Origin of the sequence: Microcoleus sp. B4-C2, assembly GCF_036705265.1 — a bacterium.
Taxonomy (GTDB): domain Bacteria; phylum Cyanobacteriota; class Cyanobacteriia; order Cyanobacteriales; family Microcoleaceae; genus Microcoleus.
The window spans coordinates 1-47,508 of sequence record NZ_JAUBUB010000049.1; the positions used below are offsets into that span (position 1 = coordinate 1).

The 47,508-nt window shown below is 45.3% G+C and carries 44 protein-coding genes; 24 read left to right on the top strand and 20 right to left on the bottom strand.

Annotated elements, in window-relative coordinates; genetic code table 11:
• Window positions 1-330: 330 nt before the first annotated feature.
• The 4 genes from lgt (at window position 331) to QUB20_RS15660 (ending at window position 3,734) form a co-directional block, all read left to right on the top strand.
• On the top strand, window positions 331-1,224 hold the full coding sequence (lgt, locus tag QUB20_RS15645) for a prolipoprotein diacylglyceryl transferase (RefSeq protein ID WP_333247109.1): 894 nt from the start codon (window positions 331-333) through the stop codon (window positions 1,222-1,224).
• Window positions 1,225-1,343: 119 nt separating this feature from the next.
• Window positions 1,344-2,123, top strand: a complete 780-nt coding sequence (cobM, locus tag QUB20_RS15650; protein WP_333247110.1) for a precorrin-4 C(11)-methyltransferase — start codon at window positions 1,344-1,346, stop codon at window positions 2,121-2,123.
• Window positions 2,124-2,262: 139 nt separating this feature from the next.
• Complete coding sequence (locus QUB20_RS15655) at window positions 2,263-3,099, top strand: dienelactone hydrolase family protein (protein WP_333247111.1); 837 nt, start codon at window positions 2,263-2,265, stop codon at window positions 3,097-3,099.
• A gap of 152 nt (window positions 3,100-3,251) precedes the next feature.
• Window positions 3,252-3,734: a flavin reductase family protein gene (locus QUB20_RS15660; protein ID WP_333056840.1), complete on the top strand. Its 483-nt coding sequence runs from the start codon at window positions 3,252-3,254 to the stop codon at window positions 3,732-3,734.
• Between the two features lie 115 nt (window positions 3,735-3,849).
• Here the strand turns inward: QUB20_RS15660 and QUB20_RS15665 are convergent, their stop codons facing one another.
• Window positions 3,850-4,428, bottom strand: coding sequence for a pyroglutamyl-peptidase I family protein (locus tag QUB20_RS15665; RefSeq protein WP_445299406.1), 579 nt, complete (start codon window positions 4,426-4,428; stop codon window positions 3,850-3,852).
• On the opposite strand from QUB20_RS15665, the gene hisH reads away from it, so the two are divergent.
• From hisH to QUB20_RS15700, 7 genes are all read left to right on the top strand, one after another.
• Window positions 4,418-5,053, top strand: coding sequence for an imidazole glycerol phosphate synthase subunit HisH (hisH, locus tag QUB20_RS15670; RefSeq protein WP_333247112.1), 636 nt, complete (start codon window positions 4,418-4,420; stop codon window positions 5,051-5,053). The two genes, QUB20_RS15665 and hisH, sit on opposite strands and share 11 nt — an antisense overlap.
• 156 nt (window positions 5,054-5,209) lie before the next feature.
• Window positions 5,210-5,752: a 16S rRNA (guanine(966)-N(2))-methyltransferase RsmD gene (gene rsmD, locus QUB20_RS15675; protein WP_333247113.1), complete on the top strand. Its 543-nt coding sequence runs from the start codon at window positions 5,210-5,212 to the stop codon at window positions 5,750-5,752.
• A 526-nt stretch (window positions 5,753-6,278) separates the two neighbouring features.
• Window positions 6,279-7,739: a phosphoglucosamine mutase gene (gene glmM / locus QUB20_RS15680; protein WP_333247146.1), complete on the top strand. Its 1,461-nt coding sequence runs from the start codon at window positions 6,279-6,281 to the stop codon at window positions 7,737-7,739.
• A gap of 186 nt (window positions 7,740-7,925) precedes the next feature.
• A complete protein-coding gene (hpsN, locus tag QUB20_RS15685; RefSeq protein WP_333247114.1) occupies window positions 7,926-8,912 on the top strand; it encodes a hormogonium polysaccharide biosynthesis glycosyltransferase HpsN in 987 nt (328 codons plus the stop codon).
• Window positions 8,913-9,087: 175 nt separating this feature from the next.
• Window positions 9,088-10,257, top strand: coding sequence for a hormogonium polysaccharide biosynthesis glycosyltransferase HpsO (gene hpsO / locus QUB20_RS15690; RefSeq protein ID WP_333247115.1), 1,170 nt, complete (start codon window positions 9,088-9,090; stop codon window positions 10,255-10,257).
• A 41-nt stretch (window positions 10,258-10,298) separates the two neighbouring features.
• Window positions 10,299-10,646, top strand: coding sequence for a hypothetical protein (locus QUB20_RS15695; RefSeq protein WP_333247116.1), 348 nt, complete (start codon window positions 10,299-10,301; stop codon window positions 10,644-10,646).
• Entirely contained in the window at window positions 10,643-10,822 is a 180-nt protein-coding gene (locus tag QUB20_RS15700; protein ID WP_333056850.1) for a hypothetical protein, read from the top strand. Before QUB20_RS15695 ends, QUB20_RS15700 begins: the two co-directional genes overlap by 4 nt.
• A 155-nt stretch (window positions 10,823-10,977) precedes the next feature.
• Here QUB20_RS15700 and QUB20_RS15705 read toward each other — a convergent pair whose 3' ends face one another.
• Complete coding sequence (locus QUB20_RS15705) at window positions 10,978-11,610, bottom strand: RloB family protein (RefSeq protein ID WP_333247117.1); 633 nt, start codon at window positions 11,608-11,610, stop codon at window positions 10,978-10,980.
• A complete protein-coding gene (locus tag QUB20_RS15710; protein ID WP_333247118.1) occupies window positions 11,603-12,994 on the bottom strand; it encodes an ATP-binding protein in 1,392 nt (463 codons plus the stop codon). The genes QUB20_RS15705 and QUB20_RS15710 overlap by 8 nt, the downstream gene beginning before the upstream one ends.
• 12 nt (window positions 12,995-13,006) lie before the next feature.
• Between QUB20_RS15710 and QUB20_RS15715 the strand changes: the two genes are divergently transcribed.
• Window positions 13,007-14,293: a glycosyltransferase gene (locus QUB20_RS15715; protein ID WP_333291465.1), complete on the top strand. Its 1,287-nt coding sequence runs from the start codon at window positions 13,007-13,009 to the stop codon at window positions 14,291-14,293.
• A gap of 12 nt (window positions 14,294-14,305) precedes the next feature.
• On the opposite strand, the gene QUB20_RS15720 is transcribed toward QUB20_RS15715, so the two are convergent.
• From QUB20_RS15720 to QUB20_RS15735, 4 genes are all read right to left on the bottom strand, one after another.
• Window positions 14,306-16,282 carry a TerD family protein gene (locus QUB20_RS15720; protein WP_333247120.1) on the bottom strand — a complete coding sequence of 659 codons (1,977 nt, stop codon included), beginning with the start codon at window positions 16,280-16,282 and terminating at the stop codon, window positions 14,306-14,308.
• Window positions 16,283-16,690: 408 nt separating this feature from the next.
• Window positions 16,691-17,257, bottom strand: coding sequence for a TerD family protein (locus QUB20_RS15725; RefSeq protein ID WP_333291467.1), 567 nt, complete (start codon window positions 17,255-17,257; stop codon window positions 16,691-16,693).
• 226 nt (window positions 17,258-17,483) lie between these two features.
• Window positions 17,484-17,909 (bottom strand): DUF4359 domain-containing protein, encoded by a 426-nt coding sequence (locus QUB20_RS15730; protein WP_333247121.1) that lies wholly within the window; start codon window positions 17,907-17,909, stop codon window positions 17,484-17,486.
• A gap of 322 nt (window positions 17,910-18,231) precedes the next feature.
• Complete coding sequence (locus tag QUB20_RS15735) at window positions 18,232-19,197, bottom strand: M48 family metallopeptidase (RefSeq protein ID WP_333202267.1); 966 nt, start codon at window positions 19,195-19,197, stop codon at window positions 18,232-18,234.
• 226 nt (window positions 19,198-19,423) lie between these two features.
• On the opposite strand from QUB20_RS15735, the gene QUB20_RS15740 reads away from it, so the two are divergent.
• Window positions 19,424-19,975 (top strand): acireductone dioxygenase, encoded by a 552-nt coding sequence (locus tag QUB20_RS15740; protein WP_333247148.1) that lies wholly within the window; start codon window positions 19,424-19,426, stop codon window positions 19,973-19,975.
• 211 nt (window positions 19,976-20,186) lie between these two features.
• On the opposite strand, the gene QUB20_RS15745 is transcribed toward QUB20_RS15740, so the two are convergent.
• Window positions 20,187-21,806, bottom strand: coding sequence for an NAD(P)/FAD-dependent oxidoreductase (locus tag QUB20_RS15745; RefSeq protein WP_333247122.1), 1,620 nt, complete (start codon window positions 21,804-21,806; stop codon window positions 20,187-20,189).
• Between the two features lie 169 nt (window positions 21,807-21,975).
• Between QUB20_RS15745 and QUB20_RS15750 the strand changes: the two genes are divergently transcribed.
• Genes QUB20_RS15750 through QUB20_RS15760 form a run of 3 tightly spaced genes read left to right on the top strand, consistent with a single transcriptional unit; the run spans window position 21,976 to window position 22,973 of the window.
• Window positions 21,976-22,176, top strand: a complete 201-nt coding sequence (locus QUB20_RS15750; protein ID WP_333291469.1) for a hypothetical protein — start codon at window positions 21,976-21,978, stop codon at window positions 22,174-22,176.
• A gap of 55 nt (window positions 22,177-22,231) precedes the next feature.
• Window positions 22,232-22,837: a chorismate lyase gene (locus QUB20_RS15755; protein WP_333242593.1), complete on the top strand. Its 606-nt coding sequence runs from the start codon at window positions 22,232-22,234 to the stop codon at window positions 22,835-22,837.
• Window positions 22,827-22,973 carry a hypothetical protein gene (locus tag QUB20_RS15760; protein ID WP_333291471.1) on the top strand — a complete coding sequence of 49 codons (147 nt, stop codon included), beginning with the start codon at window positions 22,827-22,829 and terminating at the stop codon, window positions 22,971-22,973. The genes QUB20_RS15755 and QUB20_RS15760 overlap by 11 nt, the downstream gene beginning before the upstream one ends.
• Before the next feature lie 175 nt (window positions 22,974-23,148).
• Here the strand turns inward: QUB20_RS15760 and QUB20_RS15765 are convergent, their stop codons facing one another.
• The 5 genes from QUB20_RS15765 to QUB20_RS28725 form a co-directional block, all read right to left on the bottom strand.
• A complete protein-coding gene (locus tag QUB20_RS15765; protein WP_333247123.1) occupies window positions 23,149-24,447 on the bottom strand; it encodes a cytochrome P450 in 1,299 nt (432 codons plus the stop codon).
• A 201-nt stretch (window positions 24,448-24,648) separates the two neighbouring features.
• Window positions 24,649-28,599, bottom strand: coding sequence for a GAF domain-containing protein (locus tag QUB20_RS15770; RefSeq protein WP_333247124.1), 3,951 nt, complete (start codon window positions 28,597-28,599; stop codon window positions 24,649-24,651).
• A gap of 635 nt (window positions 28,600-29,234) precedes the next feature.
• On the bottom strand, window positions 29,235-31,241 hold the full coding sequence (locus QUB20_RS15775) for an ABC transporter ATP-binding protein (protein ID WP_333247125.1): 2,007 nt from the start codon (window positions 31,239-31,241) through the stop codon (window positions 29,235-29,237).
• Between the two features lie 29 nt (window positions 31,242-31,270).
• A complete protein-coding gene (locus QUB20_RS28720) occupies window positions 31,271-31,573 on the bottom strand; it encodes a zinc ribbon domain-containing protein (protein ID WP_445299407.1) in 303 nt (100 codons plus the stop codon).
• A complete protein-coding gene (locus tag QUB20_RS28725) occupies window positions 31,557-31,892 on the bottom strand; it encodes an IS200/IS605 family accessory protein TnpB-related protein (protein WP_445299408.1) in 336 nt (111 codons plus the stop codon). Before QUB20_RS28725 ends, QUB20_RS28720 begins: the two co-directional genes overlap by 17 nt.
• Window positions 31,893-32,717: 825 nt before the next feature.
• Between QUB20_RS28725 and QUB20_RS15780 the strand changes: the two genes are divergently transcribed.
• A complete protein-coding gene (locus QUB20_RS15780; RefSeq protein ID WP_333247127.1) occupies window positions 32,718-33,536 on the top strand; it encodes a tetratricopeptide repeat protein in 819 nt (272 codons plus the stop codon).
• Window positions 33,537-33,737: 201 nt separating this feature from the next.
• Here the strand turns inward: QUB20_RS15780 and QUB20_RS15785 are convergent, their stop codons facing one another.
• Both QUB20_RS15785 and QUB20_RS15790 read right to left on the bottom strand, forming a co-directional pair.
• Window positions 33,738-33,974, bottom strand: a complete 237-nt coding sequence (locus QUB20_RS15785; protein ID WP_333242578.1) for a hypothetical protein — start codon at window positions 33,972-33,974, stop codon at window positions 33,738-33,740.
• Window positions 33,975-34,408: 434 nt separating this feature from the next.
• Window positions 34,409-35,209, bottom strand: a complete 801-nt coding sequence (locus QUB20_RS15790; RefSeq protein ID WP_333247130.1) for a TIGR01548 family HAD-type hydrolase — start codon at window positions 35,207-35,209, stop codon at window positions 34,409-34,411.
• A 177-nt stretch (window positions 35,210-35,386) separates the two neighbouring features.
• Here QUB20_RS15790 and QUB20_RS15795 point away from each other — a divergent pair, with 177 nt between their 5' ends.
• From QUB20_RS15795 to obgE, 5 genes are all read left to right on the top strand, one after another.
• Window positions 35,387-35,698 (top strand): 30S ribosomal protein PSRP-3, encoded by a 312-nt coding sequence (locus QUB20_RS15795; protein WP_333056906.1) that lies wholly within the window; start codon window positions 35,387-35,389, stop codon window positions 35,696-35,698.
• Window positions 35,699-35,930: 232 nt separating this feature from the next.
• Window positions 35,931-37,067, top strand: a complete 1,137-nt coding sequence (locus tag QUB20_RS15800) for a transposase (protein ID WP_333247132.1) — start codon at window positions 35,931-35,933, stop codon at window positions 37,065-37,067.
• Between the two features lie 386 nt (window positions 37,068-37,453).
• Window positions 37,454-38,527 carry a class I SAM-dependent methyltransferase gene (locus tag QUB20_RS15805; protein ID WP_333056867.1) on the top strand — a complete coding sequence of 358 codons (1,074 nt, stop codon included), beginning with the start codon at window positions 37,454-37,456 and terminating at the stop codon, window positions 38,525-38,527.
• A gap of 421 nt (window positions 38,528-38,948) precedes the next feature.
• Entirely contained in the window at window positions 38,949-39,845 is an 897-nt protein-coding gene (locus QUB20_RS15810) for a Mo-dependent nitrogenase C-terminal domain-containing protein (RefSeq protein ID WP_333247134.1), read from the top strand.
• A 676-nt stretch (window positions 39,846-40,521) separates the two neighbouring features.
• Entirely contained in the window at window positions 40,522-41,562 is a 1,041-nt protein-coding gene (obgE, locus tag QUB20_RS15815; protein WP_333211907.1) for a GTPase ObgE, read from the top strand.
• A gap of 694 nt (window positions 41,563-42,256) precedes the next feature.
• Here obgE and QUB20_RS15820 read toward each other — a convergent pair.
• The 5 genes from QUB20_RS15820 to QUB20_RS15840 all read right to left on the bottom strand — a co-directional run bounded on the left by QUB20_RS15820 (window position 42,257) and on the right by QUB20_RS15840 (window position 46,039).
• Window positions 42,257-42,721: a hypothetical protein gene (locus QUB20_RS15820; protein WP_333291473.1), complete on the bottom strand. Its 465-nt coding sequence runs from the start codon at window positions 42,719-42,721 to the stop codon at window positions 42,257-42,259.
• A 6-nt stretch (window positions 42,722-42,727) separates the two neighbouring features.
• Entirely contained in the window at window positions 42,728-43,129 is a 402-nt protein-coding gene (locus tag QUB20_RS15825; protein ID WP_333247138.1) for a hypothetical protein, read from the bottom strand.
• 65 nt (window positions 43,130-43,194) lie between these two features.
• The gene (locus tag QUB20_RS15830; RefSeq protein WP_333291475.1) at window positions 43,195-44,784 is read right to left on the bottom strand and encodes a serine hydrolase; all 1,590 of its coding nucleotides are present in this window, start codon (window positions 44,782-44,784) and stop codon (window positions 43,195-43,197) included.
• Window positions 44,735-44,881 (bottom strand): hypothetical protein, encoded by a 147-nt coding sequence (locus QUB20_RS15835; protein WP_333291477.1) that lies wholly within the window; start codon window positions 44,879-44,881, stop codon window positions 44,735-44,737. Before QUB20_RS15835 ends, QUB20_RS15830 begins: the two co-directional genes overlap by 50 nt.
• Before the next feature lie 201 nt (window positions 44,882-45,082).
• The gene (locus QUB20_RS15840; protein ID WP_333247142.1) at window positions 45,083-46,039 is read right to left on the bottom strand and encodes an RNA methyltransferase; all 957 of its coding nucleotides are present in this window, start codon (window positions 46,037-46,039) and stop codon (window positions 45,083-45,085) included.
• Between the two features lie 104 nt (window positions 46,040-46,143).
• On the opposite strand from QUB20_RS15840, the gene QUB20_RS15845 reads away from it, so the two are divergent.
• Together QUB20_RS15845 and QUB20_RS15850 are read left to right on the top strand one after the other, a co-directional pair.
• Window positions 46,144-46,371, top strand: a complete 228-nt coding sequence (locus QUB20_RS15845) for a hypothetical protein (RefSeq protein ID WP_445299409.1) — start codon at window positions 46,144-46,146, stop codon at window positions 46,369-46,371.
• A gap of 59 nt (window positions 46,372-46,430) precedes the next feature.
• Entirely contained in the window at window positions 46,431-47,366 is a 936-nt protein-coding gene (locus tag QUB20_RS15850; RefSeq protein WP_333056878.1) for an isoaspartyl peptidase/L-asparaginase, read from the top strand.
• Window positions 47,367-47,508: the final 142 nt, after the last annotated feature.

Here is a 47,508-nt window from a genome sequence, read left to right on the forward strand (position 1 = left end):
ATTAAATCTGGCGCGTGCTCGTCAGCAAATAGCCTAGCCCCACTGGTTTACTCTTTTGACAATTAATCCACCCTGCTAAATCCCCCTTAAGAAGGGGGACTTTAAGAATAATCCGGTTCCCCCCCTTAAAAAAAGGGGGTTAGGGGGCTCTTATTGTGGATTCACAAAAAAACTCTAGACAGCAATCTTCCAAATCAAGAATTCAGTTAATATTTGGTAAAATTCTCCAAATATTGCGTGTAAATGACCGCCGCCACCTAAAATAAACTCTGGAGTTTGTTAAAGGGTATGCAAATTTGACAGCTTTCCATCACAATTAATGCAAATTTTATGGTGTTAAATATTCTTGCGCTGCCTTTAGCGTTTCAATTTACATCGCCGGGCCCAATTATCTTTCAACTTGGCCCCGTAGCCATTCGCTGGTACGGGCTGTTGATAGCTTCTGCCGTCTTGATTGGGGTCAGTCTCTCCCAATACTTGGCCGAAAAGCGCCGCGTCAACCCGGAATTGCTGGGTGATTTGGCAATCTGGCTGGTTCTGGGCGCTATTCCCTGTGCTCGAATTTATTACGTAGCTTTTGAGTGGCCGCAATACGCCCAGAGGCCTGAAGATATTATTGCGATTTGGAAAGGCGGAATTGCCATTCACGGGGCGATTTTGGGTGGCACGATCGCAGCTTTAATTTTTGCAAAAATCCAGCGAGTTTCTTTTTGGCAATTGGCAGATTTAATCGCGCCTTCGGCAATTCTAGGTCAGGCGATCGGACGCTGGGGAAATTTCTTTAACTCCGAAGCTTTTGGCAGTCCTACGGATTTGCCTTGGAAACTCTATATTCCGCCAAACAGCCGCCCGCCCGCCTACGCTAATTTTGAATACTTCCACCCCACATTTCTCTACGAATCCCTGTGGAATTTGACAGTATTTGGGTTGCTTCTAACTTTATTTTTCCGCGATTTGCAGGGCAAAATTCGTTTGAAAACTGGTGCTTTATTTTTGATATATATCGCAGCTTACAGTTCCGGTAGAGTCTGGATTGAAGGGTTGCGGACTGATAGTTTGATGTTCGGGCCGCTGCGGACGGCACAGATGGTAAGCTTGACTGGGATTGTTTTAGGGTTGGGCGGGTTAGCTTGGCTTTATTTGCTCGATCGACCTTTACCTGATGTTGTCTCCCCGAATAGCGATCGGGCAAATATCACTCACAAATCCCCAGAGGATAAATAAAAAACCCCAGAGAGGTTAGTCTCTAGGGTTCAAACCAGGGTGCATCTACCATCCCTTACTTCCAACCAAAATAGGTGTACCCGGAAGACTGAATAAATTTAGGAAATTTTTTAGCAGCCATGAGTTTGACAGAGATTGAAGCCCTAATTCCAGGGGTATACATTGTAGGTGCAGGCCCGGGAGACCCGGATTTGTTGACTGTTAAGGCTCAAAAATTACTGGCTGCAGCCGATGTCATATTATTTGCTGATTCGTTAGTTCCAGAGCAAATTTTGCAGGGAGTACGCGCGGATGCTGAAGTGATCCAAACTGCGGATAAGACCCTCGAAGAGATTGTACCTTTGATGGTGCAACGAGTGCAGGCCGGAAAAAGCGTCGTCCGCCTCCATTCCGGCGATCCATGTCTCTACGGGGCTGTCGGCGAACAAATGCAAGCTTTGGCCTCCGAGGGAATTGCTTTTGAGGTAATCCCAGGAATTAGCGCTTTCCAACTTGCCGCAGCTAAACTTAAAATTGAGTTGACAGTTCCGGGAGTTGTGCAGACAATTATTTTGACCAGAATTAGCGGTCGAACAGAAGTACCGGAACGCGAAGAATTGGCGAGTTTAGCGGCTCATCAAGCGAGTTTGTGCCTGTATTTGAGCGCCCGCCATGTGGAAAAAGCTCAAGCTAAATTGATGGAACATTACCCATCGGATTTGCCTGTAGCGATTTGTTATCGCTTGGGCTGGCCCGATGAAAAAATTGTGCTAGTTCCCCTTGACAAAATGGCAGTTGCTACGCGCGAAAATAATTTGATCAGAACGACAATGTATGTTATTAGTCCGGCGTTGGGAAAATCGGCAGAAGGGCGATCGCGCTTGTACCATCCAGAGCACGATCGGCTTTTCCGTCAGTAGTCAGTTGGCAGTTGGCAATTGGCAGTAGGTTGGGTTGAGGGACGAAACCCAACATCCAATTCATGAGTGTTGGGTTTCGTTCCTCAACCCAACCTACAGAAGAAAAACTAATAATCAATAACCAATAACCAAATCACAAATGAAAGACTTAACTCGCAGACAATTTATCGCTGTCACCGCATTAAGCGCCGGATTTACTTTAGCAGTTCATCCTCTGGCGGCTGCCGTTATCAATACGGATGCTGCTGGTTTAGTTGCAGGTGAGGTAAAAATTCCCGTAAAAGACGGCTCAATTCCAGCCTACAGAGCAATGCCAGCCAGCGGCAGCAATTTTCCAGTAATTTTAGTAATTCAAGAAATCTTCGGAGTTCACGCGCACCTTCAAGATATTTGCCGCCGTTTGGCAAAATTAGGTTATTTAGCGATCGCCCCAGAAATGTTTGCCCGTCAAGGTGATGTTTCTAAAATGACCGACATTCAAGAAATTAGGAGTAAAGTTGTCTCGAAAGTTCCTGACGAGCAAGTTATGTCCGATTTAGATGCTACCGTAGAGTGGGCACAAAAATCAGAAAAAGGCAATATTAATAAGTTGGGAATTACAGGATTTTGCTGGGGTGGCAGAATTGTTTGGCTGTACTCTTCCCACAACCCGAAAGTCAAAGCAGGAGTGGCTTGGTACGGGCGTGTAGTTGGCGATTCTACGGCTTTAACTCCCAAACAGCCGATCGACATTGCAGCAACTTTGAAAGTGCCTGTATTGGGGCTTTACGGTGGCAAAGACGAGGGAATTCCCAACGATACAGTTGAGAAAATGCAGGAAGTTCTCAAAACTGGCAGCAGCGGTTCCGAAATTGTGCTTTATCCAGATGCGCCGCACGCTTTTAACGCCGACTATCGCCCCAGTTACCGGAAAAAAGAAGCTGAGGATGGTTGGAAACGGATGCAAGATTGGTTTAAAAAGTATGGAGTTTCATAATAGTTGTGAGTTGTTAATTTTGACTTAAAACTGGTGTCAAGTTTGGGATCGAAAAAGGCAATATTAGCGAATAGCCCTTAAGACAGGTGGGTTTGTGGGCCCGACATTGGTAAACTGAGCGGTGTAGAATTATCGATCGAACAGGTAAGCCCGTGCTAGACGAACAAGCTAAAAAGACCATCTTGCGGAAAATCCCTCACGGATTGTACATCTGCGGTGTCAAAGACGGGGAGGAAGTCAACGGTTTCACCGCTAGCTGGGTGATGCAATCTTCTTTTACCCCTCCCTTAGTTGTCAACTGCGTCAAGCAAGACTCCAAATCCCACGCCATGATCAAAGCCAGCGGTGTCTTTGCTTTGAGTTTCCTAGAAGCAGGACAGAAAGAGTTAGCCCAGAAATTCTTCAAGCAGCAGCGCCGCGTTGGCAATAAATTTGAGGATGTAGAATTTTATCCCGGCGCGGAAACTGGTTGTCCGATTATCTCGGATTCTCTGGGTTACATCGAGTGCAAAGTTGTCGGCGCTGTGGAACACGGGGATCACACGGTTTATGTGGGAGAAGTTTTGGCAGCCGGCGTCCACCGAGAGGGGAATCCGTTGCTGCTAGAAAGCACCGGTTGGAATTACGGCGGCTAAAGACTTGGCATTTGGCAGTTGTTAGTAAAAAAAAAACTAACGCTGAGAAACCCGGTTTCTTTAAAATTCCGGGTTTCTGAATACTAAACAAATTTTTAATTTGAATTAGAGCGACCTATTTATTAATTGCGAGAGTTAGGCGACGCATAACTAATAAAAAATCGGCGACAATTCTGTCAGCGTTGTCGGGAGTTAAAATTGGTACGTGGACGAAAATACATTTAGCGGCTATTTGAGAATCGCAAATATGCTTTAAAACTGCATAATACAGGGCTTCGCAAACAAATTTTCCTGCTTCGTGACTGATTTCGGTTGCAGCTAAATCAGCGACTAGCAGTTCGAGATTAACTGGGGTTTTCAGAATGTCGCGATCGCAGCAAGCGCAAGATTCTATAGTTAATTTTTGCCGACTTTCGGCCATGCCGCAGCAGATAATAGTGTCGGGTTGGAGTTGGTTGATTTTGGCGATCGCTAAATTAGGTGCTAGCTGAAAATCTACTGGCAGTTTCCTCAAAAAAGTCAGGGAATCAGGCAAGGATTTGATATGGGAAATCTTGGCTAATAAGTCGTCCGAAGAGTTGGATTGCTGATGGGGAAGCCAAGTATCAAATGAGGTTAGCAGGATTTTCGCCGTCATATTTGTGCAATAATACTGATATTGATAATATAAGGCAAGTAAGTCAATGTCTGTCATTGCAGTAGTAGACTATGACATGGGCAATCTGCACTCGGTCTGTAAAGGCTTGGAAAATGTGGGTGCAGTGCCAAAAATAACAGATTCTCCTGCTATAATCGAGCAGGCTGATGCGGTGGTTTTGCCGGGGGTGGGTTCGTTTGACCCGGCAATGCAGAATTTACGATCGCGCAATTTGATAGAACCGATAAAAAAGGCGATCGCCTCTGGAAAACCTTTTTTAGGCATTTGTTTGGGTTTGCAAATTCTGTTTGAAAGTTCCGAAGAAGGCGTAGAACCGGGATTGGGCGTTATTGCGGGAAAAGTGCGCCGATTTCGGTCGGAACCGGGTTTGACAATTCCCCACATGGGATGGAATCAATTGCAATTTACTCAGCAGAATTTGCCGCTGTGGGGAAATTTACCGTCTGATCCTTGGGTTTATTTCGTGCATTCTTATTATGTCGATCCAGTTGATTTGGAAGTGCGATCGGCAATTGTGACTCACGGCAGTCAAAACGTGACGGCGGCTATAGCTAAAGACAATTTGATGGCCGTGCAATTTCACCCGGAAAAGTCTTCGAGTACGGGATTGCAAATGCTGTCCAATTTTGTCAGTCAGGTGAGGGCAAAAGTAGCCGCTTAGGGGATTTGTGCAAAACCCGGTTTGTGGTATAAACCGGGTGTTTATAGTTTTAAATGATACCAGTTTTAATAAAAAATGCAACTGTAAGTCTGCACCAAATTCATATTTAGTCAGTCATCCCCAATCTAAAATCTAAAATCTAAAATCTAAAATTGTATGAGCCTGAGAATCAGTGGCAATCGCCAAATCAAAACCCTGCCGGGACTCGCCACTCGCCCTACACCTTCGCGAGTTAGAGAAGCTTTATTTAATATTTGGCAAGGGACGATCGCAGATTGCAGATGGCTTGACATTTGTACCGGCAGTGGTTCCATGGGTGCAGAAGCTTTGTGTCGGCAAGCCGCGAGTGTCACTGGCATCGAACAGTCGGCGAAAGCTTGTGCGATTATCCGCGAAAACTGGGAGAAAATAGCAGACTCGTCCCAAACATTCCAAATACTGCGGGGAAACGCGACGGCGAAATTGGCAACACTAGCGGGGCAGCAGTTCGATCGCATTTACTTCGATCCGCCCTACGCCAGCGACTTGTACGAACCTGTGTTAAATACGATCGCCAGTCAAGAAATGCTAGCACTCCTCGGCGAAATCGCGATCGAACACAGCCCGGAGCGATCGACACAACCGATTTCCGGCCTAGAAATTTGCCGCCACAAAGTATACGGCAATACAGCATTAACCTTCTACACCCGCAGTGGCTGACAGGCTCAAACAGCAGCAGCGTCAATCGATTTTAGATTTTAGATTTTAGATTTTAGATTGACTTGCGCGAGACAAATGCTCTTTGTTGAGGATTTTCGAGTTGAGATTTTGGATTGATTCCACGGATAAATCACGTGGCGGGTATCATCAACTCACATCTTGCACCATTCTCAAGAACAGGCTTTCCGGCCTGTTGCACAAAGAGTCGATTTTCTTGTGGAACAGGCCGGAAAGCCTGTTCATAAAAGCTTATTGAGAATGGTGCAAGATATAAGATCGAGAAATTCGCGGTCACGCCTGGAGGCAGAAAGAAACCGGGTTTCCGGGCGTGGGCGCCCCCGGTACTAAAAGTTTTTCCCTTGAATACCATACAAATTTTTCCGATGAAGTTAAGCTTTGTGCGTAGGTTGTCAGAGCAAGTTGCCTCAGCAATTGACGAAATAAATGAAGTTTAGGCTGAAAATAAAGACTTTCAGTTGTAACATGAACCCAAAGTGTGAGTGTGAATATTCCTAAAGGAGTGAATATGGTTCAGACACCTTCGCGCCCTCGTGGCAGCGAGTTTCCGGCTGCTAACTCGGTACAGCCAGTCAAACGCGATACGATTCTGCTGGGAGATAGCCTCCCCCTGCCCAATACCAAACTCTTCGGCACAGACGGCATTCGCGGGAAAGTTGGAGAATTGCTGAATGCACCCCTAGCCCTGCAAGTGGGCTTCTGGGCTGGACAAGTTCTACGCCAAAATTCCCCCAACCAGGGCCCTGTGATTTTGGGGCAAGACAGCAGGAATTCCAGCGATATGCTGGCAATGGCACTGTCAGCGGGTTTGACGGCCGCCGGTTTGGAAGTGTGGAATTTGGGATTGTGTCCCACTCCCTGCGTTGCTTATCTGGCAAGCGTTTCGGAGTCGGTCGGCGGAGTGATGATTTCGGCTTCTCACAATCCCCCAGAAGACAACGGCATTAAATTTTTCGGCTCAAACGGCTCCAAGCTGTCGCAGCAGTTGCAGGAACAAATCGAAGCGGGAATCCGGGGGGCAAAGGTTCCAATTGCTAGCTTAGGTTGGGGACACCACTACCATCGCTCTGAGTTGGTTAAAGATTATGCCACTTCGCTCTGTGATTCGCTGCAACAGATGAATTTGGAGGGAATGCGGATAGTTTTGGATTTGGCTTGGGGGGCCGCTGCAGGTTTGGCGCCGGCGGTGTTCGCGCAAATGGGGGCGGATGTGATCTGTTTGCACGACTCTCCTGATGGATCTCGTATTAATGTTAACTGCGGTTCTACTCATCTCGACAGTTTGCAAGCGGCGGTTTTGGAACACAATGCCGATTTGGGATTTGCTTTTGACGGCGATGCCGATCGAGTTTTGGGTGTTGACAACCAAGGGCGAACGATTGACGGCGATTACATTCTTTATCTGTGGGGCCGGCAGTTGCGCGACTCCCAACAGTTACCATCCAATTTAATTATTTCTACTGTAATGGCTAACCTCGGCTTCGAGCGAGCTTGGGAAGAATTGGGCGGCAAACTAACTAGAACCAACGTCGGAGATCAGTACGTTCACGCTGAAATGCAGCGCACTGGTGCGATGTTGGGCGGCGAACAGTCGGGACACATTCTTTGTCCGCATTACGGTATCAGTGGCGACGGTTTGCTGACGGCTTTGCATTTGGCTTCGCTGGTGCGCCAGTCCGGGGAATCTTTGGCACAATTGGTAAGTGGCAGTTTCCAAACTTATCCGCAGTTGTTGCGAAATATTCGGGTGGACGATCGCGAAAAACGCCTGAAATGGCACGAGTGCGAGGCAATGCAAAGTGCGATCGATCGCGCTACAACAGCAATGGGCGAACAGGGACGGGTTTTGGTTCGCGCTTCTGGCACTGAACCGCTAATCCGAGTTATGGTGGAAGCTGCCAGCGCCGAATTGGCTAATTTCTGGACTGAAAATTTAGTTTTAGCCGTTCAGCAACACATCGCTATCTGATGGAAAGGGGGACTTGCTAAAAGTTGTGAATTTTGAGTGTTGAGTTTTGAGTTGAAATCTTTGAATTCAAAATTCAGAAATCAAAATTTCTAACTATTAATTTCGATTTTTAATCAACTTCTCCAAAAATAACGAGTGGGGTAGGCAGGATGCCTGCCCTTAACTTTATTTTCACTCAATTGTGTGATGATGATTTCTGTTGTGATACCTACCTACAACCGCGAGCAACCTCTGCGAGAGACATTGGCTGATGCGATTAGGCAAAATTACCCGAATTTTGAAGTGCTGGTAATTGATCAAACTCGCACCCACGAATCTGAAACTCAAGTTTATTTAGAGGAATTGGCAAAGGCTGGCAAAATTCGCTGGTTTCGAGTAGATTGGGCGAGTTTGCCGGCGGCTCGAAATTATGCAGTGCGGCGCGCAGTTGGAGAGATTATTTTATTTATTGATGATGATGTACAATTGCCAGATGGTTTTTTGGCGGCTCACGCTGGCAATTATTTAGAAAAACCCGATGTGGGATGTGTGGCGGGCAGGGTTTTTGACAGAATGAAACTGGATAATTCTGGAGGCGATTTGGCGATCGAATATTTGCCCTCAGAAGCGATGGATGCGGGCATTGCCTGGTATTTTATCGATTTGGTGCATACAGTCAAACCGCAGCAGGTGCTCTCGGCTAGAGGCTGTAATATGTCTTTTCGCCGGCAGGTTTTTGCCGAATGCGGGCTGAGGTTTGACGAGCGGTTTGCAGGGAGTGCGGTGCGGGAGGAGTCGGATTTTTGTTTGAGATTGCGATCGACTGGCATGAAAATTTGGTACGATCCCAATGCGTGTTTAGTTCACTTAGGGGAAGAGAGCGGCGGGTGTCACGATGTCAGTACGCGATCGATCGAATATCAAGTCACATTTTATCACAACCATTTCCTCATGGGATTGAAAAATTTAACAGCCTTTCAATGCCTGCGATTTTTTGCAAAACTCTTTGACTGCCACGTTTTGGGAAATCCACCTTGTTATAAAAGCACCTCGCCCCTTAAAATTATAACTAGATTTGCTTTTTATATCCTGGGTTTTCTCAGTGCTATAAATACACTAATTCAATCTCTGTGGAATGATGGACAAACTTATAGTCATCAAGACCAGATTAACGAGAATACCAATTTAATGTGAAGTTGCATCTATTTCGAGCCCCCTAAATCCCCCTTAATAAGGGGAGTAGGGGTTGACTTTGACCAAGCTCTTGTCCCCCCCTTATTAAGGGGGGTTAGGGGGGATCAGATTCTATGCAGCCTCATATAAAATTGGTAGAAATAATTACCTATTCTCCATTCGCCCTTCCCAATAAATGAGAATTCTCGTGGCTAGCCACACCTATATTGTGGACATTAATCGGGAAAAATTCAAGATATTAGCCAACCTAGAACCCGATATTGAAGTAACAGTTGTAGTGCCGCAGCGTTGGAAACCCGGAGGCGTACAACATAAAATTATAGAAACGCAATTTTATCAAAAAGGCTCATTTAAAGTAGTCCCCGTCTCCAACTTTAGTCAAAACAATCAAGGATTGCTAACTTTTGGTATAGATTTAATTGAACTTCTGCAAAACATTAAACCGCAGATAATTCAAGTTGAACAAGGTTCAAAATCTATCGCTTGCGCTCAGTTAATTTTACTAAATAAACTGCTAAAACTGGAAGCAAAAAATATATTATTTACTTGGTGGAATCTGCCTTATCAATTGAATTGGCCGGTTTCAGTCTTAGAAAATTACAATCTTCAGCACACCGACGGAATTATTGCAGGTAACTTAGATGGAGCTAAAATTTTGCGGCAGCGGGGCTATGAAGGTGCGGTAAAAGTAATGCCGCAACTCGGAGTAGATGAAACTTTGTTTCGCCCCACTGGTAAAGACGCTGATTTATCGCGCAGGTTCGGTATTAAACCGACCGATTTTGTGGTAGGATTTGTAGGGCGATTTGTCGAAGAAAAAGGACTGTTGACTTTAGCTGAAGCCTTGGCAGGGTTGAAAAAAAGCTCTTGGAAGTGGCTGTTAGTAGGACAAGGAAAATTGCGGACGCACCTCGCCGAAAAATGTATTGAATGGGGAATCAGCGATCGAATAATCTGGGTAGAAAGCGTTTCCCACGAAGAAATTCCCCCTTACATTAACTTAATGAACTGTTTGGTATTGCCTTCGCAAACCAGCTATAAATTCAAAACTTTGACCACGGTGGGCTGGAAAGAACAATTTGGTCACGTTTTAATTGAAGCGATGGCCTGTAAAATTCCGGTGATTGGTTCCGACTGCGGGGAAATTCCCCACGTCATCGGCGATGCGGGCTTATTATTCCCAGAAGGAAATGCAGGGGTTTTGCGAGAATGTTTGGAGAAATTGATGGAGCGGCGGGAGTTGGCGGCCGATTTGGGCGATCGGGGTTATCATAGAGCGATGAGCAATTATACCAATAAAGCTTTAGCTGAGCAGTTATTGGAATTCTACAAAGAATTGTTGTAACTTTTAGCTATAATGCAAGTGTTAAATAAAAACTGTAGTAAATGTCTATTCCTCCCGACATACGCTCTTTGGTTAACGAACTCTACCAGGTATTAGACGATAGCGAGCGCCAAGCAACGCAGGGACTTTTTGCACTTAGAAGAGCCATGTCTCTTTTTCCCCAGAATGAAATACTGATGCAATACTTTTCTTCCATCACCAATTTTCAATTCAACGTAGCAGGTACTCGCTTACAAGCAGAGCACATTGTGGGCAATGTATTGATGGCTGGTGTGCCCGATGAAGATGTTCAAAAAGCAGGAGATTATTTAGCAGCCTTGCTAAAGATGGCTCCCGAATCGAGAATTATGATTGACAAAGTAGTGGAGAGATTAGAAGCATTGCCATGAAACAATTACCAGATGAAAGCCTACTCCAGGAAATCCTGGAAATTGTGAAAGCTGCGGAAGCCAAAGCCAGTGAAATGTATGAATTTTCCAAGACAATGGCTCACAATACCCAAATTACAGCCACAAAAAGAGAGGAAGCTGAACAGCTAGACGGGCAGCCTTTTGCAGATAGATAATTAAATTTGTAATGGGAAATGTTGGTATGTGGATTTAAATAACTATCCCTGATGCGGATTCTCCAAATTATCCCCTCAATTTCTCTCGTCTACGAAAGTTGCAGGGCTTACGCATGGGGCGGCTATAAACCCGGTTTCTACGACTTTCTCCCTCATCAATCAGGAATAAAACTGTTAAGTTCTTCGACTAGCAAATGTACTGTTGTTGAAGGATTATCACTTTCAGGGTTGGGGCGATCGTATTCCTGTAAAAGCCGTTTGGCGTGTTTAATTGCACCCTGCTGTTTGTCTTTTAGTTCCTCATAAATCGTCTCGCTGTTTTTCTTATACTCGTGTCCCAATAACTTGGTTAGCATATTTTGATAATCTTTGCGAGAAATTGCTGCATTATAATAATGGAAGTGTAGTAAATACCAAAGTTCAAACGCATCATTGGAATAAGCTACTTTAATGCCGTTATTTTGGGCAATATTTATAGCTGCATTGAAATTTTGCGCGTCGTTAGGATTTTTAGGGTTGTTATCGCGATCGAACACGCACCAAAATCGGTCTTTTTCGTCGGATTCTGTGTCGTTTTTTAACTCAATAGCTTTTTCTACTAAACTCTTCGTATTTTTTCCTTCTCCTTTGATATCCAGCTTAATTACCTTTGTGTCTACCGGGAAACTTCTAAAATAGTTGGGTTCTGTTTTCTCACCTTCGCACACGATTAAAAACCATCTTCTAGTTTTAACCTTTCTATTGTAGTAATCAATATTTGTTTTTCTAGACGAACTTTTTTTATTCATGAAGTTCACCTATTAGTTCTTTGAAATTACCAATAAAAGGGATAGCGCCATACTTGCCGATAATATAATCGCGCTCAAATGAGGCATTTTTTCCGACTTTATACTCTACCAAAGAATACAAATCTGTAGCGCCCTTGTTGTCCTTTTCGGTAAACCATATTTGATCCTTGCGAAAAGTCTTGCTGCTGAGCAAGTTTGTGTCGTGTGTCGTGAATATAAGCTGTGCGTTGTGCGGATTAGTCTCGTTAGAATTGAATAAGCAGATTAATTCGCGAGTAATCAGCGGATGCAGTCTGGCATCAAGTTCATCAATTAATAAAATCTTTCCTGTCCTTAAAGTATCCAGAAGAATGCCTGCTAATGCAAACAGTTTGTTTGTTCCCTCGGATTCATGCTTTTCGATATCGAATAGTACCTTAGAAGTCTGCTTACCGTCAGCATCATATTTTGGGTGAAGTGTGTGCACGTGCACCGTAGTTTTGGTTTCAGAGTTAGGGTATAAATTACCGTAGGAGCCACCGTATTTTTCTGTATTATTAGAAATAAAAAATACAGGAGGTGGAATATTAATCTTGATCTCATCAATACCTAAAATACCTAAGTCTAATTTTTTGATAAATTCAATAATATCGTGTCTGTGCCCAGCATTCTCCAAAGACTCCAAGGTTTGCTTGCGGTATTCTCTATCTTCCAAGCCTGATATCAATTGCAAAGTTTTACTGAACCACAGCAATATTTTGCCAGAAATTTTACCATTAAATTGTGCGACTACAGAAAGAAATAAAGCATTACTTCGGGTTTTATCGATAATTCCTTGTCCCTCTGGGAAATCATCTAATATATAATTATCAAAATCCCGTTCAAAAAGCATTTTTTCTTCACTGTCATCAGATTGAAATAGCCACTCAGAAACAACTTCCCGCGCGTTCACCTCAAAACCGTACCTAAAAGTTTTGTCTTCTAGTAGAAAAACGATTTCAAAGAAAGACGGCTCTTTTTCTGTCTCCGTACTTAGCCTAAATGCTTCAATATCGATCGCGTCTGAAACTTGCGTTTCTTTGGATGAGTTGAGGACAAACCATTTCATAAAGTTAATAGCAGCAACAATGTTGCTCTTACCACTGGCGTTAGCTCCATAAATAGCAGCACTTTTGAGTAAGCTTAACTTATCATTAATTGGGAATACATTATTTTCATCCAGCTCTTTGTCTTCCTCAGTAATTGACGAAGCTACCATGCTGAGGGTGACAGTTTCTTTAAAAGATTTGTAGTTGCCGACGCTGAATCCAATCAGCATAACTTGCCTCCGATCGCCTAAATTAGTATAACGTGCAATTTTTGCAATTCTTTCTATAATAACACAACCAGCTACCTCAGCTAACACCAAGTGCTAACCATGCGGATTCTCCAAATTATCCCCTCAATTTCCCTCGTCTACGGCGGGCCGAGTCAAATGGTACTCGGACTTTCTGCAGCCCTCGCAGCAAAAAACATTGATGTCACCATTATCACCACAGATTCTAACGGAGATATCGGTCAAATTCCCTTAGATGTTCCTCTGAATGAACCAATAAAACAAAGCGGTTATCAAATTATTTATTTCCGCTGTTCTCCGTTTCGTAGATATAAGTTTTCTCTCTCGTTATTGCAGTGGTTGAATCAAAATGCGCGACAATTTGACCTGGCTCACATTCACGCTCTTTTTTCGCCAGTAACTACCTTTGCGGCCACAATTGCTAGATATCACAAGTTGCCCTATATTATGCGTCCCTGCGGTATGCTTGATCCTGCCGATTTGCAGAAAAAAAAGCGCTTGAAACAGATTTATGCCACGCTTTTAGAACGCCCTAATTTAGCAGGGGCAGCCGCAATTCATTTCACAAGTAAAGAAGAGGCTAAAATCTCAGAAAGATTTGGTTTGGACTTCACAGGCAAGATGCCTGTGCCACGGGATTTGGACTCCACAGGCAAGATGCCTGTGCCACGGGATTTGGACTCCACAGGCAAGATGCCTGTGCCACGGGATTTGGACTTCACAGGCAAGATGCCTGTGCCACGGGATTTGGTGATTCCATTGGGGGTGACAGCAGGTTTGTTTCCTAAGAGTTTGCGGGAATCTGAAGTGCCAATCATCTTATTTATGTCGCGAATTGAACCTAAAAAAGGGCTTGATTTGTTAATTCCAGCCTTAGAAAGTATTTTGGCATTGGGCATAGAGTTTCACTTTATTTTAGCTGGTTCAAATCCCCAAGATGCTGATTATGAAACACAAATTAAAGTACAAATTCAGAATTCAAGCTTAGCAAAATACACAACAATAACTGGCTTTGTGAGCGGTGATTTAAAAGTTGAACTATTGACAAAAGCCGACTTATTTGTATTGCCTTCTTATTACGAAAACTTTGGCATTGCTGTAGCCGAAGCGATGGCTGCGGGTGTACCTGTCGCCATTTCCGATCGCATACATATTGCGGAAGACATACAGCAAGCAGAAGCTGGCTGGGTAGAACCTTTGGAAATAGGGGCGATCGCCAATTCAATCAAATCAGCACTTCTGAACCCACAGGAGCGCAAACGGCGGGGATTGAAGGGCCAAGAGTACGCAAGAAAGCATTATAACTGGGAGGCGATCGCCCAACAAACTATCGATGCTTACCAGCAAATTTTGTCATCTATTAACTAATGCAACAGCCGTTTACCTTTTACTTCTTCTCCTGCTGCGAGTTCTTGTGCTGCTGCTATCAGAATATGCAGGCGAGATTTTTTCATCGCTGCTACTGCTTTTAACATCAGTAGACTCAGAGTTTGAGGTATCGATCGCCGATTTTCTTCTAATTATAATCGGAACATTAACAGATCGACCGCAGGCTCGGCCGAAGGAGTCTATGTTCCTTCGATAATCGCAGATTGCAGCCTGTACACTCGGTTCTTGACAATCTTTAATAAAGCTTTGTGCTAGTTTGTAATTATTTCCGTCTCCTTGCTTTGAGAAAAGTTCTCCCGCTTGTTGAAAATCTGCTACTGCTTGCGATTTTGTTCCCAACATACAGCGAATAGCACCTCGTTCCAAATAAGCCAAACCATAATTAGGATTAACGCGAATAGCTTGTTCGTAATCCCCGATCGCCTTTTGCTTGTTTCCCAATTCATAGTATGCTTGACCGCGACCGAAATAAGCTTCTGCCAAGTTAGGATTAAATTGCAGCGCTCGATCGTAATTGTAAATTGCCTGCTGCTTGTTTCCCTGTTGGCCAGTAGCAATCCCCAATCCGAGGTAAGCTTGAGGTATGTTCGGATTCAGCGCTAAAGCCTGAGTAAAATTGGCGATCGCCCCCGGAACATCTCCCTTTTGAACTTTCAAAGAACCTTGGTTGCTGAAATTTGCGGCTTTTTGAGCGATCGCAACTCTTTGACTGATAACAGCGCGATTGGCTCGGTAATTAGATAACTTATTTTGAGCTAGATTATAAACAGGTGTACGTGAATCGATCGCTTCTAAAAGTGCGATCGCCTGTTGCCATTTACTTTGCGACTGCTGCCAAACTTCGATCGGATGAGGCGGTTTTTGCACAACCACAGCAGCTTCCATCGCCAATTTTTGAGCCGTTGCTAGACTTTCTGCCGCCTGTAAGTTTTGGGCTATTGGAACCAAAATCGGGCGCAGTTGCAGCAAATCTGCTCTAGCTTGCTGATACCCAAAGCCGGGGAAGTTAGGAATTTTCTCTAAATTGGCGATCGTTTCTTTAAGTCGTTTATCGAAACTTCTGAGCAAATTGACATCGGTGGCTTTCCCTGCATTCTGCGTGTCAAGTGCCAGTATTTTCGCTTGGTTCAGCGTTTCATTTCCCGATCGCATAAAGGCGATCGTCCCTACACTTGTTCCCAACACCAAAACCCCTAAACCTGCTAATAAAGCTGCGGGTATTTTGCGGCTTCGCGAATTATTATTAACTTGATTGTTAATTCGTGATGGCTGTACCCTTCGAGTCTGACGAGACTGTTCCGCTTCCGGTTCTGAATCCACCTCCAAATCCCAAGCAGGCAACTGCAAATCATCTGCTGTTGTGACCGCTGTCAACTCCCTACTAATGGGCGCAATATTATTGCTATTTCCGCTGTAATACTTGTCAACCAAACTCTGCAATCCTGCCTGATATCCTTCTCCTACCGCCTGAAATCTCCACTCTCCATTCTTTTTATACAAACGACCAAATTCTACAGCAGTCTCTCGCGAAAAATTCTCTTTTAATTCATAGCGAACCAGTTCGCTTCCCGTATCCAAATTGGTAATTTTGATAAAAGCATTTTTGATATTGCTAAAATTTGCCTTGATTTTATCTGCTTCGTGAATAGTGACAGCAAAAGTTATTTCCTCAATTTCAGGATTGATTTTCTCTAAAATAACGCCGTAAATACTCTTATTCTCTTGACCTCGGTTGTTTTTATCAGGAATCGATTGCAGTACCGAACCGTCACAGGATTGCAGATTATTGTAAAAGATAAAATATTTATCGTTAGGTAGTTTGCCGTCAGCACCTAGCATAAAGGCAGAGACATCAATCTCGTAGCTTTGTCCAGCCTCTGTCGCCTGCCAACCGAGGGCGATCGCCATTTTTTTCAAACCGGGCGCTTCTTTAGAAAGATTAAATCTCTCACCCTTACTTAATTGCATTACCATCTGCTTATTTGTTAAGCCTAAAATTTTATACTCCTAATTTTAATGTTAAGTGGCACAATAAGTTTTTTAATTAATGAAATTTAACAGAGTTTCTCTAATCGCGGGCTTGATTAAAAATATCTGCTGCCTGTATCTGAATTTATTGAGATTTACTTACAGAGAATTACCTAAGTGAAAACCGGGCTTTCTGCCCCAACCGGTTTCTACAATTGAACTTAATTTGACCCTACTTTTGAGCATTTTCAGAACTAGGTAACAAGGTAACAAATTTACCAAAAGCTCCAGACGAGACTGTTCCGCTTCCGGTTCTGACTCCACCTCCCACTCCCCAGCCGGAAACGGCCAATCATCGGTCGTTCCCGCTGCCAAGTCGTGAGTAATGGGAGCAATATTATTAATGTTTTAGCTGCAATACTTGTCAACAAAACTCTGCAATCCTGCCTGATATCCTGCTCCTACAGCCTGAAATCTCCACTCTCCATTCTTTCTATACAAACGACCAAATTCTACAGCAGTCTCTCGCGAAAAATTCTCTTTTAATTCATACCGAACAAGTTCGCTTTTTGTATCCAAATTGGAAACTTTGATAAAAGCATTTTTGATATTGCTAAAATTTGCATTAATTTTATCTGCTTCGTGAATAGTCACAACAAAAGTTATTTCCTCAATTTCAGGATTAACTCTTTCTAAGATAACGCCGTAAATAGTCTTATTTTCTTGACTTCGGTTGTTTTTGTCAGGAATCGATTGCAGTACCGAACTGTCAAAGGATTGCAAATTATTGTAAAAGATCAAATATTTATCGTTAGGTATTTTGCCGTCAGCACCTAGCATAAACGCAGAGACATCAATATCGTAGCTTTGTCCTGCCTCTGTCACCTGCCAACCGAGGGCGATCGCCATTTTTTTTAAACCGGGCGCTTCTTTAGAGATATTAAATCTCTCACCCTTACTTAATTGCATTGCCATCTGCTTATTTGTTAAACATCAAACTTTATAGCGTTCATGTTAATATTAAGTGAGACAATAACTTTTGTTCTTTAAGAAAACTTAATATTTTGTCTCTAATAGCGTGGCTCATTAAAAATATGTGCTGCGCTCTCCGAATTTATTGAGATTTACTGATAGAGAATTACCTAAGCAAAAACCGGGCTTTCTAAAAAACCCGGTTTCGGCAATTGAACTTAATTTGACTCTAATTTTGAGCATTTTCAGAACTAGGTGGCAGCGTCACAAAATTACCAAAAGCTCCAACCGTTTGATAGCTTTTTTTGCCCAGTTCAGTTGTATAAATGCTGACAACACCTAAATTTTGACGCTGCGTTGTATTGTCGAGCAAGCTTTCGATCGTGCCCCGCTGCGAAGTCAGCAAATTCTTGCAACTGCCGATCAAAGTATCTGTAATGCCGCCCAAAGCTTTCGGCACGCGAGAATCTTTGCACACAGTGCTTTCCAACTCGTTTTGGAGTACGCCGGAAGCATAAGTTAGGTATTGATCTCTCGCAGGATTTGTAAATGCCATGCCGGCGGCTAGCAGAGTCAGGGCGATCGCGACTTTTCCCACATTGCCGAAAAAATTAGAAGTTGGTTTGTTAGTATTCATTGCGTTATCAATATTCATTTTTTTTAGCCCCGTTGATTTATAAGCTTCTCTTGATTTAAACTACACCTCCTCAGAAACAGATTTCCGAAAGGAGGGGACAGTTTTTAGATTGGAGGCCAGTTGCGAGTAAGTCTCTCACTGGTTTAGCTTCCTTTTACGTTTCTCCCTCCCTCAAATCCGGTAAATCTTCAACAAAACATTTAGCTGGTTTAGCTGGTTAGCTGGTTCCTAGGCTCTGCCTGGGAACCGAGATCCAGAGGCTCTGCCTCGCTGCTCCTGGCGAAGAAGAGGCAGAGCCTCTGGATCTGCATCCCCAGGCTCAGCCTGGGGACGAGGAAACTTAGTTTCGCTTTGATTTTTGCCGATCGATCTCCCGCTGCAACTCTTCAATCTGACGGCGCAAAGCCTCCGTCTCGCTGTTAGGCGTTTGGGACTTCACATCAACCGCACCCTCAGCTACAGCCCGCTTGTAGTTCCCCAGCTTAATTTGGCGGTATTCTTCGGAACTTGCCCAGTCTCGCAAATACCGCAGGCGTTCCACGGGGAAAGGGTGACTCAGCATCACACCTTGGCCGCCGTTGTAAAGTAAAAACTTATACACTTGGTTGAGATTGTCTCGATCGAGCTCTTGATAGTTGTCAGACTGGCGGATAAATTCTTGCAAACTGCATTGGTCAGCATATTTACTGCTAACTCCCGCAAGTTTCATCATCGTCTTCATCACACTGTTTAAGTCATCCGTTACCAACAAAGCCGCCCGGTCTGCCGATAATTCCGCCTTGCGGCGCCACTCGTAAAAAGCGAAAATTAAACCGCTACCGACCATATTTCCCAGCCCGAAAGTCATCTCCCCAATTGTCGATGCCACGCTCATCGCCCACATCGCCATTTGATTTAAAGTTGGATGACCGCATTTAATGTGTCCCAACTCGTGAGCCAAGACTACCCGCAGTTCCGCCTCGTCCAACAAGTCTAAAAGACCAGTGTTTAATACTACATAAGGTTGGTTTTTTCCCAGGGCATAGCTGTTAACTGAGGGATTCTGAGAAACAAACAAACCTGGTTCTGGAAAAACATCTAAAGCCTGCACGCACTCGCGAAATATATGATAAATGCTGGCATATTGGCGTGGGCCGACTTGAATGCTATTTCCCATTAGGTAAACGAATTGCGGTCGTTCGTAGATAAATTCTACAAATTTGCTGGCAATTAAGTCAAATCCAGGCACGCTCCGTAACGCTTCCTCAGCTTGGCGATCGAGGGGATGTTGAAATGCTTCGCTAGAAATTCCCGTATAAGTAGGCATAGTTGTTGCAAAAGTTACATTTAAGATATCAGTATTGCCGATCGCTGCTGGTGCTAGCTGGCGCCTGACTTATAATATTATCGCGACAAATATTCAACTGTTGTGGAACAGGCCGAAAAGCTTGTTCAAATTAGCGTTAAAATTGTGGTTCTGGTACAGGCGCGATCGACAAACATCTTTCACAGTGCCTGTGTATCGCCTCACCCAAAAATTGGAACGTGCAAAAATGGCTATCCTGCAACTCGAAAACGGTACAACCTACACTCAACAAAGCGACATTGCGCGCGAACTCGCGCCTTTAAACATTCAACTCAACCGCTGGCCCGTGGGTGACAGCGCTGAAATTCAAAATTTGTTAGCTAAAGATGCTCTAGACGACAATCAAAAAGAGCAAGTGCTGCAAGCCCTCGACGGCTACTTTCAACAACTCAAGGAAACCGCAGGCTATCAATCGCGAGACTTAATTGTACTGCACCCAGACATTCCCAACCTCGACACCTTGCTGTCCAAATTCAACAAGTGCCACATCCACGCCGATGATGAAGTCCGCTATATCGTAGCAGGCGAGGGCATTTTCGGCTTCGTGCGGCCCGACGGTAGCCAAGTCGAACTCACAGTGCAGCCTGAAGAATTTATTAACGTGCCGGCGAATACAGAACACTGGTTTTATTTGACAGCAGCGCGGAAAGTTAAAGCGGTGCGCTATTTTACCACCCAAGAAGGCTGGACGCCGGAGTATACCGATACCGAAATTCGATCGCGTTTAGCTGCTGTTTGAACTGAGATGTTGCACCATTCTCAATAAGCTTTTTATGAACAGGCAAGATGCCTGTTCCACAAAGAGTGAATTTTATTGTGGAACAGGCATCTTGCCTGTTCTTGAGAATGATGCAAGATGTGAGTTTCGATGCGTAAGTCCCGCAGTTGACGGTTGACAGTTGACAGTTGAGGGCAATCTTGAAACCATCTAAAAATCCTCAAATCCAGCCTCAAATTTTGTGGTTTGAAGATTGCAATATGCTCAAAGCAACCGCCTCCGCCACCTTAATCCCATCAATCCCCGCCGACAGGATTCCACCCGCATATCCTGCACCTTCCCCAGCAGGATAAAGGCCTTCTGTATTCAAACTCTGATAATCTTCCTTGCGTTTAATCCGAATTGGTGAAGAAGTGCGCGTTTCCACACCAGTTAAAACCGCATCATCCATCGCAAATCCTTTAATCTGTTTGTCAAAAGCCGGAAGTGCTTCGCGGATAGCTGCGATCGCATAATCTGGCAAACTTTCGCTCAAATCAGTCATCACAACTCCCGGCGTATAAGACGGCTGGACACTGCCTAGCGCCGTGGAAGGGCGATTCGCCAAAAAATCACCCACAAGCTGCCCAGGGGCGTTGTAAGTGCCACCTCCTAACTCAAATGCCCGTTCTTCTAGGCGACGCTGAAACTCAATTCCTGCTAAGGGATGACCGGGATAATCCTCCGGCGTGATACCCACCACAATCCCGCTGTTAGCATTGCGTTCATTGCGAGAATATTGACTCATTCCATTAGTAACAAGTCGCCCCGGTTCGGACGCAGCCGCCACTACCAAACCACCGGGACACATACAGAAACTATACACAGAACGATTGTTTTGGCAATGGTGAACCAGTTTGTAATCGGCGGCACCCAAAAGCTTATGGCCTGCCCGATCGCCAAAACGACAGCGATCGATAATAGTTTGGGGATGTTCCACCCGAAAACCAATAGAAAAAGGTTTAGCCTCGATGTAAACCCCGCGCGAAAACAACATTTCAAAAGTATCGCGGGCGCTGTGTCCCACCGCCAGAACTATATAATTACTAGCAATATATTCTCCACTAGCCAGGGTAAGTCCCTGCACTTTTCCATTTTCGATGTGGATATCTTCTACACGAGTTTGAAACCGGATTTCTCCGCCTAATGATTCAATTTGGGCGCGAATACTTTGGACAATTCCCACCAGTTTGAACGTGCCAATATGGGGTTTATTAATATATAAAATTTCCGGTGAAGCTCCCGCATTCACAAGTTCCGTCAACACCTTCCGCCCATAATGCTGAGGATCTTTAACTTGGCTGTAGAGTTTGCCATCGGAAAAAGTACCCGCACCACCTTCGCCAAACTGGGCGTTAGATTCGGGGTTGAATTCTGCTTTTTTCTTCCAAAATCCAAAGGTATCAACCGTGCGATCGCGCACAGCTTTTCCGCGTTCTAAAAGGATGGGGCGAAACCCCATTTGTGCCAGCATCAGACCGGCAAACATACCGCACGGCCCTGTACCAATCACAATGGGGCGAATCGTCAAATTGCTGGGGGCTTTGGCTACATAGCGATAACTCGTGTCTGGTGTTACCATCACATGAGGATCTTTTTTGAAGCGTTGGAGAAGTTGCTTTTCTTGTGTCGTCTCTACATCCACAATATAGACAAGGAGGATTTCTGCTTTTTTACGAGCATCGTAACTGCGCTTGAAGATGGAATAGCCGAGCAATTCTTCGGGGGGAATTTGCAGCTTTTTGAGGATTGCACTGGCGATCGCATCTTGAGGATGATCTAGGGGGAGTTTTATTTCGGTTATTCTTAACATATAGCAGAGGGAAGTTCGGCAACAGATTGGGTAGCGGATTTAACTGAGATGTTGCACCATTCTCGCTTAGCAACAGGCAAGATGCCTGTTCCACACAAACTCAATTTTATTCAACAACAGGCAAGATGCCTGTTCCACACAAACTCAATTTTATTCAACAACAGGCAAGATGCCTGTTCCACATAAACTCAATTTTATTCAACAACAGGCAAGATGCCTGTTCCACACAAACTCAATTTTATTCAACAACAGGCAAGGTGCCTGTTCCACACAAACTCAATTTTATTCAACAACAGGCAAGATGCCTGTTCCACACAAACTCAATTTTATTGTGGAACGGGCCGAAGAGCCCGTTTCTAAACAGATTTAAATTGTAGATTGCAGAAGCGTTATAATAAACAAAAAATTAAGTTTTGTAAAGACCCTTGACTGCAACATTCACACCCAAAAACAGCCGCACCTGGCACGCTCTCAACCCCCTGTGGCAAGGAGCCGAAGACGCAGTACAGAAGGGTTTGCCCCACACCAAGCTCGCACCGGCATGGCAAATACTGCTCCTGGGCGACGGTTCCCCCACCCGTCATCTGCAACTGCTGACAGGGGAACCCACAGAAGTAGATGTGATCGATATGTCTTTAGTTGGTGAAGACGCCGACGGCGCGCCCCAGCAAATTGTCGCGGTTCCGGGGCCGCGCCTGCGCCGCCAAGTGTGGCTGCGGACTGCTTCGGGACAGCGCTTGGCCTATGCGACTTCTTGGTGGGAAGCGAGTCATGTAGACGAATATTTACAAAATAAATCTTTGCCAATTTGGGCCAGTTTAGCGAGGCTGCGGACAGAATTGTATCGCGATGTGCAGGGCATTTATTGCGGTAATTCGGTGGCTTTGGAGTCAGCTTTTGAACAGTCGGGGCCTTTTTGGGGCCGACACTATTTGTTTTGGCATCACGGGAAGCCATTGACTCTGATTTATGAGGTTTTTTCTCCTTATTTAACTAAGTATTTGGGGCCGATGCAATTGGATGTTGATTGAGACTGAGATATTGCACCATTATCAAGAACAGGCTTTTCGGCCTGTTCCACAAGAAAATTCACTCTTTGTGGAACAGGCATCTTGCCTGTTCATAAAAAGCTTATTGAGAATGGTGCAAGATATCAATCTCAACTGAAATGTTGCACCATTCTCAATAAGGCTTTCAGGGCGGGCTAGAAGCCCAACCCCTACTCCCCACAAGAAAATTCACCCGATTATGGAACAGGCATCTTGTGGCTTTCAGGGCGTTGCTCAGAGCAACCCCCCACAAGAAAATTTACCCGATTGTGGAACAGGCATCTTGCCTGTTCTTAAGAATAGTTCCGCCGAAATTTGACTCGCAAACCGTCGCGGGGATGCGGAGTCGGTACTCTGATTAAATTCAAATCTTGATCCGGTAAAAGCTCCCATTCAAACTCCCGAACAATCTTTGCCGCAAACAACTTCATCTCTAATCGCGCAAATTCTTTGCCCAAACATTCTCGCAAACCGCCGCCAAAGGGTACGTAGCTGAACGGTTTAGCCGATCGCTCGGAGTTAAATCGATCGGGATCGAAGCGATCGGGTTCAGGATAAAGTTGACTATCCTGATGGGTTTGATTTATCTGAGAAAGCACAGTCCAGCCCTTGGGAATTTCATAGCCGCCGAACTCGCAAGCATTAATGACTGTCCGAAAAATACCTCCCACCGGTGGAACTAAACGCAGCACTTCTTGCAGCACCTGTTCTAAATAGGTCATTTGTTTGAGTTGCTCCAATGTTAGGGGTTCCGTAGCGGGGAACTGCTGCTGTTCGGCGCGGACTTTTGCCATCACATCGGGATTTTGAGCTAGCAGAAGGCAAAAAGAGGCGCTCGCCGAAGTTAAAGTTTCGTGTCCCGCAAACAGCAGCAACAGCACTTGATCTTTTAACTCATCCAAACTCAAACTATTTCCCTCGTCATCGCGAGCCGAAATCAGCAAACTCACAGCATCATTGTCACTAGGGGTTCCTTGCTGGCGATCGCGAATAATCTTTTCAAGTTCTGCCAACAGCAGCTTTCTGCCATTTTTAGCTTTGCCAAACTTAGTCCAAGGTACATCTAAAGGAATAGAAAATAAACCATCAGAGAAGGTTTCAAAATAATGTCCTAGCGTCGTTTCCGAACCATTATCAATCCCTACTAACAACTTCCCCGCAACATCAAAAGTATAATTTCTCAGTTCGGGATACCAAGTCAGCGTTTCCATTTTGGCCCATTTTTCCAAATAGCGCTGAGTGATATCTTCCATCCCGCCGATGTAGCCGGCTAAAGCTCGCGGCCCAAATGCTTGGTACAGCAACTTGCGCCGATTTTGGTGGTTAGCACCCGTTTGCAACGCTAAGGAAAGCGGCCCTAAAAGCGCTTTCGTGCTCGGAGGCCAAGTCACAGTAAAATATTGGTTTTCATTGCTTAAAACAAACAAATTCGCCTCTTGGCCGCACATGAAAACTGTAGGCTGTCCGAAAATGCTGGTTTTGAAAATATTTCCGTACTGCTGCTGGCGTTTTTTCGCGAATTGGGCATCTTGCAAAAAGTTGATGGTATCGCCAATTAGGGGTAAACCGAAACTGCCGGGAGGTAAGGCCATTTTAGATTTTAGATTTTAGATTTTAGATTTTTAATATCATATCAATTTTAGTTGGAGGGTGGGCAATACGCAGCAGACAAATTTCTGGTAAAATAACTTTTATCTGTGTGTAGCCTGTAGGGTGCGTCTGTCTTAAGGTTAGTACAAAAAAATCAGGTCTTTCCAAGTGATGCACCTTAGTATTTTGGCCGAAAAACCAATTTAATTTTCTGTTCTTTTAATCGGAATCTCGATTATAAATTCAGTACCTTTCCCTACCACAGAGAAACACTTGATGTCACCTTTATGTTTTTCTACAATAATTGAATGGGAAATCGCTAAACCCATCCCCGTTCCTGAACCGATCCGTTTGGTAGTATAGAACGGGTCAAATATCCGTTGCTTGACTTGATCTGTCATCCCTGCACCGTTATCAGCAATTCTAATCACAGCGAGAGTACCTTCTACCTCTGTACGAATGCGGATAATTCCCGGATTTTCGAGCGGTTCTTGTAACACGTCAATAGCGTTAGCAATAATATTCATAAACACCTGATTCAATAGTCCGGCGTAGCACTCCACCCGTGGCAATTGCCCGTATTCTTTAACAAGTTGAATTGCTGGGCGATCCGGCTGAACTTTCAGACGGTGTTCTAAAATCATCAATGTGCTGTCGATGCCTTCGTGAATGTTAACCTTTTTCATGTCAGATTCATCGAGGCGAGAGAAATTCCGCAAACTCCGCACGATATCCCGGATGCGAGTGGCTCCCACCTGCATAGAAGACAGCATTTTCGGCAAGTCGTCTAGCACAAAATCCAGCTCTAAAACTTCTATTTCCTCCTGAATCGCTGGAGAAGGTTCCGGGTATTCATCTCGATACATTTGCACCAGTTTCATCAGGTTTCTGGCGTATTCTTCTGTGTAGGTAAGATTGCCGAAAATAAATGTGACCGGGTTATTGATTTCGTGGGCGATTCCTGCTACCATCTGACCGAGACTTGACATTTTTTCTGCTTGAATGAGCTGGGTTTGAGCAAGCTTAAGTTCGCACAGAGTTACTTCGAGTTTTGCAGCTTGTTCTTGCGCTATCCGAGCTGAATCGACGCTTTTAGTGTAAAGTTCAGATTGACTGATGGCGATCGACAATTGATCGCAAATTGCCGATAGCAACTCCACTTCGTCTTTTGTCCACCTGTGCACCTCGCGGCAAGAAGTGCAGCCAACAACTCCAGTTAAACCCCCTGCACTCTTAACCGGCAAATCCAAGACAGACTTGTAACCCACCTGCAAAAAGAATTCCCTTTCTACTGGATCGCTAAAAGTTGCAACATCATCTATTTGATAGATTTCCAAATTAGCTATCTTTTGCGCCAGTGTCCCCGTTACCTCAGCAGGGTAATAACCCAAAAGCGAGAGCAAGTCATCATTTTTAGCTTCGTGGACGACATCCCAAGCGGGCGTCTCGGCCTCGGGCGTATACCACATAAACAGACAGCGATCGAGTTGCAGCAAGTCGCGAATTTGCCGCACAGTTGTTGCCAAGATAGTATCTAAATCTAGAGAAGCGCGGATTTGACTGCCTAGCTGGTTGAGCAATTTTTGCTGCATTGCTGCTGCTTTTGATTCGGCGGCGGCGAGGCGAGATTTTTCGTAAAGTTCGGCTTGATTAATGGCGATCGCCAATTGAGTTCCTACTGCCATTAACAGTTCCACTTCATCGTCTCTCCACAGCCGCACCCCGCTGCAAGCACCGCAGAGGAGCGTGCCAATTTGACCCGACTGTGTTTGAAGGGGAATGTCCAGCAGAGAATTGAGCCCTACAGACATTAAAAATTCCCGTTCGGCTGGATCGGTTAATGCCTCAACATCGTCGATCCGAATTATTTCCAAATTGGCAATCCGCTCACCGATAGAAGCAGTTGGCTCGACAGGATATAAACCCAAACGCGAGGGCAAATCGGCATTCTTTGCCTCGTATCTCACATCCCAAACCGGTGGCGAAGCGTCGGGTAAATACCAGATAAACTGACAGCGATCGAGCAGGAGCAACTCGCGAATTTGCTGCACAGTTGTCGCCAAAATAGTATCTAAATCCAGAGATTGGCGGATATTGCTAGCTAGCTGGTTCAGCAGCGCTTCCTGCTCAGCTAATTTGCGGAATCTCGCTTCCGACTTTTGCAACTGTCTTTGAGCTTCTTTTTGTTTTGTAACGTCCAAACCCAAACCAATTAAGCCGATCGCGTTACCAGAATCATCTTTAACCTTAGTTTTGATTGTCTCCAAATAATGTTCTTTACCATCAGCAAGCTGCAGCACTTCTTCAGCATAACAGGGAATATCTTGGCTCCACGCTTGCGCGTCAGATGCCATGCAGTTAGCAGATGCTTCTAATCCCATAACTTCGGAATAGTGAGATGCTGCTAAAAATCTTGATTCAGGTATAGCCACATCTTCGCAGAAAGTTTTGTTAATTAATAACATCCGCCCGCTAGCATTTGTCAGCCATACCCAGATCGGAGCGTTGTCAATAATTGCTCTCAAAGTTTGCTGTTGTCTGGCGAGAGCTTCTTCTGTTTGTTTGCGCTTAATTCCCAGGGCGATCGTATCGGCACTTGATGCCAAAGCAATCAGCGTTGATTCGTTCAACTCCTGGCGAGCAAACATCGCTATTACTCCCAGCAACTGATTGTCAACAATTAGCGGATATCCAGCAAAAGCCACCATTCCTTGTCGTGAGGCCCATTTTTTGTCCTGGATTCGGGGATCTTCTTTCACAGAATTAGTGATGTGAGGTTGTCGCTCCAGGGCGATTAAACCAATCTTGAACTCGCCGACAGCAATGCGGCTGTGAGCGCCGTCAATATGAGTATATATCCCCGCGCTTGCTTGCAGTTGCAATACATTTCCGTCTTCATTCAACGTCCAAATCCGAGCAAAGGCAACATCCAAATGGCGCACAACTGCATCGGCGCAATATTGCAAAGTTCTACGCAAACCCTGATTTTGAGTTAGAACAATTCCCACATCTGCTGTGAATAAAGAAAGTTTCAATTGTTCTGCTAAAGCTTGTTCTGCTATTTTTCGCTCTGTAATGTCCGTAGCAGAACCGAGACGCTGCTTAATTTTTCCCTCCTCTGTTCTGCTAAATACAATTTCCCGGCTGACTAGCCAGCGCCAACAGCCATTTTTGTCGCGCACCCGGTATTCGTACTCACCAACTTCGCCGTCGGGAGCAGTTTCCAATTGCTGCAAATATTCTGGAAATTTAGCTAAATCATCAGAGTGGATAATGGTAGGCAACAGACTGCTGCCCATTTTTTGAACTTCTTCGACGGTATAGCCCAGCGCGACATTGATTTCGCGGTTGTTGTACACATTTCGCTGCTCGATCTCGTCGTAGACATAGAGAATATTCGGAGTAGCATTGGCAATTTGTTCGAGAAAACGCTGGCTTTCTTGCAGCGCTGCTTCTGCTTGTTCTTGAGCGGTAATGTCGCGCCCGACACCATAGATCAATTCTTCCTCGCAGAAACCCGTAGCAGTCCAGGCTATCCACTTGTAAGAACCGTTGCGACGGCGCCAGCGGTTTTCAAACCCAACGGTATTATTCCCCGTAGCAACACTTTCAGCTTCTTTTAAAGCAGTTTCGCGATCGTCTGGATGCACGAATTCAATGAAGAGTTTGCCAATCATTTCTCCTGGGGAATAGCCGAGGATTTTTTCTGCTGCTGGGTTGATGAGTGTTATATAACCGTCAAAACTAATGACGCACAGCATATCTAGCGAGAGACTAAAAAAGCGATCGCCCCCGTTGGGTTCGCTGGGTGGGCGATCGTTTTGGGCTGCGACAGCAGAAGCTTTTGAACCCGCCGATACCGCCCAAAAGACAATATTTGCTATTGCCAAAAATCCCAGGGCGAGTTGGCGATGGTAGAAATTATCGCCGCTGCCAGCTACGAGCCACCCGTTTAACACCAGCAGTACAATTATCAAAATTGAGAATAAACTCCCAGGGGCGATCGTCGCTACGCTGATTTTTTTTTCAGAATGCTTTCTAGATTCTGCTTTTTGTATTGTGGTGACTGCTGCCATAATTTTTGTCCACAACAATTGCAGGAATTTCACCAATTTAGTGCTTTTGGATTCTCCTACTTGAACTGAATGTTTCATTCTTTTACTCTATAGTTACTTTGAGTTGTGCTGATTTAAAAATTACAATAAAGATGTTTAAATATTATAAATATTTCCTACTTTGCGAGCTCTAATATTGGATCATTGGGTAAATGTACCCAAAACGAGGAGATAATTAAGTGTATTTACGGAAGTAGCCACCAATCTCTTTTTAGCTGGGGTACGCATTTGCTAATTTTTGCGACTCAGAGAGAGAGTTTACTTATAATACTACGCGATATATTGTTGTTAGTCATTGGACATTTGGCCTAATTTAGCTAGTCCTAGACGCAAACCCTAATTATCTAGGCTGCGCCTGAATCTGCTTACCGCCTTATAGTAGCCTGTTATACCGCACTTTTGGCCTGTAGAAATAACTTGGTTTGATGTAGAAAAATACTGCGTTTAGCGCCCTGGCGGTGGGTTAAACAGCCCGGAATATTAGTCAACTTCAAACAGGTTGAATTTGAGCATAAATTATGAAGTATAAATAAATATAAACTGCTGATTTGTGAAGATAAAAGGAAAAAAATCTTCGTAGCAGTTTTTCCTTGCACGAGATGTTCGCGCGCAATGGCTAATTAGTAATTGGTAACGGGCAATTGGTAATTGATACGAGTTTAAAACACTAGATATCAATTTTGTTCTGATTCATCTGCAGGCGATGGGGGCCAAGCAGCTTGGCGACCTAGTTGCTGTTGCCGAATTCGCTCCAAATTCCCCGCTGGAATAGAAGCTATGAGTTGCCGCGTGTAAGCTTGTTGCGGTTGGCGGTAAATGCGCTCGGCAGTGCCAATTTCTTCGATTTTACCTTTGTTCATCACGATCGCGCGATCGCTCATAAACTTGACCACGCTCAAATCGTGAGAAATAAAAATATAAGTCAGTCCAAACTCTGTTTGCAACTCCTTCAGCAAATTTAAAACTTGCGCCTGCACCGACACATCTAATGCCGAAACCGACTCATCGCAAATAATAAACTTAGGATTCAAAGCCAAAGCTCTAGCAATACAAATTCGCTGCCGCTGTCCGCCCGAAAACTCGTGAGGGTAGCGCCGCATAAAATCTGGATTTAAACCTACTCTCTCCAACAAATAAGCCGCGCGATCGCGCTGTTCTTTGTGGTTCTTACCAAAGCGGTGAATCACCATCGGTTCCATCACCGCATCCCCAACATTTAGGCGCGGATCGAGAGAACTAAAAGGGTCTTGAAAAATAATTTGCAGATCGCGCCGCAGCCACCGCAATTTGCGATCGTACTCTTTTTTCATCCGGTAATTAGCCATCCACTGCGATGCCGAACTACTTTTCGCAGGAGGCGTAATTTCTTGACCTTCAAAAAACACTTTACCGCTGGCGATCGGAATTAATTGCAGCAAAGCCCTCGCCAAAGTAGATTTGCCGCAGCCAGACTCGCCAACCAAACCCAAAGTCTCGCCCGGATAAACCTCAAAAGAAATATCGTTTACCGCCATAAACAAGCGTTTAGTTTCGCCAAACATTCCCTGCACCGGAAAACCGACTCGCAAGTTATCAACAGCTAGCAAAGGGCCGGAAATATGCGGCAGCCGAGGCGGTTTTCCGGTTGCAAAAGCGGGATTTCCCCCACTGTTGTCGCCGTCTAAATCGGCATTTTTCTCGACAATTACTAATTCGCCGCTAGCATTTGTGGTGACATCCATAAAATCGGAAACTGTCGGCAAACGGCGCCTTTGCCGATCGAGAGTTGGGCGGCAAGCTAACAGACCTTTTGTGTAAGGATGTTGGGGATTGCTGAAAATTTGTTCGATCGCACCGCACTCAACAATCTTGCCTCGGTACATCACCGCCACCGTATCGCCAATTTCAGCAATGACGCCCAAATCGTGGGTAATAAAAATCATTGCCATGCCTCTAGAGTCCCGCAACTCGCGCAGCAAAGCTAAGATTGTTGCCTGCACGGTTACGTCCAAAGCCGTGGTAGGTTCATCAGCAATTAATAAAGTTGGATTGCAAGAAATGGCCATTGCAATCATCACGCGCTGGATTTGACCGCCTGATAGTTCGTGGGGATAGCGATCGAGCATAGCTTGTTTTTGGCCGTTGACGAGCTGCATCAAATCGCGATCGTCCTCCCGAACCGCTTCTTGCCGCAAAGCCAAACACCGCTGCCTGAGCTCATCGTCGCCCGGTAGCAGCTTCACTTCTTGCAGCAGAGAAGCAGCTTGGCGCCGCGCTTCTGTCTGCGACACCTGTTGGTGCAAACAAATGGCTTCGGTGAGTTGAAATCCGATCGTATAAACAGGATTTAGCGAACTCATCGGCTCTTGAAAAATCGTCGCAATCTGGCTGCCCCGGTATGTTTGTTTTTCCCTGTCGGGCATTTCCAGCAGATTCACAGGCCCATTGCTAACGCCGTCTTTTGTCGGAGAAAACCAAATTTCGCCATCGATTTTCGTTGACGAACTCGAAAGCAAACCCATAACAGCCAGGGATGTTACCGATTTTCCCGACCCCGACTCTCCCACGATGCCCAGAGTTTGCCCTCGCTTGACCTCAAACGAAATGCCGTCAACCGCTTTGACGGTTGCAGACGCATCGCCTGCGTCCGCAGATTGAAATTGAACCCGCAGGTTGCGAACTTCTAGGACGGTTTCACTCATGGAAGTCTATGGCAAAAATTAAAGGGAGACTAAGTGGATTGTAGCAGGGCCTGGTAAATTACCCAGCACGCTCCCTGAGTACAGGCACAGTGTGGGCTTTCAATCGCCCTGAAATAATCTTGCACATTGCAAAACAATCTCGAACCTTCGGGCTTATTTACGAAAGCCCCAATAGCAGCAATATTCTTACTGCCGTTTAAGTCGGCATCACCTTTCCAGCCACAATGGTCACAAGCGAACTTTTTACCAATTCTATAAGATTCGCCCCGTCCAGGGTGAATATGATTGCACTTGTGGCACATTTTGCTAGTATATCTAGCTAGGCTCCCCAAACAAAATCTTTACGCTATGCTTTATAGCTTTGTAGATTAGGAATTGGCGCAACTGAAAGAATGCCCAGTTATTGAATCGTCTCCGCACTTTTTTCGAGCGTGGCTGCTGATTTGTGCGCTCCCTAATTCCCGTCAAATCTTCCAAAGCGACAACTTGATTTTTGTTCTTAGCCTTGGTTACGATACGGTGACTGATAGTGTGATTTACCAAAGTCTGAAAGCGCTTTTCCTTGCCCGACAACCGTTTCAACAATTCTCGACATCTACGCCGAGTGCAACGCGAGCCTTTCCTGGCTTTTCGCTGGATATTTGCTCTCAACTTGGCATAATGATTCCTAACTTTGGTAATTTATTTACCGCTAAATGTATCTGTGTCAGAAGTAACTGCAATATCACTCCTACCCAAATCACAGCAGTAAGTTTAAGGCTCTGGGAGCGAGAAAATTTTGTTTTTATAAATTATCGAACAATAGGGAACCAGAGGTTTTTAATGTCGAGGCAAGATAATTTAATAAATCTTTGTATGCTGCAACGAAGACTCTCAAATAAAATGGGATAAGGCATCAAAGAAGCCAGCAACTCAATACTAACTTGTTTGTGGCATTGCAAAAGATATACCAAGATTTTAAGCGTCACGTATACGTCCGTTTTTAGTTGGTGTTGCAGGTGGATGTGGTAAAATTGAGGAAACATATTTAACAGATGGGGCTTGTTGACAAAAATTACCCCATCTTTTTTACCGCAACTTGCCGAAATCCGCAACAGGTAGGGCTTTTGACGAGGTTGTCACCCCGTCAGCTCGCGAACGCCTGAAGGGTTGCATCAATTTTGATGGACTGCTCAGGCGCTACTTGGAGCTTGCAAGGGGCGGGTAAACCTGCCAATATCTGCCAATAATTGACAATCTCAAAAACCCGCCCCGGCCGGGATATTATGGTCAATCGATCGGACATGATATCAGTTAAACCCGCAACTACCCAACCAAAGTCCGCCTATCCCGACGAAACAAAATCTAGAACCTGCGGAGGCAGGTTTTGTCCCTGTAGCTGCGACTTAAGTCGCCCAGACTTTTCAAACATCTTCTAACCAACGCCCGCCAATTCGGTTAATAATATGTTTAGTAAAGTTTAAACGACCAACAACGATGATTCGCTCAGTTTTCACATTTTTTACAGTATTAATTGTAACCGGATTAGTATGGTTGGGAAATATCGCCCCCGTTGCCGCACAAGTACAACCAACAGATATCGCCGATCCCCAACAGGAATTGGGAGAACTCGTTCAAAAAGCTTTTGAAGCTACAAATGAAGGCAAATTTCCCGCCGCTGAAACTTTTTGGACTCAAATCATTGACAAATTTCCCTCACAAGCGGCCGCTTGGAGCAACCGAGGCAATTCTAGAGTCAGCCAAAACAAACTACAAGCCGCTATTACCGACTACGAAAGAGCGATCGAACTAGCACCCGACGCCCCCGATCCCTACCTAAACCGCGGCACCGCCTTAGAAGGTTTAGGACGCTGGGAAGAGGCGATCGCCGACTACAATCATGTACTAGAATTAGACTCCCAAGATCCAGCCGCCTATAACAACCGAGGCAACGCCGAAGCAGGTTTAGGACAATGGGAACAAGCAATTGCCGACTACAGCAAAGCCTTTGAACTAGCCCCCGAATACGCCTTTGCCCGCGCCAACCACGCCCTGGCACTTTATCAAAACGGGCAAACCAAAGAAGCAATTCGCAACATGAAAAACATCGTCCGCAGATACCCCCAATTTGCCGACATGAGAGCCGCCCTCAGCGCCTGTCTTTGGGAAGCTGGAAATCGCGGCGAAGCTGAGAGCAATTGGGTAGCAGCCATCGGCCTCGACTCCCGCTACAAAGACCTCGATTGGGTTGCCAATACCCGCCGCTGGCCACCACTTGCAGTCAGTGCATTAGACAAATTCTTGCACTTAAAATAATCTCAAAACGCCAATAAAAAATTGCGAGCATCCCGATGATTGTGGGGTATAGTTCCTAAAAGGGATGCTCCAAAAAATTGCCCAATCTCATCCTAAGCTAGCAGTAAATAAACTATTGAAGAACAATTTAACTTCTTCTTCCTTGTTTCTTCTTTCCTCAACATTCATTCCTTAAATACCTTCCCTCCGTTGATTTTTTTCTCAAAACTCGTATTCCACATCTCCAGAAACAATCCTATCTGTCACCAACATTCTGTATAGTTCCAGTTCTTCAACAGTAACTTTTCCGTCAGCACAAATCGCTCTTCTGATGTCTTCCATTTCTTGCTTAGATATCTTGCCGTTAGCAACAGCTCGCTCGATTTGGACTTGGAGCTTTTGTAGTTGCCGAGTTTCTTCCGGCGTAGCTTGTTTAGCAGTCGATCGCGAAACTAACATAGTGGCACTCTCCTAGAGATTGACCTCTACTCTGTACTAAGCCGCAGCAGCAGATATTGTCAACTCAAAGATGCAAAAATTGACAAATAAATGTAACAAAACTACATTTACTTGTCAATAGGATAAGGTGCAAAATTATTTAACAAAATTACATTAGACCTATTGCAAAAATGCTGAGACCCCTCCCCAACCCTCCCCGAAGTCGCGGGGAGGGAGCCTAATTTTTCTTGCTTCCCCCCTTAGCAAGGGGGGACTGAGGGGGGTGAGTTTTTGACTTTTGCAAGAGGTCTATTTCTTGGTAAATAATACGGTGTCAAATCTGCGCTTCATCGTCGGGTGCAAAGTCGAATCAAGCTGCCAACAAATAATTCGCGCAATTTTCATTTTTTTGACCCCGATTCAACAGTCAACAGTCAACAGCCAACACTCAACACTCAACACTCAACACTCAACAGAACTAATTCCCAAATCCGCGCAGCCGTCAACTCCTCAACATTCCTAAAAACCGCTGCAGCACCCGCATTTTCCAGCCCTGCAGCATAAGCCTCGCAGCGCACAGCATCATCCAAAACATGAGGTGGCAAAATTCCAGCCCCCAGCCAAACCCGATTTGGTTGCACTTCCCGCGCCTTCACAACCGTGTAAATATCCGCAACAGTATCTCCCGCGTAAATCACTGGCAAATTTTTTGCTAAACCGTGCAGGTTTTCCAACTGTTCAATTGCCGCGAAAAGTCCAGCCGGATCAGGTTTTCCCGGTGCATCTTCCATCGCCACCAACACCGGGGAATTTAAACTCAGTTTCCCTGACAAAACATAAGCAGCTTCATCCCGCATCGCCCCGCTAAAAAAGCCCCAAACAACTCCCCCAACAGTTAAATTTTCCAGGTAAGCCGGACTTAACAACAACGGTTCGTCGCAAATGTAACCAGTCCAATTTTTCTCATCGGGCCCGCGATAGCGACTTTGGAAAAAAGCCACTAATTCCTCATAGTTGAGAGCGAGTTCGTTTCTCGATCGCCCAATTCCCTCAAAATAACGGCAAACTAACTCGAAAGACGCCTGCCAGTCATTATTCCACACTCCCTCAGACTTCAGAGAGTCGATATCGAGAGAATTCGGGCGAAAAGCACCCGCCGTGAAATCTTCCACCGCATCGGCGATCGCCCGCCGATAGGAACCCGACACATCCCGCACCACACCATCAATGTCAAAAACTACAATAACTCTGTTCACAATTTAACCATCCTTGTACCTAGGGCGGGTGAGAACCCAAATTTTATCGGTTTCCAGCCCCTGAGTGGCGCTAAAAGCAGTCGCGCCACAAAACTTTTTATGGCCGATGACCAATTATCGAACAGAGTGTGCTACGCTTAGCGATTGTAGAAATTTTTAACAAGTTCGATCGGAACCCTGGAGGTTTGCTTGTCCAAGTTCATCTTAAAAGTTCTCTGGCTAGAAGAGAATGTTGCCCTCGCCGTTGACCAAGTTGTCGGCAAAGGAACTAGCCCGCTGACATCCTACTTTTTCTGGCCACGCAAAGATGCGTGGGAAGACCTCAAAAACGAACTCGAAGCCAAACACTGGATTGCTGATAACGATCGCGTCGAAATCCTCAACCAAGCCACAGAAGTAATCAACTACTGGCAAGAGGAAGGCAGACGGCGCCCGATGACTGAAGCTCAGTCAAAGTTCCCCCTAGTGACTTTTACCGGCAGCAACTAAGCCCCGCTTTTAGTTGCTACCCATATACATTGCCTGTTATGGCTAACGAGGGGAAGGAGAGAGGGGAGAAGGCGAGAGGATTTGACGCTTTTTCCACCTCGCCGTGAAAGATAAAATTTGAATTCGCTAACAAAAATTCGGGGCTAGAGCCTCCCTCTTCTAGGGGGACTTTTATTAATTGATCTATTCCTATGATGGATATTTTATCATAGGAATAACAGGAGAAAAAAAGATGCTAACTCTAGAATTTAAGATTTATGCAAAACCGAACCAATTTCAAGCGATTGATGAAGCGATTAGAATTTGTCAATTCATTCGCAACAAGTCTATTCGCTTGTGGATGGATGGTGGGGCTAAATCTTGGTTCGATCTTTCTAATTACTGTGCTATTTGGGCTAAAGAGTTTGACTTTGCAAACAAGTTAGGCGCAATGGCTCGGCAAGCAAGTGCAGAAAGAGCGTGGGCTAGTATTTCTCGATTCCATGAAAACGTCAAAAAAGGGATTAAAGGGAAAAAAGTTGGTTTCCCACAGTTCCAAAAAGACTGCCGTTCTGTGGAGTACAAGACCAATTCTTGGAAACTCTCAGCAGATAGAAAGTCTATCACCTTTACCGATAAATGCGGGATTGGCAGATTAAAGTTAAAAGGCACTCGTGACCTAAATTTCTATCAGCCAGAGCAGATTAAACGGGTGAGGCTGGTTAAAAGAGCAGATGGATATTACACTCAAGTTTGCATTCAAGTAGACAGAATTGAGTTAGCCCCATCAACAGGGAAAACTATCGGATTAGATGTAGGGCTAAAGGAGTTTTACACCGATTCAAATGGCGAAATGATTCCTAATCCTAAATTTCTGCGTAAGGGTGAAGTGCAGTTAAAACGTGCTCAACGCTTAGTAAGTCGGAAAACAAAAGGGAGCTCAAATCGCCGCAAAGCCAGAGTGATTTTAGGTAAGCGACACCTCAAAATAAGTAGGCAACGTAAAGACCATGCTATCAAGTTAGCAAGGTGCGTAATCACATCAAACGATGTAGTAGTCTATGAAGATTTGAGGGTGTCCAACATGGTTAAAAATCATTGTCTGGCAAAGTCCATTAGCGATGCTTCTTGGTATCAGTTCAGAATGTTCTTAGAATATTTTGGAAAAGTGTTTGGTCGGATTACCATTGCAGTAAACCCTGCTTGCACTAGCCAAGAATGTAGTAACTGCGGTGAAATCGTTAAGAAGTCTCTATCCACTCGTACTCATATTTGTAAATGTGGATGCGAAATGGATAGAGATCATAATGCTGCAATTAACATCCTGAATCGCGGGATAGGTACGACAGGTCATGTCGGAACTTCGATCCTAGAGATCGTAAACGCTTAGGGAGACTAGACCTCTGGATTAGGTGCGGCAACGTTCTTAATTTAAGTCCAGTCTTTGAACTAAGAATCCTCACGCCTTTAGGCCCAGGAGTGTCAAAGCTTATCTTGATACTAACTCCGATTTTCAGACCTAATCTGGTTTTGGGCTTGGTCGATAGATTTGAGATTAGAGATTGGGATTTTATGCAAAATAAAGCTCTAAAATCGCCTTTTCTAAAATCTTAAAAATACTAAGCAACCAAACCCAAGAAATCTAAAATCGGCTTTTTTATATTTTTAAATTGTACAGTCAGCTCTCAAAGGACTTCCCTATGACTAATGACTAATAACTAATAACAAATAACAAATAACTAACAACTAACAGCTAATCACCTCTTCGCGGAATTTATGGGCGCCGAAAGTACAATCAACCAGACCGAACAGCTACCGCTGGTAGTAAATCCCGACATTCTCCAGCAAGCTATCCTATACAAAATTAATACTCGCATAAACGCTCGCGGAGAATTAATTTTCCCCTGCGTACCGGGAATGCTAAGCCACTATCTCAAGTCGATAGAAAAGCTATTTAGCACTCTCGACAGACCCCTGCCCGAAGACCGCAGAGACGAACTCAGCAAGCTTTTAGCCACCAAGTTAGAACAAGGCTACCGCACCTCCACAGCATCGATGCTGATCCTGCAATACGAATCAGTGCAGCCGCCGCAAACCGGTTTAGCCTGCAAAGTGATTGTTACTACCTCAAGTGTTGGAGAACAGTACAAAAGCTGGGTAGACACCAGAGAACCTCCGCTTTTCGGTTCTCATCCAGATGCAAAATTGATGGCAACGGCTGCTAAATTGGGCACGCCCGATCGAGTGCGGATTTTGGACGTGGGCGCTGGTACCGGCCGCAATACCTTGCCCCTGGCGAGATTGGGCTATTCTGTAGATGCGATCGAACTAGCCCCAGCTTTTGCAGAACAATTGAAAGCAGCAGTAACAGCCGAAAACCTTCCCGTGACAGTAACTGAAGGCGATGTGCTCGACCCCTTAATGCGGATGAAACCGGCCCGCTATCAGTTGGCAGTTGCCGCCGAAGTCATCTCACATTTTCGAGACAGCGATCAAGTACGGCTTTTCCTGGCTAAAATGTGCGATTCTCTGTCTCCCGGAGGTCTGTTGCTGTTCAGCACGTTTTTAACCGTCGGTGACTACCAGCCTGATGCCCTCGTGCGACAAGTTGCCCAACTCTCCTGGTCTACTTTATTTACGCCCCAAGAACTCGCCACTGCAATGGAAGGGTTGCCCTTAGTCCAAATATCCGACGAATTGGTGTTTGAATATGAACGCCACCACCTGCCGGAAGCAGCCTGGCCCCCGACGCCCTGGTTTCCCAGTTGGGCCACCGGTCGAGATGTCTTCCCGATGGCAAACGCACGCCCGCCAATGGAATTGCGCTGGATTTTGTGTCGCCGAAGTTAAAAAAAAAAATCGGTTATTTCTAGACGGACACAGCAATCAAAAGCTTTTATCGGCGGTCAAATTTTCCTCATATATTTTTATTTCAACAGCTTAAACCCTGCTCGCTGTTAATATTGTGCTGCCAGTACAGAAAAATTCACAAAAATATATATTAAAATGTAAAGAGAGCGAAGTTCGATCGCCCCTGGGAGACAAACCCAGTGCCTGATTAGATTTAACGCTTGCCAACCTTTTGTTTCTTGCGAAAAATCGGGTTGCTAATGGCAATCGGGCTTGCATAAAATTCGATCGTCATCTCGATGGGTGCAACTAGAGTTAAGATGAATTCAACAAACCTATTCCTCTCGATAGATGACTTTTTAGGGAATAGGATTAGCCAATAGATTAGCTCGCTAGTCAGCGATGCTGCTGAGAAACAAATATGCTTTTAACACATCCACTACAAGCGTTTGGAGCAATCTTCGGGCACAAACCTTCCACAAATAGATCATCGATCGACGACAAAACCAGTAAAAATTATTGGGAGGGGAATATTGAGTCCGCTGTAAACGAACAAATTGACTGGTACATCCAAGTGGAAATGCTAATGAGTAACGCTAAATCTTCCTGCACCAATGAAGAGATTACTGCTTGGCTGCGGGGATTGCTGACAATTGCTTGGGCAGACGGCAACTTTGACGAAGACGAGCAAAAAATGATTGCAAATCTAACTCAGGATGAACTACACCCGGTATCTTTTGAGGAGGGTTTTGAACCTATTGCCCCAGAGGAATTAGTCGCTGTGTTAGGGAAAGACACCGCCAAAGGCGAGGATTTTTTGAGGACAGCAGTCATGGTAGCTTTGGCAGACGGTACCTACTCGCTCAGCGAAGACGAGGTAATCTCTAAGTTTTGCACAGCTTTGGGACACAATGTAGAGGCGATCGAAGCTCTGCGACACACCATCGAAGACAGCAAGTGCGATGATCCGCAGGGGCCCAGCAGCCAAATAGTCTTTGATGCCAATGTCGCCCCCGTCGCCGGAACACCCCTTTCATCTCGGCTACCTAAACCTCACCACAAAGATGTCCTACAACCCGTCAAAGACTGGCTTGACGGCTGGGAAATTCACGACCCCAAAGTGGCACACTTTGTCTGTAAAATTATTCCGCCCCAGTGTCCGTTTGAGCGAGATGTCGTGTTATTTGGTCGCAAAATCGTCCACATTCCGGCGATGTGCCAGATTAACCCGCTTTACGAACAGTTAGTCGGGATGCGCTTTCGAGCTCTCTGCTATTTGGCAGATGAATGTAAGGAAGATGTATCGTCCTATTGTTAGTAGTCAGTTGTCATTAGTCAGTAGTCAGTAGTCAGTAGTCATTCTTGTGAAATCTTGGATTAATGACTGTAACTATTAACCAATGACTACTAATTAGTCCTGAACGCAAAAACCTGGTTTTTCTACGAAAAAACATCATTACACCCATCCGCCCCATTAGAAAAACCAGGTTTTTGCAGTTTTTGTGCGTAAGTCCTGCTAATATCAAATCTGCTTTGATAATACTACTTCAATAAAAGTTTTGGTACAATCCTCAAGCTTATACAAATTATTAAAAATCGCCGATTTAGGAGCCGGACACGGCATTGCCGTTTCCCTACAAATGCTCACGTACAATCTCTGGCTCTGAACTACTTTTAAAAATTGGTAAAATTATAATTTTCCCGCAACTGTAAATCGCGACTAAACTTGGCTGTCCTCCGCCGACGCGGACTAAAGGAAAAGGGGAATATGGTACTTGCATCTGGTATAATAACTAATGACTAATGACAACTAATAATTGACAATTGACCAATGACAAGTGATATCATGTCCGGTCGATTACCCCTCATAAGGTAGGGGCGGGTTCACGAAAAATATTTGCCAATAATTGACAATCTCAAAAACCCGCCCTTTTAATCGCTCGATTGGACATGATATGACAACTGACAACTGACAACTGACAACTGACTAAATTATGCAATTTATCGATCGAGCAGATATTCAAGTCGCAGCCGGCAAAGGCGGCGACGGTATGGTAGCTTTTCGCAGAGAAAAGTATGTACCGGCGGGCGGCCCCTCTGGCGGGACGGGTGGCAAAGGCGGTTCCGTGTATATGGTGGCGGTGGAAAGCCTGCAAACGCTGCTAGATTTTCAGTACAACCGGATTTTTAAAGCCGATGACGGGAAGCGGGGCGCGCCGAAAAATATGACCGGTGCCGGTGGGGACGATCGCACGATCGAAGTTCCCTGCGGTACAGTAGTTTACGACGCGGAAACTCAGGCAATCTTAGCAGATTTAGTAACGCCCGGACAGACTTTTTGCGTAGCCAAAGGTGGCAAAGGCGGTTTGGGAAACAAGTGTTTTCTAACCAATTCTAACCGCGCTCCAGATTATGCGATGCCGGGAAAAGAAGGAGAACACAAATTTTTGCGTTTGGAATTGAAGCTATTAGCTGAAGTGGGAATTCTGGGGATGCCCAATGCTGGCAAATCCACCTTAATTTCAGCTTTATCTGCAGCCCGCCCCAAAATAGCAGATTATCCGTTTACAACTTTAGTCCCGAATTTGGGCGTAGTCAGAAAACCCAGCGGCGACGGTACTGTTTTTGCTGATATTCCGGGATTAATTGAGGGGGCTCACGAAGGTGCTGGTTTGGGTTACGAGTTTTTGCGGCACATCGAACGGACTCGGTTGTTGCTGCATTTGATCGATATTACCGATGAAGATCCGATCGCCAATTATGTCACAATTCAGGAAGAATTGAAGGCTTACAGGCGTGGTTTAGCCGATCGACCGCAGATTTTGGCTTTTAATAAGGTAGATGCGATCGACCTCGAAAGCGAAGAAATCGGTAATTTAATCAGCCGACTTAAAGAAATTAGCGGCGCTCCTGTTTTGTTGATTTCCGCCGTTAGTAGACTTGGATTGGATGAATTGATGCAGCAAGTTTGGCAAAAACTCGACGAGATGAACGAGAAAGAGGCGGCAGAACAGTTAGCAGTGGCGAGTGTTTAATCGCTTTCCGGTTCTGGGAATTTCCCTGAATGGGTAGCTGTTTTTTTGAGGGGGTCAATCGATTTTAGATTTTAGATTTTAGATTTTAGATTGAAGCATTGACCCCACGGATAAATTCGGGGGCTGGTTTATCGGATACAGGTTTTTTATTTCTGGACGGATGAATCCTGGGGCTTGTATCCTGGATGCTTGATTGTCAAATCTTTCGGCTGTATGCCTGGTGCGGCAAGGGTTTGAGCCTCTATGCTGAAAAAAACGATTCACGGAAAGGCTGAAATTATTGCTGTGTATAGCTTTGATGGTTGTTGAAAATTTTGCCTCTTGACAGGTCGGTGCCTGAAATGATATTTTTTGGATGCTTGACGGAACAGTACCTTGAAAACTAAATACTGTAATGCTTCTGGAGCGATCGGCCGCAATTAACCTAAACCCCTATCAGGGATTGATATTTTGCACAAAGTTATAATTTAATTGACTGATTGTGCCGCAATTAACCTAAACCCCTATCAGGGATTGATATAAAAAATTATTCAGCTTTTCTTGATTGCTCAAGAATGCCGCAATTAACCTAAACCCCTATCAGGGATTGATATCGTTTCCAGTTGGATTGGAATTTTTAACCGCAGAGGACGCAGAGAACACAGAGAGAGATAAGAGAGATGAATAATTTCAATGCTAACGCATTTGATATAGCTCATGCTGCTGTCTGTAAGCGTTTGTAGGCGTGAGCTTTGGCTAAACGCACCCAATGTTCTAACAGCAAATAGCGATCGAGTTCGACTTCCTCTCTGGCCGAAATAGTGCCGGATTTATTGCGATCGAGCAGTTCGCTCATGCGGGCTTGCAACGCAGGTGTGGGGCGGATTGCGAGGATTTCTTCTGGGCTGGGTTGACTGGCTAGCAGTTCCACTATTTGGCGATCGTCTTGGTAGGGGATGGTTTCTGCGGGGGCGAGTTCCCGAAGTGCGCGATCCAGGGCTTCCGGGAGACGATCGCCCAATTGTTGTAGTTTTTCGCCGAGGATATCGGGAACTTCTAGGATAATTTGCATTAGTGCTGATGTGAGGAGGGGAATTCCCTTGATTGTAACAAAGGGAAAAAATGCCGTTAGCTTAAATCCCGATCGGGGTATTGAAGCTGCATAGCCCGGTATTTGCACAGTTGTTCACAATGGAGATAACTGGCGAATTTGCCCATTGTAATCGACTCTCACCCTCCCATCTTGGGAAACCGTAACAACCGTTTCTACAGTAAAGACAGACGAACCAGGCTTGGAACCCTTAAAAGTAAAAGTCCAAGTTCCATCGCCATTGTCTACAAAAGGCGATTCCCTAGAAATACCGTGCATAGAAGCTTCAGCTCGATAGTTGCCTAAACCACCATTAGCCCTTTCTGCTGCTTGACGGGCTAAGTTTTTTGCCCGATTGAGTTCGATATTATTGTTGATCACTCTCACGCCGTCCGTCTCAGATTCAGGAGCAGGATTAGCATTACTCAAGGTAGGGAAGACTCCCACAGCTAAAATTGAGAGCGCTACTAGACAAGCAAGTCGAATGTTTAGTTTCATAATACCAACTGGTTTATAGTTTGATAAAGTCTACAACAATAGCCGGAAAAAACCCGGTTGAATTTTCAATTTTTAATTTTAACTTTTGAATCGGCTGGCGTTTCCCCACCGTACAAATAGCGGTAACTCATCCGAGAAATCTCCCGAATCAATGTTTGAGCTGGCTTCTCTGTTTCCGGCGAATGCTTCACCATCACCGCCACCAAATAACGCTTACCGTTCGGCAAATCCACCATACCGGCATCCGCAAGAATTGTATCAATGTTGCCGGTTTTGTGAGCAATAATTGAACCTTCGCCTAAACCTTTCGGCAGCAAAGAATCATTTCTAGTTTGTCGCATGATTTGCAAAATACGATCGCGCGATTTCACCGATACCAAATTACCCCGATCGATCTGGGCGATGATATTAATCAAATCCTTCGGACTGGTAGTATTAGTCCCCTCCAAATCTGGCAAATTATTACGCAGAACCGTGGTACTCAAACCCCAATTTGCAAAATGCTGATTCAAAACCTCAGCACCTCCCAACAACTCAATCATCATATTTGTCGCCGTATTGTCACTGACAACAATCATCTTTTGGGCAACTTCCAAAGCCGAATACTTCTTCCCAGGAGCCTGGTCTTGCATATCCCCAGAACCGCCGACAATGTGTTCGGACTTCAGCGTCAGCACCTGATCTAACTGCACTTTGCCCTCATCTACTGCTTGGAAAAAAGCTACTAAAATTGGTACTTTAATTGTGCTAGCTGAAGCAAAAGCAGTATCGCCATTAAAATTTAGGTAGCTTCCAGTATCTAAATCGACTAGAAATATTCCGGCTGTTAAACTAGGATTTTCTGTTGCTAAAACTTGAACTTTGGTTTTCAAAGCCGCTAATTCTTGATTCAGTTGCAGCACTTCTGGGGCTGCTGGTGCCGCAGATGCGCTATCGGCTGGGTTGTTCTGCCCTGTGGTGGTTTGTTCTTCTGTCGCTACAGTCGATGCTCGACTCACAGCATTTACCACCGACAGCAGCGTACCGCAAATTACCGCTATCCCAACTCCCAGAATCAGCAAGCGAGTAGCATACACCAACGGCGGCACGCTCCGAGGTGCAGAGCGTTTGCCCGGTTTCTGGCTCGCTTGCGGACGCGGTTTAGGCACGGGGGGTTTTTTGACATCTGGGGGGATTACCGTGTCTGGAATGCGAACTGGGGGCGAAGTGGGACGACTTCCACGGGTGGTAGGGGGAGTGGCTGTTGGGATCTGGGTGTTGGGATTGCTGGCGATCGAACTCACATTTTCCCGCTCCAGAGTCGGATCTGGAAACTGGAACATATCGACAGCAGCGAGGCCTTTTTTCCCTGGTTGGCGAGTCTTCGACTGCGGAGTTTTGCTGGTTCTGGGTTTTCTGGGGTTAATTGCCGATCGAGGATCGGATAAAAAGTCTTGTGTAGTAAATTCTTCCGAAGATGTGGGAGAATTGGCTCCAATTCTGCTGCCGCGGCTTTGTTGCGGTGGCAAAGTTGCAGGTTCGGGCGATCGAATTTCTGAATTGCCGTTTTGCGGTTGCGGAGGACGGCGGCGGCCCGAGTTGCCAGACTGACTTGCTTTGCCGGACTTAGGCTGCTTTGAGCCGGAGTTGGGAGAGGATATCGACGAGGATATCACCGATAATATCGATCCTTTGGGAAACCGCTCTGCCACGTCTTACTCCTTCATCACTAATGTAAAGTTCAAGTTTAAGATTTTTCAGCTTGTCAGCCAATCAATTTTAGATTTTAGATTTTAGATTTTAGATTTATCCCAGACGCTGCATGGTATCAGCCACCTGGTTTATTGCTCGCAAATTATCGCAAAGCTTTGGTTTTTAGTCAAGAAACCCTGTTATGAAAGTGACAAGTGGGTGAAGAAAAGTTCTCTGTGAAAAAAATCCTCAATATCACATCCCCAATTATCAGCATTTCTCCTAGCTATCCGTTGGATTTTCCGGTAACGCCCTATCCAGAGTATCAGAATTTGCCTCTCGTGGGTAAGTTTTGATTGCCCATTCTGTTTGGCGGAGGACGCCCCGCAGCATGGCGACTTCATCCACTGTCGGATAGGCCCTGTTGTACAAACGCCGAAATTTTTCCATCCGGCTTGCTGCTGTGTGCTGCTGCAAATATCCTATTTTGAGTAAAAGCGTTTCTAGTTGCTGGTAATATCCCTCTAAATTTTCCAAGGGAGCACTGGCGAGGGGAATTGAGAGATTTTCTGTCTGGCGGGTGGCAAGTTGTTCTTGGTAACAAGTTGATAAATTATCTGTGGCATGGGGTATTGAAGAGGCAGAGCCTCTGGATATGCGTTCCCCGGCTGAGCCGGGGAACGAGGCATCTTCTTCTTCCTTCCCTGTTCCTTCTTCCCTCTTCCCTCTTCCTTCTTCCTTCTTCCTTCTTCCTTCTTCCCGGTATAGTTCGTAACAGCAGATAGCGACGGCTTGGGCGAGATTTAGAGATGTGTAGGCATCGCTGCTGGGAATGCGGATCAGGCGTTGAGCGCGGTTTAATTCGGCATTGGTCAAGCCGCAGTCTTCTCGGCCGAAAATGAGGGCGCTGGGGGCTTCTAGGAGCCAAGGCAAGGCCTCTGCGGGTTCTTCTAGTTGTGTTGGCAACGATCGACTATCATCCCCTGTAGTTGCGATCGCTCTGACACACCCAACCAAAGCAGCGGGCAAACTCTCGACTACTTTCGCCGTTTCCAATATGTCGGCGGCGCGAACTGCCATCAGTCGGGCTTCTTCCCCTAAATGATCGCATTGGGGATTTACCAAAACTAATTGGTGCAAACCCATATTTTTCATGACGCGGGCAACAGAACCGACATTCAATGGGCCTGCAGGTTCGACTAAAACTATTCGGATGTTGGCGTCGGCCGTTTCGAGCATTTAATTTAGGGAGATTTTTAGCTGAAAGTGGTTGGTTTCGTTTCCTCAGCAACAGGCAAGATGCCTGTTCCACAAGAATTGAATTTTGTTGTGGAACAGGCATCTTGCCTGTTCATAAAAATGGTACAAGATGGGAATTAGTTAATCTATTGTCAAAATTAGCATGGCTAAGCAACGATCGAAATCTGATTTACCGACAAAAATGTGCCCGGTATGCGATCGACCTTTTACTTGGCGCAAAAAATGGGCCGACTGCTGGGATGAGGTCAAATACTGCTCCGAACGTTGTCGTCGCCGCCGTTTGGCGGCTCAAGATTAAGAATTTAGGGTAAGTTGCTCGATCAAAGCTAAGATTGCAAAGGAAAAATTTTAGGTTATTAGGTTATAAATTATGGCATCGCAACAAGTGCAACCAAAGCTAGTTATTCACGGCGGTGCCGGCAGTTCTCTACACAGTAAAGGCGGAATTGAGGCGGTGCGGAAATCGCTTTACGATGTTTTGGAGGAAGTTTATCCGCTGCTGAAAGACGGTGCAAGTGCCGTAGATGCAGTGGTGCGGGGGTGCCAATTGTTGGAAGATGACCCGCGATTCAATGCCGGTACTGGTTCTGTGGTGCAGTCGGACGGTCAAATTCGGATGAGTGCTTCGCTGATGGACGGTTTGATGCAGCGTTTCAGCGGGGCGATAAATGTTTCTCGCGTTCAAAATCCGATCGAACTTGCTAAATTTTTGCAGACTTCGGACGATCGGGTTCTCTCTGATTTTGGTTCGGCAGAATTGCTGCGAGAACTTCACTTGCCGATTTACGATCCGATGACGGATTTGCGTTTGCACGAGTGGATGCAGGAACGCCAAGGCAATTTTAGCAAAGCAATGGCTGACGTGGTTGCCGAACCGGCCGGTGTGGGTACGATCGGAGTCGTAGCTTTGGATGTGCATGGACGCTTGGCTGCTGGGACTTCGACTGGTGGCAAGGGTTTTGAGCGGATTGGGCGGGTTAGTGACTCGGCGATGCCGGCGGGAAATTACGCGGCAGGGAGTGCGGCGGTAAGCTGTACGGGAATTGGCGAGCACATTATGGACGAGTGTTTGGCCGCGCGAATTGTAATTCGGGTAACGGATGGTTTGAGTTTGAAAGCTGCTTTTGAGCGTTCTTTTGCTGAAGCTGACGAACGTCAACGGGATTTTGGCGCAATTGGAATTGATGCTAGCGGGGCGATCGCTTTCGGCAAAACTAGCGAGGTGATTTTGGGTGCTTTTCACAACGGTATGCAAATGGGCGATACTTTGGAAATGAGCAAGGGAACGCTGATTTTCATTGCTTAAAAATGGTTCTTAATCGGTGATTCCGATCCTCGACTTCTCCAAGAAGTCGGGGAGTTCGATCTGCGTTAGGAATGAGAATTAAATAACTTCCACAAGTTTGTGGGATGGGCGTCCCGCCCGTCCTTTTTGGACGGGCGGGACG

Bases quoted from the DNA above. Each gene is read 5' to 3' on its own strand.
- rsmD (WP_333247113.1), top strand. From the start codon at position 5,210: ATGAGCCTGAGAATCAGTGGCAATCGCCAAATCAAAACCCTGCCGGGA.
- QUB20_RS15810 (WP_333247134.1), top strand. From the start codon at position 38,949: ATGCTTTTAACACATCCACTACAAGCGTTTGGAGCAATCTTCGGGCAC.
- cobM (WP_333247110.1), top strand. From the start codon at position 1,344: ATGAGTTTGACAGAGATTGAAGCCCTAATTCCAGGGGTATACATTGTA.
- QUB20_RS15725 (WP_333291467.1), bottom strand. From the start codon at position 17,257: ATGGCAATGCAATTAAGTAAGGGTGAGAGATTTAATATCTCTAAAGAA.
- QUB20_RS15825 (WP_333247138.1), bottom strand. From the start codon at position 43,129: ATGAAACTAAACATTCGACTTGCTTGTCTAGTAGCGCTCTCAATTTTA.
- QUB20_RS15760 (WP_333291471.1), top strand. From the start codon at position 22,827: ATGTTGATTGAGACTGAGATATTGCACCATTATCAAGAACAGGCTTTT.
- QUB20_RS15745 (WP_333247122.1), bottom strand. From the start codon at position 21,806: ATGTTAAGAATAACCGAAATAAAACTCCCCCTAGATCATCCTCAAGAT.
- hpsO (WP_333247115.1), top strand. From the start codon at position 9,088: ATGAGAATTCTCGTGGCTAGCCACACCTATATTGTGGACATTAATCGG.
- lgt (WP_333247109.1), top strand. From the start codon at position 331: ATGGTGTTAAATATTCTTGCGCTGCCTTTAGCGTTTCAATTTACATCG.
- obgE (WP_333211907.1), top strand. From the start codon at position 40,522: ATGCAATTTATCGATCGAGCAGATATTCAAGTCGCAGCCGGCAAAGGC.
- hpsN (WP_333247114.1), top strand. From the start codon at position 7,926: ATGATGATTTCTGTTGTGATACCTACCTACAACCGCGAGCAACCTCTG.
- QUB20_RS15775 (WP_333247125.1), bottom strand. From the start codon at position 31,241: ATGAGTGAAACCGTCCTAGAAGTTCGCAACCTGCGGGTTCAATTTCAA.
- QUB20_RS15800 (WP_333247132.1), top strand. From the start codon at position 35,931: ATGCTAACTCTAGAATTTAAGATTTATGCAAAACCGAACCAATTTCAA.
- glmM (WP_333247146.1), top strand. From the start codon at position 6,279: ATGGTTCAGACACCTTCGCGCCCTCGTGGCAGCGAGTTTCCGGCTGCT.
- QUB20_RS15730 (WP_333247121.1), bottom strand. From the start codon at position 17,909: ATGAATATTGATAACGCAATGAATACTAACAAACCAACTTCTAATTTT.
- QUB20_RS15785 (WP_333242578.1), bottom strand. From the start codon at position 33,974: ATGTTAGTTTCGCGATCGACTGCTAAACAAGCTACGCCGGAAGAAACT.
- QUB20_RS15780 (WP_333247127.1), top strand. From the start codon at position 32,718: ATGATTCGCTCAGTTTTCACATTTTTTACAGTATTAATTGTAACCGGA.
- QUB20_RS15740 (WP_333247148.1), top strand. From the start codon at position 19,424: ATGGCTATCCTGCAACTCGAAAACGGTACAACCTACACTCAACAAAGC.
- hisH (WP_333247112.1), top strand. From the start codon at position 4,418: ATGTCTGTCATTGCAGTAGTAGACTATGACATGGGCAATCTGCACTCG.
- QUB20_RS15765 (WP_333247123.1), bottom strand. From the start codon at position 24,447: ATGGCCTTACCTCCCGGCAGTTTCGGTTTACCCCTAATTGGCGATACC.
- QUB20_RS15770 (WP_333247124.1), bottom strand. From the start codon at position 28,599: ATGAAACATTCAGTTCAAGTAGGAGAATCCAAAAGCACTAAATTGGTG.
- QUB20_RS15700 (WP_333056850.1), top strand. From the start codon at position 10,643: ATGAAACAATTACCAGATGAAAGCCTACTCCAGGAAATCCTGGAAATT.
- QUB20_RS15715 (WP_333291465.1), top strand. From the start codon at position 13,007: ATGCGGATTCTCCAAATTATCCCCTCAATTTCCCTCGTCTACGGCGGG.
- QUB20_RS15705 (WP_333247117.1), bottom strand. From the start codon at position 11,610: ATGAATAAAAAAAGTTCGTCTAGAAAAACAAATATTGATTACTACAAT.
- QUB20_RS15750 (WP_333291469.1), top strand. From the start codon at position 21,976: ATGCCTGTTCCACATAAACTCAATTTTATTCAACAACAGGCAAGATGC.
- QUB20_RS15850 (WP_333056878.1), top strand. From the start codon at position 46,431: ATGGCATCGCAACAAGTGCAACCAAAGCTAGTTATTCACGGCGGTGCC.
- QUB20_RS15720 (WP_333247120.1), bottom strand. From the start codon at position 16,282: ATGCAATTAAGTAAGGGTGAGAGATTTAATCTTTCTAAAGAAGCGCCC.
- QUB20_RS15655 (WP_333247111.1), top strand. From the start codon at position 2,263: ATGAAAGACTTAACTCGCAGACAATTTATCGCTGTCACCGCATTAAGC.
- QUB20_RS15805 (WP_333056867.1), top strand. From the start codon at position 37,454: ATGGGCGCCGAAAGTACAATCAACCAGACCGAACAGCTACCGCTGGTA.
- QUB20_RS15840 (WP_333247142.1), bottom strand. From the start codon at position 46,039: ATGCTCGAAACGGCCGACGCCAACATCCGAATAGTTTTAGTCGAACCT.
- QUB20_RS15665 (WP_445299406.1), bottom strand. From the start codon at position 4,428: ATGACAGACATTGACTTACTTGCCTTATATTATCAATATCAGTATTAT.
- QUB20_RS15735 (WP_333202267.1), bottom strand. From the start codon at position 19,197: ATGCCTACTTATACGGGAATTTCTAGCGAAGCATTTCAACATCCCCTC.
- QUB20_RS15695 (WP_333247116.1), top strand. From the start codon at position 10,299: ATGTCTATTCCTCCCGACATACGCTCTTTGGTTAACGAACTCTACCAG.